Origin of the sequence: Streptomyces ardesiacus (genome assembly GCF_003112575.1) — a bacterium.
Lineage (GTDB): Bacteria > Actinomycetota > Actinomycetes > Streptomycetales > Streptomycetaceae > Streptomyces > Streptomyces ardesiacus.
The window spans coordinates 340844-396305 of record NZ_BEWC01000006.1 but is presented as its reverse complement, the minus strand read 5'-3'; the positions used below and the strand labels follow the sequence as shown (position 1 = coordinate 396305).

The following is a 55462-nucleotide window of genomic DNA, read 5'->3' as shown; positions in this document are numbered from 1 at the left end:
GGCACGGGTCGACCGGGGAGCCGCTCCCGGAGGCCGCCGGGCCCGAGTCCGGGGCGGAAGCCCGCGGCAGCGCGTCCCGCACGGACGGGGAGTCCGCGGGCGACGGCGGTGACGAGGGCTCCGGACAGCCCCGTGCCGACGTGCCCCGGGGCTCTGCGCAGGACGCCCCGGACGACGGCGGCGACGGTGTCTTCACGGTGCGGCTCGCCAACTTCGAGGGGCCGTTCGACCTGCTCCTCCAGTTGATCTCCAAGCACAAGATGGACGTCACCGAGGTCGCGCTGTCGAAGGTGACCGACGAGTTCATGGCGCACATCCGGGCGATGGGGCCGGACTGGGACCTCGACCAGACCACCGAGTTCCTGGTGGTCGCGGCCACGCTGCTCGATCTGAAGGCGGCCCGGCTGCTGCCCGCCGCCGAGGTCGAGGACGAGGCCGACCTCGCCCTGCTCGAGGCCCGCGACCTGCTTTTCGCACGGCTGCTCCAGTACCGCGCGTACAAGCAGATCGCGGAGATCTTCAACGAGCGGCTGGAGGCCGAGGCCCGCCGCCACCCCCGTACCGTCGGCCTGGAACCGCACCACGCCGAGCTGCTGCCCGAGGTCGTCATCAGCATCGGCCCCGAGGGCTTCGCGAGGCTCGCCGTGAAGGCGATGCAGCCCAAGCCCAAGCCGCAGGTGTACGTCGAGCACATCCACGCGCCCCTGGTCAGCGTGCAGGAGCAGGCCGGGATCGTCGTCGCCCGCCTCAAGGAGCTGGGAGAGGCCAGCTTCCGGGTGCTGGTCCGGGACACCGAGGACACCCTCACCGTCGTCGCCCGCTTCCTCGCCCTGCTGGAGCTGTACCGGGAGAAGGCCGTCGAGCTGGACCAGGAGACCGCGCTCGGCGACCTCCTGGTGCGCTGGACCGGCGGCGACGGGGACGCCCAGCCGGTGGTGACCGACGAGTTCGACCGGCCGCCCGAGGCGCCGAAGGAGGAGCAGAAGGCGTGAGCGAAGCAACCACCGAGGCTCCGGACGGGCCGGACGGCGTCGCCGCACTGGACCTCAAACCCGCCCTGGAAGCCGTCCTCATGGTCGTCGACGAGCCCGCGACCGAGGAACGGCTCGCGAAGATACTGCAGCGGCCCCGGCGGCTGATCGCGGACACCCTGCGCGAGCTGGCCGACGAGTACGCCGTCCAGGGCCGCGGCTTCGAGCTGCGCCTGGTCGCGGGCGGCTGGCGCTTCTACAGCCGCCCCGAGTACGCCGCGGCCGTCGAGGGCTTCGTCCTGGACGGCCAGCACGCCCGCCTCACCCAGGCCGCCCTGGAGACCCTCGCGGTCGTCGCCTACCGCCAGCCGGTCAGCCGCAGCCGTGTTTCCGCCGTGCGGGGCGTGAACTGCGACGGTGTGATGCGCACCCTCCTGCAGCGGGGTCTGGTCGAGGAGGCGGGCACGGAACCCGAAACAGGTGCGATCCTGTACGTGACGACGAACTACTTCCTGGAGCGGATGGGCCTGCGCGGTCTGGACGAGCTCCCGGAGCTCGCGCCCTTCCTCCCGGAGGCGGAGGCGATCGAGGCAGAGACGCTGGAAGGGGTCCCGTCGTTCGATCCGGACGCCCCGGACTCCGGGGACGCAGACGACAAGACGGAATTTTGATGCGAAGCAGCAGCGGCAGGAACAGCAGCGGAAACAACGGCGGGAGCCGTGGTGGCAACAGCGGCGGCCGCGGCGGCAGTGGCGGGGGCCGCGGCAACCACCGCGGCGCCGGCAACAACCGCGACGACAAGCAGGGCGGCCGTCCCAGGAAGCCGCGCCCGGAGGAGCGGCGCTACGACGTGGGCCCCGGCGCCACCAAGGACGGCCCCAAGTCGGGCCGGGGCAACGCGGCCCGCGGCGGCGCCAAGGGCGGCCCGAAGCGGCCCCAGCAGCGCGGCCGCAGCGCGCCCGCCACGTCCCGCGAGTACGAGACGCGGGCCGAGGAGCGCAACCGCGAACGGTACGCGGGCAAGAAGGACGTCAAGCTGCCCAAGACCTTCCCGGGCGCCGAGCAGGAGGGCGAGCGGCTGCAGAAGGTCCTCGCGCGCGCGGGCTACGGCTCACGGCGCGCCTGCGAGGAGCTGATCGAGCAGGCCAGGGTCGAGATCAACGGGGAGATCGTGCTCGAGCAGGGCCGCCGCGTCGACCCGGAGAAGGACGAGGTGAAGGTCGACGGCCTGACCGTCGCCACGCAGTCGTACCAGTTCTTCTCGCTCAACAAGCCCGCCGGTGTCGTCTCCACCATGGAGGACCCGGAGGGCCGCCAGTGCCTCGGCGACTACGTCACCAACCGCGAGACCCGCCTCTTCCACGTGGGCCGGCTCGACACCGAGACCGAGGGCGTCATCCTGCTCACCAACCACGGTGAACTGGCCCACCGCCTGACCCACCCCCGGTACGGCGTGAAGAAGACCTACCTCGCGCACATCGTGGGCCCGATCCCGCGCGACCTCGGCAAGCGCCTCAAGGACGGCATCCAGCTGGAGGACGGGTACGCGCGGGCGGACCACTTCCGGGTCGTCGAGCAGACCGGCAAGAACTACCTGGTCGAGGTCACCCTGCACGAGGGCCGCAAGCACATCGTCCGCCGGATGCTGGCGGAGGCGGGCTTCCCCGTCGACAAGCTGGTGCGCACCGCCTTCGGCCCGATCACGCTGGGCGACCAGAAGTCGGGCTGGCTGCGCCGCCTGTCCAACACGGAGGTCGGGATGCTGATGCAGGAGGTCGACCTCTAGGCGGCCCCGCCCCGCACGAGGCTTGTGCCGACCGGCCACCCCCTTTTATAGTCGCAGTGACTATTAAGGGGGTGGCCGGTCGTGCACGGCTACGACAAGCACGCTTTCGAACCCTTCGCCGTCACCGTCGACCTCGCCGTCCTCACGCTGCGCGCGGACGCGCTGCACGTGCTGCTCGTCGCGCGGGGACAGGAGCCGTACGCGGGCCGCTGGGCGCTCCCCGGGGGCTTCCTGCTCCCGGACGAGTCGGCGGAGACGGCCGCCCGCCGGGAGCTGGCCGAGGAGACCGGCCTGGCGGACGTGACCGGGCTGCACCTGGAGCAGCTGCGGACCTACAGCGAACCCGGTCGCGACCCCCGCATGCGGGTCGTGTCCGTGGCCTTCGCCGCCCTGCTGCCGGACCCTCCCGAACCGCACGGCGGGGGTGACGCGGCCGAGGCCCGCTGGGTGCCGTACGACGAGGCCCGGGGCCTCGCCTTCGACCACGACCGGATCCTGGCCGACGCCCGGGACCGCGTCGGCGCCAAGCTGGAGTACACCTGCCTGGCCACCGCCTTCTGCCCGGCCGAGTTCACCCTCGGCGAGCTGCAGCGGGTCTACGAGACGGTGTGGGGCACGGCCCTGGACCGGCCCAACTTCCGCCGCAAGGTCCTCGCCACCCCCGGATTCGTCGAGCCCGTCCCGGGCGCCGCCCGCCTCACCGGCGGCCGCGGCAAACCGGCCGCCCTCTACCGCGCCGGCCCGGCCACCGCCCTGCACCCGCCCCTGCTCCGCACCCCTCGGGAAGGACGCCCCGCATGACCACGACCACCGGCACCAAGCGCGCCGCCACCGGAGCGCTCACCGGCCTCGCCCTCGGCGACGCGCTGGGCTTCCCCACGGAGTTCAACGACGTCCCCTCGATCCTCGCCAAGTGCGGTCCCTGGCGCGGGATGGAACTGCCCCGGCCCGCGATCGTCACCGACGACACCCAGATGACGCTGGCCCTGGGGAAGGGGCTGCGGACGGCCATGGACCGGGGAGTCCTCGCGCCCGGGGCGATGACGGAACCCGTACGGCGGGAGTTCATCGCCTGGAACCGCTCGCCCGAGAACAACCGGGCCCCGGGCAACACCTGCCTCAGGGCCTGCGGCCTCCTGGAGCGCACGGACCGCCCCTGGCAGGACGCCTCCCAGATCCACTCCAAGGGCTGCGGCGCCAACATGCGCGTCGCGCCCGTCGGGCTCGTCCCCGGACTGAGCGACGAACAGCGCGCGGGCGCCGCCCAGTTGCAGTCCGCGCTCACCCACGGGCACCCCACCGCGCTCGCCGCCTCCGACCTCACCGCGCACGCCGTGCGGCTGCTCGCCGAGGGCGCCGAGCCGACCGGCCTGGTCGGGCTGCTGCGCTCGTACGCCTACGACAACCGCACCCGCTACCACGAGCGCTGGCTCGGCGACCTGTGGAGCCGCGCCCAGGACCCGACGCCCGAGCACTTCGTCGCGCGCGGCTGGGACGAGTGCCTGGCGATGCTCGACCGGCTCCAGGAAGCGGTGCGCACCGTCTCGCCCGAGACCGACCCGTGCCTGGCCACCGGCGAGGGCTGGATCGCCGAGGAGGCCCTGGCGACCGGCCTGCTCTGCTTCCTCCTCTTCGTCGACGAGCCGCTCACCGCCCTGCGCCGCGCCGCCTGCACCTCCGGCGACTCCGACTCCATCGCCTGTCTCGCGGGCGCCTTCGCGGGCGCGCACCTGGGGGCCGACGCATGGCCCGCCGAGTGGGCCGACCGCATCGAGTACCGGGACGACCTGCTGGCCCTGGGAGCGCTCTGGGACGCTTGAGCGCACGACCGACGCCAGGTCGCGGACGGGGGACCGGGACGGCGTCGAGAGGGACCTGGTCACGCACGACCTGCGCACGTTCGTCCGGCTGGTGCTCCGCCGCAACGGCTACGTGCTGGAGCAGTTGCCCGAGCTGATCGCCGCCAAGGCCGAGCGGGAGCACGGGGGGCGCGGACGTCGACCGCGCGCGTGGCGGCCGACGTGGAGCGGCTGCACGGCGTGCTGGACGAGGCGCGGGCCGCGTCAGCGCTCCCCGACGCCCCGACCGCGGACGACGCCCTGCACGACTTCGCCGTACGGACCCGGCTGGAGCGCTGAGGCGCGGCGGGTACGGACCAGGAAGTCCTCGACCCGGCGCCGGTCCGGTTCGTCGGGGAGGGGGCTGTGCCGGGCCGCCTCCTCGCCCTCCCGCGCCAGGCGGTTCATCCGCGCCTCCACCTCCCGCCAGGGCACCTCGCCGCGCTTCACGGCGAGCAGCGACTCCCGCTCGTCGCCCACGTCGATCGTCAGGACGCCGGTGCGCAGCAGGTCACGGGCGCTGGTCAGGAGCCGCAACAGGTGCATCGCGTGCTTCCAGCGCGGGGCGCCGTGGGTGCGTACGCCGGCGTCGAGCTTGTGGCGCTGGCCCTGCGCGTAACGGGTGAACGTCTCGTAGGCCCGGCGGGAGAGGAACGCCTCGCGGAGGGAGAGCAGTTCGAGGCCGGTGTCGTCCACGGAGTCCACCAGCGGGGAGTGCAGACACTCAAGGATGTTCGGGTTGGCGCGCAGGGCCAGCTCGCAGAAGCGCTCCAGCTCCCAGCTGAACTGCTCCTCCGCGGGCCCCTCCACGTGCGTCGGCGGCTTCTCGAAGCGCCAGTACAGCTCGGTCGGAGCGAGGAAGACGCCGCGGCGGTCCGTGTCGCTGTCCTCCGTCGCCAGCCCGAAGGCCCGCGAACCCATGACACAGGAGTAGATCGTGTGGTCGCGGACCAGGGTCTCGGGCGTCTCGGGGCGCATGGCGGGAGCGTACGCGGGCGGCTCACGCCAGGCGGACCGAATTTCCCTCCACCGCGATCCGCCGCAGCCCGCGCCGAGCGCCACCGCGCCCGCGCCCGTGCAGCGGAGGACCGTACGGCGGGTCGGGGGCTCGGTCATGCCGCAACTCCGGGGGAGGGGGCCAGGCGGCGGGGCCGGCGTCTCAGGGGCCGGGCGCCGCGGGCCGGTACGCGGCGGGCTGACTAGGCTGGACGGACCAAGAACCGGTACACGCGTCAGCAACAGCAACAGCAACAGCAACAGCAACAGCAACGTCAGCAAGGAGCATCGCCGTGGCGGTACGAGCGGTCCGGGGCGCCGTCCAACTGGAGCGGGACGAGGCCGGGCACATGGACGAGCAGGTCGCGGCCCTGCTGACCGCCCTCATGGAGCGCAACGGCCTGGCGGTCGACGACCTGATCAGCCTGTGGTTCACCGCCACCCCCGACCTGCACAGCGACTTCCCGGCCGCCGCTGCCCGCGGGCTGGGCATCACCGACGTGCCGCTGATCTGCGCCCAGGAACTGGACGTCGAGGGCGCCATGCCCCGCGTCGTCCGGGTCCTCGCCCACATCGAGTCCGACCGGCCCCGCGCCGAGATCGCCCACGTCTACCTCGGCGCCGCCGCTGCCCTGCGCAAGGACATCGCCCAGTGAGAACCGCACTCGTCATCGGAACCGGCCTCATCGGCACCTCCGCCGCCCTCGCCCTCACCGCGCGGGGCGTCGCCGTCCACCTCGCCGACCACGACCCCGAGCAGGCCCGCACCGCCGCCGCGCTCGGCGCCGGCACCGACGGGGCCCCCGACGGGCCGGTCGACCTCGCGATCGTCGCCGCCCCGCCCGCCCTGGTGGCCGACGTGCTCGCCGACGCCATGGGGCGCGGCGTCGCCCGCGGCTACATCGACGTCGCCAGCGTCAAGGGCGGCCCCCGCCGGGAACTGGAGGCGCGCGGGCTGGACCTCGCCGCGTACATCGGCACCCATCCCATGTCCGGCCGCGAGAAGTCGGGGCCGCTGGCCGCCACCGCCGACCTCTTCGAGGGCCGCCCCTGGGTGCTGACCCCGACCCGGGACACCGACACCGAGGTGCTGAACCTCGCCCTGGAGCTGGTCTCGCACTGCCGCGCGGTGCCGGTCGTGATGGACGCCGACGCCCACGACCGCGCCGTGGCCCTCGTCTCCCACATGCCGCACCTGGTCTCCAGCATGGTCGCCGCGCGCCTGGAGCACGCCGAGGAGGCCGCGGTACGGCTGTGCGGGCAGGGCATCCGCGACGTGACCCGGATCGCCGCCTCCGACCCCCGGATGTGGATCGACATCCTCTCCGCCAACCCGGGGCCGGTCGCCGACCTGCTCACCGACGTCGCCGCCGACCTGGAGGAGACGGTACGGGCCCTGCGCGCCCTGCAGTCCGCCGACGAGGACAAGCGCCGCGAGGGCGGCACCGGCATCGCCGAGGTGCTGCGGCGCGGCAACGCCGGACAGGTCCGCGTCCCCGGCAAGCACGGGTCCGCCCCGCGGGCCTACGAGACGGTGGCCGTCCTCATCGACGACCAGCCGGGCCAGCTCGCCCGCATCTTCGCGGACGCGGGACGGGCCGGGGTCAACGTCGAGGACGTACGGATCGAGCACGCGACCGGGCAGCAGGCGGGCCTGGTGCAGCTCATGGTGGAGCCCAGGGCCGCCGCCGTCCTCACGGCGGCCCTGAAGGAGCGGGGCTGGGCGATCCGGCAGTGACCGGGGCCTGCGGACGCCTGTCGGAGGGGTCTGCCCGGCCCGGTAACCTAGGGCCTGTCTGATGATTCCCGTCTGCCCGGCGTCGCCTGGCACGCACGCTCGCCGCGTTGCCGAATCGCCCGCGTGGTTCCGCCACGAGGGCGCTCCGGCGCCTTGCGATCGCACGCACCGGACGCCGCCGGGCCCGACCTCCGGGCGGACGACGGGAATCACCGGACAGGCCCTGTGCGGGACGCGCTCGCGTCCCGCACACCACCCACCGCACCGCACCAGGAAGGTGTCCCCCCGTGGAAAACGGCGCCGCCCCGACCGCCCCGGCCGTGATTGTCGCCATCGACGGCCCCTCCGGCACGGGCAAGTCGAGCACGTCGAAGGCCGTGGCCGCACAGCTCGGCCTCAGCTACCTGGACACCGGTGCCCAGTACCGGGCGATCACCTGGTGGATGGTGACCAACGGCATCGACACCGACGACCCGCACGCCGTCGCCGCCGCGGCCGGCAAGCCCGAGATCGTCTCCGGCACCGACCCGGCCGACCCGACCATCACCGTCGACGGCGTGGACGTGGCCGGCCCGATCCGCACCCAGGAGGTCACCTCCAAGGTCAGCGCGGTCAGCGCCGTACCCGAGATCCGGGCCCGGATCACGGAGCTGCAGCGTTCCATCGCCGCCGCCGCGCCGCTCGGCATCGTCGTCGAGGGCCGCGACATCGGCACCACCGTGCTCCCGGACGCCGACCTCAAGATCTTCCTCACCGCCTCGGCGGAGGCCCGCGCCGCCCGCCGCAGCGGCGAGCTGAAGGGCGCCGACGTCCACGCCACCCGCGAGGCCCTGATCAAGCGGGACGCGGCCGACTCCACCCGCAAGACCTCCCCGCTGGCCAAGGCCGACGACGCGGTCGAGGTGGACACCACCGCCCTCACCCTCGCGCAGGTCATCGAGTGCGTCGTCACCCTCGTCGAGGAGAAGCGGGCGGGGAAGTGACCACGTCCTCCGCAGCGCCCGTCCCCTCGGAGAAGGGCGCCGAGGTCGGCCGGCGCATCGGCGTCGGCCTGATGTACGGGCTGTGGAAGCCGCGCGTCCTCGGCGCCTGGCGGGTGCCCGCCTCCGGCCCCGTGATCTACGCCGTCAACCACGCGCACAACATCGACGGCCCCATGGTCATGGGCGTCGCGCCCCGGCCCACGCACTTCCTGATCAAGAAGGAGGCGTTCGTCGGCCCGCTCGGACGCTTCCTCACCGGCATCGGCCAGCTCAAGGTGGACCGCCACTCCACCGACCGCACCGCCATAGGACAGGCCCTCGGCGTGCTCGCCGAGGGCGGGGTGCTGGGCATCTTCCCGGAGGGCACCCGGGGCGAGGGCGACTTCGCCTCGCTGCGCGCCGGGCTCGCCTACTTCGCGGTGCGCAGCGGCGCCCCTATCGTCCCGGTGGCGGTGCTGGGAAGCACGGACCGCCCCGGACGGTTGATAAAGGCGCTGCCCCCGCTGCGCTCGCGCGTGGACGTCGTCTTCGGCGACCCCTTCGAGGCGGGCGACGGCAGCGGACGGCGCACCCGCAAGGCGCTGGACGAGGCCACCGAACGCATCCAGAAGCAGCTCACCGCGCACCTGGAAAACGCCAGGCGCCTCACCGGGCGCTGAGTGACACTTGAGTAGTGGATCACCCGGTACAGGGGTGTTCCACCGATCACCACGATGAACGAGGTACGGACTTCATGAACGACCACATCCACCCCGAGGGCTCGGGCGAGGAGCACGACCACGGGGCGCTCGGCGACGCCGAGTACGCACAGTTCATGGAGCTGGCCGCCGAAGAGGGCTTCGACATCGAGGAGGTCGAGGGCGCGATCGAGGAGGCCGGGCACGGCCCGCTGCCGGTCCTCGCCGTCGTCGGCCGCCCCAATGTCGGCAAGTCGACCCTCGTGAACCGCATCATCGGCCGCCGCGAGGCCGTCGTCGAGGACAAGCCCGGCGTCACCCGCGACCGCGTCACCTACGAGGCCGAGTGGGCCGGCCGCCGCTTCAAGGTCGTCGACACCGGCGGCTGGGAGCAGGACGTCCTCGGCATCGACGCCTCCGTGGCCGCGCAGGCCGAGTACGCCATCGAGGCCGCCGACGCCGTCGTCTTCGTCGTGGACGCCAAGGTCGGCGCCACCGACACCGACGAGGCCGTGGTCCGGCTGCTGCGCAAGGCCGGCAAGCCCGTCGTGCTGTGCGCCAACAAGGTCGACGGCCCCAGCGGCGAGGCCGACGCCTCCTACCTGTGGTCGCTGGGCCTGGGCGAGCCGCACCCCGTCTCCGCGCTGCACGGCCGCGGCACCGGCGACATGCTGGACAGGGTCCTGGAGGCCCTGCCCGAGGCCCCGGCGCAGACCTTCGGCGCCGCCCTCGGCGGCCCGCGCCGCATCGCCCTGATCGGCCGCCCCAACGTCGGCAAGTCCTCGCTGCTGAACAAGGTGGCCGGCGAGGAGCGCGTCGTCGTCAACGAACTGGCCGGCACCACCCGCGACCCGGTCGACGAGCTGATCGAGCTGGGCGGCGTCACCTGGAAGTTCGTCGACACGGCGGGCATCCGCAAGCGCGTCCACCTCCAGCAGGGCGCCGACTACTACGCCTCGCTGCGCACCGCCGCCGCCGTCGAGAAGGCGGAGGTGGCCGTCGTCCTCATCGACGCCTCCGAGTCGATCTCCGTCCAGGACCAGCGGATCGTCACCATGGCCGTCGAGGCGGGCCGCGCGATCGTCGTCGCCTACAACAAGTGGGACACCCTCGACGAGGAGCGCCGCTACTACCTGGAGCGGGAGATCGAGACCGAGCTGGGCCAGGTGGCGTGGGCACCGCGGGTGAACGTCTCGGCGCAGACCGGCCGCCACATGGAGAAGCTGGTCCCCGCGATCGAGACCGCCCTGGCCGGCTGGGAGACCCGCGTCCCGACGGGCCGGCTCAACGCCTTCCTCGGCGAGCTGGTCGCCGCCCACCCGCACCCGGTGCGGGGCGGCAAGCAGCCGCGCATCCTCTTCGGCACCCAGGCGGGCACCAAGCCCCCGCGGTTCGTGCTCTTCGCCTCCGGCTTCATCGAGGCGGGCTACCGGCGCTTCATCGAGCGCCGGCTGCGCGAGGAGTTCGGCTTCGAGGGGACGCCGATCCACATCTCCGTGCGGGTGCGCGAGAAGCGCGGTGCCAAGAAGAAGTAGGGACGTACGGCATGTGAGAGGGGCGCCCCCGGCCGGGGGCGCCCCTCTCACGTCAGTGGACCGGCGGTCAGGTTCCGGACCGCGGGGCCGGTGGCAGCGCGGCCGGGACGTGGTGCGTGCCGCTGACGCGCTGCCACACCGACTGCTGGCCGACGCGGGCGCTCTGGGCCCCCGCACTGTAGGCGCCGTAGCCGCTTCTGCCGCGCGGGATGCTCCGGAAGGCCGTGAAGGCCAGCTCCTCCTCGCCGCTGCGATCGCCCGGCAGCGATCGGAAGGACCTGACGTACTCGGCGTAGAGCGCGTCGTAGATCGGCGTGGCCGAGGGGCCGCCGTGGCGGTGGAAGGCGTCGTATGCGTACACGTATGTCCAAACGACCTCGCGCGGGAAGGGATGCGGCCCGGGTGACGGCCGTCCGGCAGCCGCGTGAACGGGGTCAGGTTCCGGCCAGCGGCAGGGCCGCCGCGACGAGCTGTCCGTTGGCCGCCGCCTTGTCCAGCGCGTCCCGCAGCAGGTCCTCGCGCGGCTGCCGGCCGATCGACCCGACGGGCGCGGCGAACATCAGCACCTGCTGGTGCTTGTTGGCCGCCGTGCGCCAGCCCTCGGTGACCTGGAGCGGCTGGTGCGCCTGCCACCAGGCCACCGGCCTGCCCCCGTTGGTCCCCGGCTGGAGCACCGCGTGGAGCTGGCCCATCGCGAGCAGGACCGACCAGCCGTGCAGCACGGCCGGGGCGGACGCCAGCTCGGTGACCGGCATGAAGCCCTGCTCGATCAGCAGCGGCAGGAAGTCGTCGCCGGCGCCGGTGGTGCCGGGGCGGGCGATGGGAGAGGTCGGCTCCACCACGAGGGCCGGGTGCAGCTCCCCCGCGATCAGGATGAGTCCGCTGGTCACCCCGAGCACGGCCTGCTCGGGCGAGGCCTTCTGCGGGGCGGCGGGAGCGGGCTCGGAGCGGGCCTGGTCGGCGCTGATGGACCGCACGGCCCCCTGGAGCTGCTCCTCGGTGACCTTGACGACCTGCGAGGGCAGGCAGCCGGCGTGGGCGAAGGCGAGCACGGCGGTCTCGTCCCCGATGAACAGGACGGTGCTGGTGCGCTCCTGCTCACAGTCGCCGGGAGTGCGGCAGGACGTGCAGTCGTAGCTGCCCGGGGCGGACTCCCCGGCCAGCAGGCGGTCGGCTTCTTCGTCGCCGATCTCGGCGCGTACGTCGTCGCTGACGTCGAGCATGCGCGGCACGGGTGGCTCCCTCGGATGCGGTGCGTGGCCGGACCGGGTGGCTCCCGGGCCGTGATCCGGGCGGGTCCCGGCTCATGCAAGGACAACGGGCGATCCGTGGCGGGAGTCACGCCCCGCGGCCCACGGAATCGAACCGCCCGAAGCACGGGGTCCTCCGGGGCGGCGACCGCTGCCGCGGTCCCAAGTCGGCCGCAGCGAGCTGGGGTTGAGCGGACGGAGCGGGCTTCGCCACCGTGCCCGTGAGTCGACAAGTCAGGAAATCAGCGAAGGAACAGGGTGACCGGACATGACCGTTGCCGCGCGCTCTGCCCGGTCGTGACCACATCGCAATCGGACACGGACAACCAGAAGGCCGGGTTCCGGGTCTAACCGGACGACGAGAAGCCCATGGGAGGTACCGCACCGCATGACGCCGCCGGCCCCGCGGGCCGCTCCGCTGCGCGCCGACTGCATCGGCGACTCCGCGGGCGGCCTGACCTTCGACGTCGCCGCGCGCGGTAACACCGGAGCGGCCCTGCTCGTCCTGCGCCGCCGCGCCGGGGACGACTCCGCCGACGACACCGGAGACACCGGAGACACCGGAGACACGGTCAGCCTGCCGCTGGCCCCGGCGGCGGAGGGCCGGCTGCGCGCCGCGCTGCCCAGCAGCGTGTCCCTGCCCGAGGGCCGTTGGGACGCGTACGCCCGCCTGTCCGACGGCGAGCCGCGGCGCCTGGTGCCCGGCGTCACCGACCTGCGCTCCCTCGCCGAGCGCACCCCCAGCGGCCTGCTCGGCCACGTCGCCGTCCGCATCCCGTACGCCACCCGGCAGGGCAACCTCACCGTCCGGAGCTGGCTGCGCGCCCCGCACGCCGAGGCGGTGGACCTGAGCCCCGCGCACGGCGGCCTGACCGTGCGCGGGCGGGTCTACGGCACCCAGCTCGTGCCCGGGGCCGACGCGGAACTGCGCGCCCGGCCCGGTGACGGCGCGGGCGGCGCGGGCGGGGACGGTGTGCGCCGGGTGGAGGTCGTCGCCGACCGGACGGAGTTCACCTTCACCGTGCCCTACGACGGCCTGGCGCCCGGCCTCTGGGACCTGTGGCTGCGGCCCGCCGGTCCCTCCGGACCGGCGGTGCGCCTCGCGCGGCTGCTGGACGACGTCGCCGACAAGAACCCCGTCTTCACCTTCCCGCGCACGCGCGTGCGGACGCCGTACGGCCCCGTGGAGGCCGGGCCGTACTACACCCGGGACAACGACGTGTCGCTCGCCGTCGCACCGCTGGACGCCTGACCGCCCGCGTCCGATGTTCGATTCGTGTAAGCGCTCCGGCGACGCCTGCACGGGGATGCGCGGAAGTCCGCGGAAGTCCGTTCGGAAGTGTTCGGGTGTGAAAATGCGGGGCGCAGCCCGGTGCCCGGAGCGCGTATTCGCTGCGTCTATTCGAGAGCCCGCCGGAGCCTGCGGGAATTCACCTCGGCCGTCTGCGGAACACGGGCAGAACCGTCCGTTCGTGTGAACGCGTTCCATCAAAACGCGCCTCATGATCCTGTGACAGAAATGTGACCGTAGGTGCACCTGTGACCCGTGTTACCGGCTTGGGCTTCCCCGCTCCCGGGGCAGGGCATAGCGTGGCGGCATGGCACCGATTCCGACACCACCGGCCGAGCCCCAGGACAGTCCGGACACCTACGTCGGCCTCGAATCAGGCGCCGCCGAACGGCTGGCGCGGGAGCGGGGCTGGTCGACGGTGCGGTCCCTGGCCCCGGGCACGGTCATCACCATGGAGTACCGCGTGGGCCGCCTCAACTTCGAGGTGAAGGACGGCAGGGTCGCCCGGGCCTGGAAGGGCTAGCCGGGGCTCCGGGGGAGCGGTCAGCCGCCCGACAGGGGGCGTGCGGCCGGGGCGGAGCTGCGCGGGTGGCGGTCGGCGTGCGGCGGCCGACGGCTGCCGGCGGGGGCCGCCGGCGCCCGGTCCGAGCGGGCCGTGTGCGGGCCCGGGGCCAGGTGCGCGGGGGACCGGGCGGTGCGGGGCGCGGCGACCGGCTCGCGGGCCGGAGCCTCCGGACGCTCGACCACCGGCGGCGTGACGGCCACGGGCGGGCCGAGCGGCCGCCGGGCCGTCCTCCTGCGGCCGCGGCGGGCGAGCCAGCGGTCGCGCAGACCGAGGATCCCCGCCTCCGCGCGGCTGATCAGCGGCTCGAACCAGGGGAGTGCCAGCAGGATCAGCAGCCCCGCCGCCCAGCCGAGGAGCACGTCGCTGAGCCAGTGCGTGCCGAGGTACACGGTGGACATGCCCACGCCGAGCGAGGTGACCGCCGACAGCGCGGACAGCCAGCGCCGGGCGCGGTGCGTCGAGGCCAGGTAGGCGAGGATGCCCCAGGTCACGACGGCGTTCGCGGTGTGACCGCTCGGAAATATATCGCCGCCGAGCCACATCTCGTTGGCGCCGATCGTGGTCGCGTAGTGGGGTCCGAGCCGGCCCATGCCGTACTTGGCGGCGCCGACCGTGATGTTCAGCAGGAGCAGGGAGACGCCGAGAGCCAGCAGCGGACGCAGGGTGTGCTGCCGCCAGGAGCGCCAGCCGAGCCAGGCCGCGACCATCACCGCGGTGGGGCCGCGCTGGCCGAGCACCACGTAGTAGTCGACGAACGCGTGGATCTCCGGCCACTGCTGGTAGGGCCGGAAGAACATGACCTGCCAGTCGAGCCGGACCAGCCACGAGGTGATCACCACGGCCCACACGATCGCGAGGTAGAACGCGAGGGTTCCGGCGAACAGCGCGAGCCTGTGCCGGGACATCTCCGGCGCGTCCAGGAGCTCCGGTCGTTCCGGCTCCCGGTCCAGTCTCGCGAACACCCGGTCCAGACGGGTGGGCTTCCGTTCGGTACGCACCCAATCGACGTTACAGCGAGTGAGGAGTGATCCCTGACGAATCAACGGCTTTGTGATGACGATGTGATGTGGGATTCCTCTCAAGCAGCGCCCTATTTCGGGGTAATCCGCAATGTGTGCGGGTCGCGGGCCTCAATTCTTTTGATCTGCCCGGTCGGCGGTTTTATCGTGCTTATGAAATCGTTCACCGAATGCTGGCGCCGCATTGTTCCGCCGGTCATCGGACGGTCCCCGCGGGCAGGCCCCGGGTCAGGGCCCGGGTCAGGGCGGCCCGGAGCCGTTCAGCCAGAACGCCCCGTACACCGCGGACGCCGCCGCGACACCGCACACGACCGCCGCCGACCTGGCGGTACGCAGCCGGGCCAGGCGCAGGGCCGGCGGGAACAGCAGCGGGAAGGCGGGCAGCAGCAGCCGGGGCTTCGACCCGAAGTAGCTCGACGCGCACAGGGCGAGCAGGGCGACGATCCCCGTGTACACCAGCAGCGGGAGCGGCTGGCGCTGCCGCACGCACACCACGTACAGCCAGACCAGCAGCGCCACCGCCACGATCAGCCCGACGCCCGCCAGGGCGCCCGGCACCGACGTGAACTTCGCGGCGACGAAACGGGCGAAGGCCGCGCCCCCGTCGAAGCCGTTGCGCCAGCCCGCCTGGACGTCCAGGTAGCCGAGCGGGCCCTTGCCGGTGCGGTGGCCCACCCACAGGACGTAACCGGCGGCGCCCAGGGGCGCGAGCAGCATGCCGAGCACGCGCCGCGCGCGGTCCCGGCCGTCGCGGCGGACACCGTCCCGCGTGAACGCGAGGACCGCGGCCGCCCACACCGCCGCCGTCACCGCGAGCCCCACCGGGCGCGTCAGCCCGGCCAGCGCGGCCAGCGTCCCCGCCGTCACCCAGCGCCCGGTCAGGACCGCGTACAGCGACCAGGCGGCCAGCGCCGTGAACAGGGACTCGCTGTACGCCATCGACTGGACGACCCCGACCGGCAGCACGGCCCACAGCAGCACCGCGCACACGCCCGCACGGCGGCCGTACAGATGGTCCGCCACCGCGAAGATCCCCCAGGCCGCGGCGAGCGAGGCGAGCAGGCTCACGACGAAACCCGCGTCCGCGTACGACAGCGGCAAGACGGCCGCGCCGAGCCGCTCCAGCCAGGGCAGCAGCGGGAAGAAGGCCAGGTTGGAGTGGACGTCGCCGCCCGGCAGCCGCACCTCGTAGCCGTACCCCAGCTCGGCGACCCTGGTGTACCAGAGGGAGTCCCAGCGGGCCGTCAGCAGCGTGTACGCGCTCTTGTCGCGCGCGGCGCTCCACAGGGCCAGGGCGAGCAGGCCCAGGGCGCGTACGGCCGCGTAGCCGAGGAGCGCCGGGGCGGCCCGGCGCAGGGCACCGGAAGGACCCGGGGCGCCGAAGCGGCCCGCGGTGCGCGTTTCAAGATCGGTCACGGACTCGATTATCTGCCGGGCGCGGGGGCCGCCGTCCCGTCGGGGCAGGCGCGACGGGAGTGGCAGTGGCACACGCCACACGGGTGACGCGGGATGTGTGAGGCCCGCCACGTGTGTGCTGCCCGGTCTCGCGTAACCTGACGAGTCACTCGCGTTCCGTTGCACGGCCCGGAGCCCCCCGCTCCGCTCCGGCCGAGCCGCAGGGGGAGTCCCCACCCCGCTGCCCGCCGGACGCGAGGGAACATCTTGGAGGTACGTACATGTCCGGGACGACCACGGCCGCCACCGCGCCGCGCCGTCGGGCGGCCGGGGCCGGTGCCAACCGCTGGGTGGTCCTGGTCGTCCTCTGCGTCAGCCTGCTGCTCGTCGCCCTCGACGCGACCGTGCTGCACGTGGCGGTCCCCGCCGTCACCGAGGACCTCAGGCCCGGCGCCATCGAACTGCTCTGGATCGTCGACGTCTACCCGCTCGTCTGCGCCTCGCTGCTGATCCTCTTCGGCACGCTGGGCGACCGGGTGGGCCGCAGACGGATCCTGCTGCTCGGCTACGCGCTCTTCGGCGTCGCCTCCGCGTTCGCGGCCCTGGCCGACAACGCCCAGGTGCTGATCGCGGCCCGCGCGCTGCTCGGCGTCGGCGGCGCCATGATCATGCCGGCGACGCTGTCGATCCTGCGGCAGGTCTTCCCCGACCGGCGGGAGCGGGCGCTGGCCATCGGCATCTGGAGTGCCGTGGCGGCGGTGGGCGCGGCGGTCGGACCGCTGCTCGGCGGCTTCCTGCTCGAGCACTTCTGGTGGGGCTCGGTCTTCCTCGTCAACATCCCGCTGATGCTGGTCAGCCTGCCGGTGGGCCGGCTGCTGCTGCCCGAGTCCAAGGGTGACGGCCGCGGGCCCTGGGACGTGGTCGGCGCGCTGATGGCGGCGGCCGGGCTGTTCGGCGTCGTCCTCGGCGTGAAGCGGCTGGGCGGCGGCGAGCCGGTGGCGAGCCTGCTCACCCTGCTGCCGCTGGTGCTGGGCGCGGCGCTGCTGACCGGCTTCGTACGACGGCAGCGGCGGCGTGCGTACCCGCTGGTGGACCTCGCGATGTTCCGGCGGCCGGCGTTCAGTACGTCGGTGGGGTGCATCGTGCTGGCGATGCTGGCGCTGGTGGGCCTGGAGCTGATCGCGGCGCAGTACCTGCAACTGGTCCTGGGGCTGTCCCCGCTGGAGACCGGGCTGCGGCTGCTGCCGCTGACCTTCGCGGCGATGGCGGCGGGGCTCGCGGGGGCGCGGATGCTGCGGCGTTTCGGGCCGCGGCGGATGGTGTGCGCGGGGTTCTGCCTGACGGCCTTCGCGGTGCTGCTGCTCACGGCGATGGGGCGGGCCGACAACAGCGCGCTGCTGCTCGCCGGGTTCGTCCTGCTCGGCTTCGGCCTGGAGACGACGCTGTTCGGGGCGTACGAGTCGATGCTGAGCGAGGCGCCGCAGGAGCAGTCGGGGGGTGCGGCGGCGATCGGCGAGACCTCGTACCAACTGGGGGCCGGGATCGGCATCGCCCTGCTGGGCAGCGTGATGAACGCGGCGTACGCGCCCGGGCTGACGGGCGGCGTGCCGGGGGTGCCGTCGTCGGCGTCGTCGGCGGCGGGGCATTCGCTGGGGGAGGCGTACGAGGTCGCCGCGCAGCTCGGGGGGCCTGCCGGGACCGCGCTGCGGCGGGCCGCGGGGGACGCGTTCGTGCACGGGCTGCACGTGACGTTGGTGGTGAGCGCGGGGTTGTTGCTGCTGGGGGCGGTGATGGCGTTGCGGCTGCCGCGGGTGATGCAGTGCGAGGAGGTTTCCGTGCCCGCGCCCCGGGAGGCGGTGGAGTCCCGTGTCTCGGTGTGACCCCACGGGCTCCAGCACCCGCACCACCGGCACCGACGGTGAACGGGTCGTGCGGGGACGCGAGGCGGACATGGTGGACGTGTGGGGCGCCGCATCGTAACGTCGGCAACGACAGCCGTGACTAGCGGCGCTAGTTTTAACCGTCCCGGAGGGTGTCCCATGGCCGCGTTCCCCAAGTTGCCCGCGTTCGACCCCGCCGACCCCCTCGGCATCGACGACCTGCTCGAACCGGAGGACCTGGCGGTCCGGGACACCGTGCGGGGCTGGGCCGCGGACCGCGTGCTGCCGCACATCGCGGACTGGTACGAGAAGGGCGAGCTGCCCGGGATCGGGGAGCTGGCGCGGGAGCTGGGTGCCATCGGCGCGCTCGGCATGTCCCTGGAGGGGTACGGCTGTGCCGGGGCGAGTGCCGTGCAGTACGGGCTGGCCTGCCTGGAGCTGGAGGCGGCCGACTCGGGCATCCGCTCGCTGGTCTCCGTGCAGGGATCCCTCGCCATGTACGCCGTCCACCGCTTCGGCAGCGAGGAGCAGAAGCAGGCGTGGCTGCCCCGCATGGCCGCCGGCGAGGTCATCGGGTGCTTCGGGCTGACCGAACCCGACCACGGGTCCGACCCGGCCGGCATGCGCACCCACGCCAAGCGGGACGCCGGTGGCGACTGGGTGCTCAACGGGCGCAAGATGTGGATCACCAACGGCTCGGTGGCGGGTGTCGCCGTCGTCTGGGCGCAGACGGAGGAGGGTGTCCGCGGCTTCGTCGTGCCGGCCGGCAGCGCCGGGTTCTCCGCTCCCGAGATCAAGCACAAGTGGTCCCTGCGGGCCAGCGTCACCAGCGAACTCGTCCTCGACGACGTACGGCTGCCCGCCGACGCCGTCCTGCCGGAGGTCACCGGGCTGCGCGGTCCGCTGAGCTGCCTCTCGCACGCCCGTTACGGGATCGTCTGGGGCTCGATGGGCGCCGCGCGCAGTTCCTTCGAGGCGGCCCTGGAGTACGCGAAGTCGCGGGAGCAGTTCGGGCGGGCCATCGGCGGCTTCCAGCTCACCCAGGCCAAGCTCGCCGACATGGCGGTCGAACTGCACAAGGGGATCCTGCTCGCCCATCACCTCGGGCGGCGCATGGACGCCGGCCGCCTGCGTCCCGAGCAGGTCAGCTTCGGCAAGCTCAACAACGTGCGCGAGGCCATCGAGATCTGTCGCACGGCCCGTACGATCCTCGGCGCCAACGGGATCTCCCTCGAATACCCCGTGATGCGGCACGCGACGAACCTGGAATCGGTGCTCACCTACGAGGGCACCGTCGAGATGCACCAGCTGGTGCTGGGCAAGGCGCTCACCGGACTCGACGCCTTCCGGTGAGGTGCCGGGGGCTGGGGCGGGGCCGTGGTGCGCGGCCCCGCCTCAGCTCTGGTTGAAGAAACCGTCGGAACGGTGCGCGGCGGGTTCGCCGCTGATGACCTGGGTGTCGGCCGGGCTCAGCAGGAAGACCCGGGTGGACACCCGCTCGATCGAACCGCGCAGGCCGAAGATGAGCCCGGCCGCGAAGTCGACGACGCGCTTGGCGTCGGTGCCCTCCATGGCCGTCAGGTTCACGATGACCGGGACCCCGTCCCGGAACAGCTCACCGATGGCCCGTGCGTCCCGGAAACTGTCCGGGGTGACCGTCGCGATGCGGCGGCCCCTCTCCTCGGCCACGTCCGAGGCCACCTTCACCCGCGGGTCCGTGACCCAGGCGTCGCCGGTCTCGTTGCCCTCGGAGTAGTCGTCGTCGTAGTAGCGCTCGTCATCGTTGTCGTCGACGAGGCCGAGCCACGCACTCGCCTTGCGTACCGATCCCATGGACGCCTCCTCTCACAGCGGTCTTTCGTGCTTCCGCATCCCTATGGTCATCCATGATGCGGACGTCGCGCCAAGTGGATAGACGCCGCGCGGGGGGTTTGTGACGGTACTGGTGCACAGCGGATCCGTCGAGAGTCCTTGTGTCCCAAGGGTCGTTTCCCAAACGGATGCTGACTGTGAGTGAAATATGATTCTTCACGGCACACGGGTGAGGACGGGTGCGTACGGGTGAAGGCGGCGGTCGGTACGATGCCGCAGCTCAGCGTCGTACCAACCACGGGGGAGCGTCGTGTTCGGAATCGTCAGGCCGTGCAGGCACCGGCTCGGAGAGAGCCTCGCGAGCCAGTGGATGGCTCATTTGTGCGGGTTGTGCCTCGCGCTGCGCAAGGACCACGGACAGTTCGCGCGCATCGTGACGAACTATGACGGGCTGCTCATATCGGTTTTGACGGAGGCTCAGGCCGCGCCGGGCGGCGCGGGCGCCGGGCGGCGCACCGCGGGCCCCTGCCCGCTGCGCGGGATGCGGACCGCGTCCGTCGCGCACGGCGAGGGGGCCCGGCTCGCCGCTGCCGTCTCCCTGGTGCTGGCCTCGGCCAAGGTGCGCGACCACGTCGCCGACGGGGACGGGCTGCTGGCCCGACGGCCGGTGGCGCTCGCCGCCCGCCGGATCGCCGGCGGCTGGGACGCGGCGGGCGCACGCGGTGGCAGCGCCGTCGGCTTCGACACCGCCGTCCTGGTCGACGCCGTGGACCGGCAGGGCGGCATCGAGGCGCTCGCCGGGCCCGGCACGCCGCTGCTCACGGTCACCGAGCCGACCGAGACCGCGACCGCCGCCGCCTTCGCGCACACCGCGCACCTCGCCGGGCGGCCGGCCAACGCCGTGCCGCTCGCCGAGGCCGGGCGGCTCTTCGGCCGGCTCGCCCACCTCCTGGACGCCGTGGAGGACCGGGAGGCCGACGCCGCCTCCGGCGCCTGGAACCCGCTCACCGCCACCGGGACGCCGCTCGCCGAGGCCCGGCGGCTCGCCGACGACGCCGTGCACGGGGTGCGGCTGGCCCTTCGGGAGGCCGAGTTCACCGACGGGCGGCTCGTGCACCGGCTTCTCGTGCACGAGCTGGGCGCATCCGTGGACCGCGCGTTCGGCACCGTCTCGTGCGCCCACGGCAGCCATCCGTACGCCCCTCCCGGCAGTACCCCGGGTGCGCCCGGCGGCCCCGGCGGGCCGATGCCCCCGGAGCCGCCGCGCCGCGACCGGCGCGGGCTGCTCGCGGGCTGCGCGGTGTGGCTCGGGCTCGCCTGCACCTGCCAGATGTGCTGCGGGACGTTCGAGGACCCCTGGAGCAGGCAGCGCAGGGACGGACTCTGCTCCCAGTGCGACTGCGGCAACTGCGGTGATTGCTGTGATTGCTGCGACTGCTGCAACAACTGCTGCGGCGGCGACGGGTGCGACTGCGGCTGCGACGGCTGCGACTGCGGCTGCAGTTGCTGAGGCGCCGTCGGCCCGGTCCGGTCTTCGTCGGCCCGGTCCGGCCTCCGACGGCCCGGTCTGGTCCGGTCTTCGACGGCCCGTCAGTCCTTCAGCTCCGGCGGTGAGATCTCCGACTTCGCGATCGCCGACTCGGCCGTGCCCCACTTCTTCAGGATGCGGGCGTACGTCCCGTCGGCGATCAGCCCGTCCACCGCGGCCCGGAGGGCGGGCGCCAGCGCGGAGCCCTTCTTGAGGGCGAAGCCGACGTCCAGGCGGTGGAACTCGTTCAGGAACTTCACGCCCCGCTGGTGGGCGACCGCGTAGCGCAGGCCGTTGACGGTCGACATCACGACGTCGCTGCGCCCCTGCTGGAGCGAGGACCACAGCGCACCGGGCTCGCTGTACGTCTGCACGGTGTACGCCTCGTCGCCCGCGTCCGTGCACAGGTGACGGCTCTCCTCCAGCGTGGCCTCGAAGGTGGTGCCGGCGCCGGTCGCCACCTTCAGACCGCACAGCTGCCGGAGGTCGGTCACCTCGGACAGGTCGCTCTCCTCACGGGCCGCGAAGCCCTGGCCGTCGTTGATGTAGGTGACGAAGTCGATGGTCCTGCGCCGCTCCTCGGTCACCCCGAAGTTGCCGGCGCCGACGTCGTACTTGCCGCTGTCCAGGGCCGGCAGGATCGCCTCGAAGGAGGCCTGCTCGGTCCTGAGCGCGAGGCCCAGCGCCCTGGCGACGGCGTGTGCGACGTCGACGTCCTGGCCGGTCGGCGTCTTGCCGTCGGACAGATAGGTGGTGCCCGGCGGGGTGCCGCCGACGCTGACGGCGAGGGTGAGTTCCCCGGTGCCCGGCGGCAGCAGGCGCACGGCGTCCGCGTTGCGCCGGACGCCGGAGACGACGTCCGTGGTGGGGACCGCGTCGGAACCGGCCGCCGCGCCCGCGACGTCCGTGGCGGGGTCACCGGATCCGCAGGCGGTGAGCAGCAGGGCGGCGGAGGCCACCAGGGCGAAGGGGAGGGACAGGCGTTTTCGGGCGCGCGAGGACGTACGCATCGTCAGCGGTCTCCTGAGAGCGAAGGCGTGGGACGGCGGCGCGAGGGGAGGGGTGCGTGCGCGTGTGAAGGCGGGCCGGCGACAGGGCGGACCCGAGGAGACCCCGACGGGATCAGCCGATCAGGCGATCACGCGACCGGGGCAGGCAGGGCGTCGGCTCAACAGGAACAGGACCACACTCGACCGAAGTCGATGTGGGAGCGCGTGACCAGCCACTGCTGTGGATGCATGGGCCAAGTGGAACAGGCATCGGGTTCCGCGTCAACGCGTTGAGATGTGCGGCTCACAGTGTGGACAGCCTTGACAGCGGACGGAAACACCCCCGTACTCTCGGCGCACGGCCATGCTGAGGGGCTCGGCCGTGTGAAGGCACCACCCACCGTGTCCGACTGACTCGATGTCACGGAGCCTTCGCATGACCTCCGACACCCTCGCCAAGTCCGCCGCCGTGCCGCAGAGCCCGGACCGGACGGACCTCCCGCGGATCGTCCCGCACCGCCACCCCGGCCAGTGGACGGCCGCCGCGGCCGTCCTCGTCCTGCTCGCCCTCGCCCTCAACTCCGTGCTGCGCAACGACGCGTTCCAGTGGGGCGTCGTCGCGGACTGGTTCACCTCCGACTCCGTCCTGCGCGGCCTGTGGCTCACCCTCTGGCTCACCGCCGTCGTCATGGCCCTCGGCTTCGCGCTGGGCACCCTGCTCGCCGCGTTCCGGCTCTCCGCCAACCCCGTGCTGCGCGCCGTGAGCTGGGGCTACGTCTGGCTGTTCCGGTCGATACCGATCCTGGTGCAGCTGCTGCTGTGGTTCAACATCGGCGCCCTGTACCCGCAGGTCCTCGGCGTGAGGACGGTCGACCTGCTCGGCCCGGTCACCGTCGCGGTCATCGGCCTGACCCTGCACGAGGCCGCGTACGCCGCCGAGGTGGTGCGCGGCGGCATCCTGTCCGTCGACCGCGGCCAGGTCGAGGCCGCACAGGCCCTGGGCCTGGGCCGGTGGCGCCGGTGGCGGCGGATCGTCCTGCCGCAGGCCATGCGCACCATCGTGCCGCCGGCCGGGAACATGCTGATCGGCACCCTCAAAGGCACCTCCATCGTCAGCGTCATCGCCGTGCAGGACCTGCTCTACTCGGTACAGCTCGTCCACCACCGCACTTATCAGGTCGTCCCGATGCTGATGGTGGCGACCCTCTGGTACACCGCGGTCACCTCGCTCCTCGGCATCGGCCAGTACTACGTCGAGAAGCACTACGCCCGCGGCACGGAGCGCACCCGGTGACCCGCCCCGCGCAGGGCACCCGGGCCTCCCTCGTCGTCGTCGGCGCCGGACCGCGCGGCACCGGACTGCTGGAGCGCATCGCCGCCAACGCCCCCGAGCTGTACGACGGCCGCGGCCTCGACATCCACCTCGTGGACCCGCATCCGCCGGGCGCCGGACGCGTCTGGCGCGACCGGCAGTCCCCGCTGCTGTGGATGAACTCGCACGCCGAGGACGTCACCATGTTCACCGACGACACGGTCGACATGGCCGGCCCGGTACGGCCCGGGCCCACCCTGCACGAGTGGGCGGCCCTGGACGGCCGCACCTTCGCCGACCGGCGGACCCAGGGCACGTACCTGCGCTGGGTGTACCAGCGCGCCGTGGCGGGACTGCCCCCGAACGCCGTCGTGTACCACCACGCGCGCCGCGCGCTGCGGGTGGAGGGCTCGGGCGAGGAGCGCCAGCGGGTGTGGCTGGAGGGCCGGGCCACCCCGCTCCCCGCCGACCTGGTCGTCCTCACCCTCGGCCACCTCGACGCCGAACCCGACGACCGGCAGCGGGAGTTGTCGGAGTACGCCCGGGCGCACGGGCTCGTCCACCTCCCGCCGGACTTCACCGCCGACAGCGACCTGTCCGTGCTGCGCCCCGGGGAACCGGTCCTCGTGCGCGGTCTCGGGCTGGCCTTCGTGGACCTGATGGTGCTGCTGACCGAGGGCAGGGGAGGGCGGTACGCCGGGGACACCTACGTGCCGTCCGGGCGGGAGCCGGTGCTGTGGGCCGGCTCCCGGCGCGGGGTGCCGTACCACGCGAAGATCGGCTACGACTGGACCGGGGAACGGCCGCCGCTGCCGAGGTTCTTCGGCCCCGCCGAGACCGAGGCGCTGCTCGCCCGGCCGGACGGCTTCGACTTCCGGCGCGACGTGTGGCCGCTGGTGGAGAAGGAACTGGGCTTCGCCCACTACCACCGCCTCTTCACCGCCCACCCGGAACGGGTGCGCACCGACCGGGCCGGCTTCGAGGCGCGGTACGCCGCCGCCGGCCCGGACGAGCGGGCGGCCCTCGTCGCCGCCGCCGTGCCCGACCCCGCCGACCGGCTCGACCTCGCCGCCCTCGACCGGCCCCTGGACGCCGTGCGGTACGGCTCGCACGCACAGCTCCAGGACGGGCTGCGCCGGTACGTCGAGGCCGACCTGCGGCGCCGGCACGACCCGGCGCACAGCCCCGACCTGGCGGTCTTCCTCGCCCTGCTCTCCGTGTACGGACAACTCGTCCGGCTCGGCGACGTCGGCGGCTGGTGGCACGGCTTCTTCAGCCTCCTGGCCTCCGGGCCGCCCGGCCCCCGGCTGCGGCAACTGCTCGCCCTGTCCCGGGCAGGCGTCGTCCGCTTCCTGGGTGCCGGGACGACGGTCACCGCCCGGGACGGGGTGTTCCGGGCGACGAGCGCCACCGTGCCGGGCGCCGCCGTCGAGGCCCGGGCGCTGGTCGAGGCCCGGCTGCCGCACCCCACCGTGGAACGCGCCCGCGACCCGCTGCTGCGCGCGCTGCACGCCGACGGTGCCGCCGCGACGCCGGACGGACTGCTGGCCGTGGACCGTACCGACGGGCGGGTGCTGGACCGCGCCGGACGGCCGCACCCGCGGCGCTTCGCGCTCGGCCCGCACACCGACGCGCGCGGCTCGGGCGCGTTCACCCGGCCCCGCACCGGGGGCGTCGCCTTCCGGCAGAACGACGCCACCGCGCGGGCCGTACTGACCTTCCTGCGGGCCCCAGGACGGCCCGCGGTGCCCGACCACCCCCTGCTCGAGGAGTCCTCGCGATGAGCACCGGCAGCGATACGGACGTCATGGTCGACATCAGGGACGTGCACAAGAGCTTCGGCCCGCTCCACGTGCTCAAGGGCGTCGATCTCACCGTGCGCACCGGCGAGGTGACCGTGGTCCTCGGTCCCTCCGGCTCCGGCAAGTCGACGCTGCTGCGCACCGTCAACCACCTGGAGAAGGTGGACCGGGGCCTGATCAGCGTGGACGGTGACCTCATCGGCTACCGGCGCAGCGGCGACCGGCTGCGCGAACTGCCCGAGCGCGAGGTGCTGAGGCAGCGCACGAGGATCGGCTTCGTCTTCCAGGACTTCCACCTCTTCCCGCACCTGACGGTCCTGGAGAACATCACCGAGGCCCCGGTCTCCGCGCTGAAACGCCCACGCCGCGAGGCCGTCGACACGGCCCGACGGCTCCTGGAGCGCGTGGGGCTCGCGGACCGGGCCGGTGCCTTCCCCCGGCAGCTCTCCGGCGGGCAGCAGCAGCGGGTGGCCATCGCGCGGGCGCTCGCCCTGGAGCCGCGGCTGCTGCTGTTCGACGAGCCGACGTCCGCGCTCGACCCCGAACTGGTCGGCGAGGTGCTCGACGTCATCGGGGACCTGGCCCGGCAGGGCACCACCATGATCGTCGTCACCCACGAGACCGGCTTCGCCCGCGAGGTCGCCGACACGGTGGTCTTCATGGACGACGGACGCATCGTCGAACAGGGCCCGCCCGGCGACGTACTGGACCGCCCGCGGCACGAGCGCACCCGGGCCTTCCTCTCCAGGGTCCTGTGACGACCGGGTTGTTGACGCACACAGAGCAGACAGAAAGGGACGATCCCGCATGACCTCCTCCCACGGCAGACGGCGGCTGCACCTGGCCGCCGCACTGGACCGGCGCTCCGACCACGACGCCGGCGCGTACGTGGCCGCGGCCCGGCTCGCGGAACGCGGCGCACTCGACTTCGTGACCCTGCACGACGGCTTCGCCCGCCCCGGCCCCGACGCGCTCGCCGTCCTGTCCCGGCTGGCGCCCCTCACGCGCCGCGTCGGCCTGGTCCCCACCGTCACCACCACCCACACCGAGCCCTTCCACGTCCAGGCGGCGGTGGCGACCCTCGACTGGGTCAGCCGCGGCCGGGCCGGCTGGCGGATCGACGTGTCCACCACCGAGGGCGAGGCACGCCTCTTCGGCCGCCGCGACGCCGCGCCCGCCGAAGCGCTCTGGCAGGAGGCCGGTGAGGTCGCCGACGTGGCGGCACGGCTGTGGGACAGCTGGGAGGACGACGCCGAGATCCGGGACGCGGCCACCGGCCGCTTCATCGACCGGGACAAGCTCCACCACGTCGACTTCACCGGCTCCGCCTTCTCCGTCAAGGGCCCCTCGATCGTGCCCCGGCCGCCGCAGGGGCACCCCGTGCGGGTGGTCGAGGCGACCGGCCGGGCCGCACGGGCGGTCGCGGCCCGGTACGCCGACGTCGCCCTGGTGCGCACCGCGCTGCCCGCCCGGGCCGCCGCCGCGCGGGCCGAACTGCGGGCGGCCGCCGCGGCGCACGGCCGCGACCCGGACGGCCTGCGGGTCCTCGCCGCCCTGGACGTCGACCTCGGCGACGGCGAGTACGCGGCCGACCCCGGCCACGGCGGAGGCGGCCCCCGCACCACCCCGCACGGCCCGCTCTACCGCGGCGGCCCCGTCGACCTGGCCGAACTGATCGTCTCCTGGCACCGGGACGGCACCGTCGACGGCTTCCACCTCACGCCGGTCGACCCGCACCGCGACCTGGAACGCCTCGTCAACGGCACCGTGTCCCTGCTCCAGCACCGGGGACTGTTCCGCACCTTCTACCCGGGCAGCACGCTCCGGGACCACCTGGGCCTGGCCCGGCCCGCCAACCAGTACGCCGTCACGCAGGGAGCGTCATGACCGGACCGAAACCGCCGCAGCCGAAGCCGGGACAGCCGGAGCCGGGGCGGCCGAAACGGATGCACCTCGCCGCGCACTTCCCCGGCGTCAACAACACCACCGTCTGGGCCGATCCGCGCTCGGGCTCGCAGATCGACTTCGCCTCCTTCGAGCACCTCGCGCGCACCGCCGAACGCGGTCTGTTCGACTTCTTCTTCCTCGCCGAGGGGCTGCGGCTGCGTGAGCACAAGGGCCGCCTCCACGACCTGGACGTGGTCGGCCGTCCCGAGTCCCTGACCGTGCTCCACGCGCTGGCCGCGGTCACCGGACGCCTCGGACTCGCCGCCACGGTCAACGCCACGTTCAACGAGCCCTACGAACTCGCCCGCCGGTTCGCCACCCTGGACCACCTCAGCGGCGGCCGGGCCGCCTGGAACGTGGTGACCTCCTCCGACGCCTTCACCGGCGAGAACTTCCGGCGCGGCGGCTACCTGGACCGGGCCGATCGCTACACCCGCGCCGCCGAGTTCGTGGCCGCGGCGCGGACGCTGTGGGACTCCTGGGACCCCGACGGCACCCCCCGCCCCTTCGCCCACCACGGCCGGCACTTCGACATCGCGGGCGAGTTCACCCTGCCCCGCTCCCCGCAGGGGCACCCGGTGGTGATCCAGGCGGGCGACTCCGACGAGGGCCGGGAGTTCGCCGCCTCCTCGGCGGACGTGATCTTCACCCGGCACGGCACCCTCGAGGCGGGACGCGCCTTCTACGCCGACGTGAAACGCCGTCTGGCGACGTACGGCCGGAGCCCCGACGACCTCAGGATCATGCCCGGGGTCACCGTCGTCCTCGGGGACACCTCCGCCGAGGCGCGGGAACGGGCCGAGGAGATCCGGTGGCAGCAGGTGTCCCCGCAGACCGCGCTGCTCACGCTGGAGCAGATCTGGGGCGTCGACCTGTCCGGGTACGACCCCGACGGACCGCTGCCCGAGGTGGACCCGGTGGCCGACCCGCAGCTCAGCCAGGGGCGGACCCGGCACGGCGACAGCCGCGCGACCGCCGAGAAGTGGCGGGCCCTGGCGCAGGAGCGCGGACTGTCCATCCGGCAGACCGTGATCGAGGCGAGCGCCCGGCAGTCCTTCGTCGGCACGCCCGGGGAGGTGGCCGCGGAGCTGACGGAGTTCGTGCGGCGGGGTGCCGCCGACGGCTTCATCCTCGTACCGCACCTGACCCCGGGCGGGCTGGACGAGTTCGTGGACCGGGTGGTCCCGCTGCTCCAGGAGCGGGGCGCGTTCCGCACCGCCTACGAGGGCGACACCCTGCGCTCCCACCTCGGTCTGGCCGAGCCGGTACGGAAGGCTTGAGCCACGACGAGGGCGGCCCCCGGCGCACCCCACGACGGGCCCGGCGCGTGGCAGCGGTGGCGCGAGCAGCGCGTCGCCGCGGTCGCGGCGCCCCACGGGCCGCGCGCCCTCACCGGCACGCACGGGCTGGAGGACCATCCGGACGGGCGACTTCCGGACATCCCCGTGCGGTGGACGGCGGACGGCGACGCGGTGCCGCTGACGGCCCGCATCGAGGCGGGGGAGCGCGAACTGCGCCGAGGGTCCACGGGGTTGAGCGGGGACGGGTAAAGGTCGTTCAAAGCTTGACGGCCGAAAGGCACCCTTGCGCCGACCGGTCGTTCGGCCGAATACTCCAACCTCAGCGCTTGTCAGGGGCACGACCATCCGGAACCCGGAGGTCCGTCCCTGGCTGCGCCTCACGGGCCCCCAACCCCACGAGAGGGGCCCCCGACTTCCCCTGTGGAGGAACGAAAAGTGAGGATCAAGCGCACCACCCCCCGCAGCGGCATCACGAGACGGACTCGGCTGATCGCCGTATCCACCGGCCTCGTGGCCGCCGCAGCCGTCGCGATCCCCAGCGCCAACGCGGCACCCACCCCGGCCACCTTCAGTGCCGCCGAGCTGAGCAGCGCGGGCAACGCGGTGCTCAAGGCCGACGTCCCGGGCACCGCCTGGGCCGTCGACCAGAAGTCCGGCCAGGTGCTCGTCACCATCGACAGCACCGTCTCCCAGGCCGAGATCGCGAAGATCAAGGAGCAGGCCGGCGACAAGGCCGGCGCGCTCACGATCAAGCGCACCCCCGGCACGTTCAACAAGCTCATCGAGGGCGGCGACGCCATCTACGCGAGCAGCTGGCGCTGCTCCCTCGGCTTCAACGTCCGCAACAGCAGCGGCGCCGAGTACTTCCTGACCGCCGGTCACTGCACCGACGGCGCCGGCACCTGGTGGTCCAACTCCGGGCACTCCACCGTGCTGGGCACCACGGCCGGGTCCAGCTTCCCGGGCAACGACTACGGCATCGTCCGGTACACCAACACCTCGGTGAGCAAGCCCGGCACCGCGGGCGGCGTGGACATCACCCGCGCGGCCACCCCGAGCGTGGGCACCACCGTCATCCGTGACGGCTCCACCACCGGCACCCACAGCGGCCGGGTCACCGCCCTGAACGCCACCGTCAACTACGGCGGCGGCGACATCGTCTCCGGGCTGATCCAGACCACGGTCTGCGCCGAGCCCGGCGACTCCGGCGGCCCGCTCTACGGCAGCAACGGCACCGCGTACGGTCTGACCTCCGGCGGCAGCGGCAACTGCTCCTCCGGCGGTACGACCTTCTTCCAGCCGGTGACGGAGGCCCTGAGCGCCTACGGAGTCAGCGTCTACTAGTCCGTCGGTCCGTTCGGTCCCTCACCGTTCGACGAGCCCCCGTACACCGAAGCGGCGGTGTGCGGGGGCTCGGCCGTGTCCGAAACCGGGGGAGACGGCCACGGATCGGTGAAGGCCGTGTGACCACACTGGAGTTGTCGTGCGCACGTCCTGAAGCCGACCTTGTGCACGGCCTGTGGAATCGGAAGAGTTAACGATCGTCAACCAGCCTTCCGGTTCACGGGGTCCCCACAACCTCGTGGACCGACCCCCCACAGGAGGACGTGAGTTGAAGCACCGACGCATACCCCGGCGACGGATCGCCGTAGTGGGTGCGGGCATCACCGCACTGGTCGCGGCCGGAGTCACCTTCCAGACCGCCAACGCGAGCGAGGCCACGACGGCCGCGCCCGAGACCCTGTCGGTCACGGCGGCCGGAAAGCTCGCCTCGACGCTGATCGGCGACCTCGGTGCCGACGCGGCGGGCACCTACTACGACGCGCAGGCCAAGAGCCTGGTCGTCAACGTGCTCGACGAGAGGGCCGCGCAGACCGTCGAGGAGGCCGGCGCGCAGGCGAGAATCGTCGAGAACTCGCTCGCCGACCTCAAGAGCGCGCGCACCACCCTCGCCGAGGACGCGACCATCCCGGGCACGTCCTGGGCGACCGACCCGACCACCAACAAGGTCGTCGTCACCGCCGACCGCACCGTCTCCAAGGCCGAACTGGCCAAGCTGACCAAGGTGGTCGACGGGCTGGGCGCCAAGGCCGAGCTCAAGCGGACCAAGGGTGAGTACAGGCCCTTCGTCGCGGGCGGCGACGCCATCACGGGAAGCGGCGGGCGCTGCTCGCTCGGCTTCAACGTGACCAAGGGCGGCGAGCCGTACTTCATCACCGCCGGCCACTGCACCGAGGCCATCTCGACCTGGTCGGACTCCTCCGGGAACGTCATCGGCGAGAACGCGGCGTCCAGCTTCCCGGACAACGACTACGGCCTGGTCAAGTACACCGCCGACGTGGACCACCCGAGCGAGGTGAACCTCTACGACGGCTCCTCGCAGGCCATCTCGGGCGCCACCGAGGCCACCGTCGGCATGCAGGTGACCCGCAGCGGCTCCACCACCCAGGTGCACGACGGCACGGTCACCGGCCTGGACGCCACCGTGAACTACGGCAACGGCGACATCGTCAACGGCCTGATCCAGACCGACGTCTGCGCCGAGCCCGGCGACAGCGGCGGCTCGCTCTTCTCGGGCGACCAGGCCGTCGGCCTCACCTCCGGCGGCAGCGGCGACTGCACCTCGGGCGGCGAGACCTTCTTCCAGCCGGTGACGGAGGCCCTGTCGGCCACCGGAACGCAGATCGGCTGACCGGCCCCACCCGCACACCGTGAAGTCCCGTCCCGCGCGCGAGGGGCGGGACTTCCGCGTGCGTCCGCGTGCGTCCGCGCCCGGCGGGGTGTCCGCGTGCGTCCGCGTGCGTCCGCGCCCGGCGGGGTGTCCGCGTCCACGGCGGTCAGCCGGTCGTCGTGGGCGGCAGCTCCGCCTCCCGCCGTCCGCGGCGCGGCAGCACGGCCGCCAGCATCGTGACCACCGACCCCGCGACCGCCCACGCCCACAGCACCAGCAGGGAGGCGGTCGTGTCGTTCCCCTTGAAGTAGGCGATCGAGCGGGCCGTCCAGGTGCCGGCCCCCGGTGGCAGCGCCGGGCCGATCGCCTTCCAGAACGGCGGCAGCAGCGGCAGGGGGAAGGCGCCGCCCGCGCTCGGATTGCCCGCGATCACCACCAGCAGGATCGCCAGCCCGATGCCGACGATCCCGAAGACGCCCTGGAGGGCGAGGGTCGCGGCGCCCACCGCGAAGGTGATCAGCGCGCCGAGCCCCCACAGGTCCAGCACGCCGCCGGGCAGCGCGCCCAGCACCGGCCCGATGATCACCGCACCGCCGAGCCCGCCGACGATCGCGACCAGCGCCATCGCGATCAGCCGGATCGCCGCCCGGCGCGGGTTGGACGGCCGGGCGCCGGTGCTGATCGCCAGGATCGAGGCGCACAGGTAGCCGCCCACGCACCAGCCCACGACGAGGTAGAAGGACGACAGCCCGTTGAAGTCGTGGGGCGAGGCCGGGGCCACGTCGACGGTCCGCACCGTGCGGTTCTCGGACTGCTCGGCCTTGCCGACCAGGCGCTCCAGGGTGGTGGCGAGGGCGGTGCCGCCGCCGGAGGCGACCAGCAGGGTGTCCTGCGTGCCCCCGGGGTTCACGATCAGGGCACCGTCGATCTCCCGGTTCATGATCTGCTTGCGGGCCTCCGCCTCGCCGGCCACCGTGCGCGGGTCCAGCGGGGAGCCGGGCAGCCGCTCCAGCCGGCCGACCGTCTGTCCGGCGGCCGCGCCCGGCGCGGCCACCCCGAAGGGCACGTCCGTCGGTTTCGGGTGGTGCAGCGCCCCCACGTAGGAGGCGATGAACAGGAGCTGGAGCGCGATCACGCCGAGCACGAGCAGGGTGGCCCGCGGGGTGACGGCGTCCTTCACCTCACCGAGGAAGGAACCGCTGCGGGTGCGGGGGCCCGGTGTGTGTGACATGTCCCCACAGTCCGGGTCGGGGCGTGTTTGCGCAGGTGGGGCGGGGCCGAATGGATGTCGTACGCACATTCGAGGATGGAGGTATGGTGGGTGGAGTAGCTGGGAACAGACGTTCGATAATGGCGTTCGGGCATACGTGGTCATGCGTCTGTTCATGAGTCGGGAGGTGCGTGATGCCGGGTTTCACGCATCTGCACACCGTCTCCGGGTTCTCCGCCCGCTACGGCGCCTCCCACCCGGAGCACCTGGCCGAGCGCGCCGTCGAACGGGGCATGGACGCCCTCGCCCTCACCGACCGCGACACCCTCGCGGGCACGGTCCGCTTCGCCAAGGCCTGTGCGAAGGCGGGCGTCCGTCCGCTGTTCGGCGCGGAGCTGGCGGTGGACGCCCCCGAGCCCGGGCCGGAACGCACCGACACCTCCGTGCGCCGGGACCGGCGCCGCGCCCCCGTACGCGGCGGCGCCTTCGTCGACGAGTCGGCCCCGCGGGTGACCTTCCTCGCCCGCGACGGCGCCCGCGGCTGGGCCGACCTGTGCCGCCTGGTCTCCGCCGCCCACACGGCGGAGGGCTCTCCGCTGCTGTCCTGGCCCGACAACCACGCCGACGGCCTGACCGTCCTGCTCGGCCCCGGCTCCGACGTCGGCCGCGCCCTCGCTGCCGGCCGCCCCGACCGCGCGGCCCGGCTCCTCGCCCCCTGGCGGGAGGTCTACGGCGACGCCCTGCGCCTGGAGGCCGTCTGGCACGGCCGCAAGGGCACCGGCCCCGGCTCCCTGAGGCTGGCCTCCCGCACCGTCGGCTTCGCCGCCGAGCAGGGCGTCCGGCCGGTGCTCTCCAACGCCGTCCGCTACGCCGACCCCGGCCAGGGCGAGGTCGCCGACGTCCTGGACGCCGCCCGCCGCCTGGTCCCGATCGACGCCACCAGGGAGCTGGACTCCGGTGAGGCCTGGCTCAAGGACGCCGGTGCCATGCGGCACGCCGCCGAGCGGATCGTCGAGGCCGCGGGCTTCCGGCGCGAGGCCGCCCACCGCCTGCTGGAGCAGACGCAGGCCACGGCCGCCGCGTGCCTGGTCGACCCCGAGGGCGACCTCGGCATGGGCGCCGTCCACTTCCCCGAACCGCACCTCGTCGGCGCCGGCCGGCGCTCCGCCCAGCGGGCGCTCGCCTCCCGGGCGGCGGCGGGCATGGTGCGGCGCGGCTACGACCGGGGCCCGGGACGGCGGGAGTACTGGGAGCGGATGCACCACGAGCTGGACATCATCGCCCACCACGGGTTCGCCTCGTACTTCCTCACCGTCGCCCAGGTCGTGGACGACGTGCGGCACATGGGCATCCGGGTCGCCGCGCGCGGCTCCGGCGCGGGCTCGCTCGTCAACCACCTGCTCGGCATCGCCCACGCCGACCCGGTCGAGCACGGGCTGCTGATGGAGCGGTTCCTGTCCAGGGAGCGGGTCGTGCTGCCCGACATCGACATCGACGTGGAGTCCGCGCGGCGCCTGGAGGTCTACCGCGCGATCATCGGCCGCTTCGGCACCGAGCGGGTCGCCACCGTCGCCATGCCGGAGACGTACCGGGTGCGCCACGCCATCCGCGACGTGGGCGCCGCCCTGTCCATGGACCCGGCCGAGATCGACCGGATCGCCAAGTCCTTCCCGCACATCCGGGCCCGCGACGCCCGCGCGGCGCTGGCGGAACTGCCCGAGCTGAAGGAGCTGGCGGGGGAGTCCCGGCGGGACGGAGGAGGGCGGTACGGCAGGCTCTGGGAGCTGGTCGAGGGCCTGGACGCACTCCCGCGCGGTGTCGCCATGCACCCCTGCGGCGTCCTCCTGTCCGACGCCTCCCTGCTCTCCCGTACGCCGGTCGTGCCGACCAGCGGGGAGGGCTTCCCGATGGCGCAGTTCGACAAGGACGACGTGGAGGACCTCGGGCTGCTCAAGCTGGACGTGCTCGGGGTGCGGATGCAGTCGGCGATGGCGCACGCGGTCGCCGAGGTGGAACGGGCGACGGGGGAGCGGGTCGACCTGGACGCCGTGCCGGAGGGGGACCCGGCGACGTACCGGATGATCCGGTCCGCCGAGACGCTGGGCTGCTTCCAGATCGAGTCGCCGGGCCAGCGGGACCTGGTGGGGCGGCTGCAGCCGTCCACCTTCCACGACCTCGTCGTCGACATCTCGCTCTTCCGGCCCGGCCCGGTCGCCGCCGACATGGTGCGGCCGTTCATCGAGGCCCGGCACGGACGGGCACCGGTGCGCTACCCGCACGAGGACCTGGCGGAGCCGCTGGCGGGGACGTACGGGGTCGTCGTCTTCCACGAGCAGATCATCGACATCGTCGACATCATGACCGGCTGCGGACGCGGCGAGGCGGACCGGGTGCGGCGCGGTCTGTCCGACCCGGAGTCGCAGGGGCGGATCAAGGTGTGGTTCGCCCAGCACGCGACGGCGAACGGATACGACGCGGAAACGATTCAGCGCACCTGGGAGATCGTCGAGGCCTTCGGCAGCTACGGCTTCTGCAAGGCACACGCCGTCGCCTTCGCGGTGCCGACGTACCAGTCGGCGTGGCTGAAGGCCCATCACCCGGCCGCCTTCTACGCCGGGTTGCTCACCCACGACCCCGGCATGTACCCCAAGCGGCTGCTGCTGGCGGACGCGCGGCGGCGCGGGGTGCCGATCCTGCCGCTGGACGTGAACAAGTCGGGGGTCACACACAGGATCGAACTGGTGTCTGATTCACAGGGGTCGCGTGCGCGCAAGCCCGCCGCGTGGGGCCTGCGCCTCGCCCTCTCGGACGTGCACGGCATCAGCGAGGCCGAGGCGGAACGCATCGCCGCCGGGCAGCCCTACGCCTCCCTGCTCGACTTCTGGGAACGCGCCCGCCCCAGCAGGCCGCTGGCCGGGCGGCTCGCCCAGGTCGGCGCGCTGGACGCGTTCGGCGCCAACCGCCGCGACCTGCAACTGCACCTGACCGAACTGCACCGCGGCGCCCGGGGCGGACGGGGCGACCAGCTCCCCCTGGCCGGCGGACGGAAGACCGCCTCCGCCGGGCTGCCCGACCTCACCTCGGCGGAGAAGCTCAGTGCCGAACTGGGCGTGCTGTCCATGGACGCCTCGCGCAACCTGATGGACGACCACCGCACCTTCCTGCGCGAGCTGGGCGTGGTGTCGGCCAAGCGGCTGCGCGAGGCGCGGCACGGGGAGACGGTGCTGGTCGCGGGCGCCAAGGCGGCCACCCAGACCCCGCCGGTCCGCTCCGGCCGCCGCGTCATCTTCTCCACCCTCGACGACGGTTCCGGCCTGGTCGACCTCGCCTTCTTCGACGACTCGCACGACGCCTGCGCGCACACCGTCTTCCACTCCTGGCTGCTGCTGGTGCGCGGGGTGGTGCAGCGGCGCGGCCCGCGCAGCCTCAGCGTGGTCGGCTCCGCCGCCTGGAACCTCGCCGACCTGCTGGAGGTGCGCCGGGAGGAGGGACTGGAGGGCGTCGCCGCCCGGCTGGCCGCGGCGGGCGGAAGCCGGGAGGGCGACGACCCCGGGGGCGGTCCGGCGCGCCGCCGCCTCGCCGGTTCGGACGGGCGGCCCGCGCCGGCCGGCTCCGCGGCCCAGGACCCGATGGAGCAGCGGAAGATCCGCATGTCCACGGGGTACGAGATGCATCCCTGGGCCGATCTGCGCCCCGCGGGCGAAGGGCCCGCGGTCGGAAGGAAGTTGTGGCACCAGAGTCCGGGGAGTGCGGGATGACGATTCTCTGCGTACGTTTCCAGATGCCGTCGGCGCGCGAGGCGGCCCTGCCCGAACTGCTCGGACTGATCGAGGAGTTCACACCGGTCGTCGAGGCGCTGCCGCCCGACGGCGCGCTGGCCGACCTGCGCGGCGCCGAGCGGTACTTCGGGCGCGACGCCGTGGAACTGGCCTCGGTGATCCGGGTGCGCGCCCTCGCGCTGTACGGCGTGGACTGCGTGATCGGTGCCGGGCCCGGTCCGATGCTGGCCCGCATGGCCCTGCGCGATGCCCGGCCGGGACTGACCCGCGCGGTACCCGGCGGCGAGGAGCGCGCGTTCCTCGCCGGCAAGCCGGTCGCCGCGCTGCCCGGCGTCGGCGCCGCGACCGCCCGCACGCTGTGCGAGTACGGCCTCGACACCCTCGGCCGGGTCGCCGCCGCGCCGTTGTCCACGCTCCAGCGCCTGGTCGGCGCGAGGGCGGGCCGCGAACTGCACGAGAAGGCCCTGGGCGTCGACCGCGGCCGGGTCGTCCCCAACGGCGTCTCCCGGTCCCTGGCCGCCGACCGGTCCTTCGGCCGCGACGAACTCGATCCCGGCCGTCACCGCCGCGCCCTGCTCTCGGCCGCCGGGGAACTGGGCGTCCGGCTGCGCGCCGTGGGCAAGGTCTGCCGCTCCCTCACCCTCACCGTCCGCTACGCCGACCGGTCGGCCACCACCCGCAGCCGCACCCTGAAGGAGCCGACCGCGCACTCGGCGGCGCTGACCCGGACCGCGTACGACCTGTACGAGGCGCTCGGCCTCCAGCGCGCCCGGGTCCGCACGATCGCCCTGCGCGCCGAGGGCCTCGCACCCGCCGAACAGGCCTCCCACCAGCTCACCTTCGACCCCGTCGACGAGAAGGTCCGCCGGATCGAGGAGGTCGCGGACCGCGCCCGGGCGAAGTTCGGCCCGCGGGCGGTGATGCCGGGCTCCCTGGCGGCGTGAGTGCCCCGGCCCCGCGGGTCAGTTGGCCCACGGGGGAGCGAGGCGGGTGCCGTCGGCCAGCTCCGCCGTCAGGCCGACGGAGGTGGTGACCCAGGAGGTCGCGGTCCGGTCGGTGGGATTCTCGACGGCGAGGGTCGCCCCGGGGTTGATGATCACCGTGTCGCCCGCGGCGACGCGCTCGGTGCGGCCGTCGAGGGTGATCAGCAGTTCGCCGGTGAGCAGGTGGAAGACCTCCTCCCGGTCCACGGTGTGCGCGGGCGCCTTCGTCCCGGCCGGGATCTCGCCCCGCCAGGCGCACAACTCCTCACTGCCGGTGCGGGGGTTGGCGTACGAGACGAAACGGGCGCCGTGGATCTCGTGGACGACGCCTTCGGACGAGCGGACGACGGGCATGGCGGTGCTCCTCGAAGCCATTGGTCAAGCAACTTGACTATGTAGCGAACCCCCTTATGGTCAAGCTGCTTGAGCAAAGTGTCAAGGGTGCTTCAATGCCCCCGTGCAGAACTCCGACGCCATGTCCCTCACCGCCGCACTGCTCGCCGCGGCCGGCGGACTCACGCAGCGCATCCACGAGGGTGTCGTCGCCCGCGGCTTCGAAGGGGTGCGGCCCGCGCACGGTTTCGCCTTCGCCCGGCTCGCCCCGGACGGTGCGACCGTCACCGACCTCGCCGTGCACCTCGGGATGACCAAGCAGGCGGCCAGCCAGCTCGTCGAGGAGCTGGTCCGCAAGGGCTACGTCGAACGCCGGCCGCACCCCGCCGACGCGCGGGCCCGGCTGGTCGTGCTGACCGAGGCGGGACGGGCCTGCACGCGGGCGGCGGAGGAGGCCGCGGCGGAGGCCGTGGGGGCGTGGGCCGAGGTGCTCGGCGAGGACGGGGTGCGCGCGGTGCGCGACGGTCTGCTGCGCGTGGCGCCGGGTGGGCCGGTCCGGCCCGCCTGGTGACTCCGGCTTCGCTGTCGAGCCACCGGGCGGACTCTGCGTTCCCCAGTTCCCCAGTTCCCCCGTTCCCCCCGTTCCAGCGTTCCCCGTGCTGCGGGTCAGCGCCCGTGCCGGCCGCCGCTCGCCGCGCGCCGGCGTACCGACGCGAACAGGGTGGCCGCGCCGAGCGCCAGGGCGGCGGCACCGCCCACCGCGAGGTAGGGCGTGGTGCCGTCCCCGCCGGTCTCGGCGAGGTTCTCGGTGCCCCCGCCGGCGGCCTTGACCTGGTTGGGCTCGGCGGCGGCGGCCGGCTTCGTCGGGTCCGTGGTGGTCTCCGCGTCCTGGTCGCCGTGACCGTGGTGCTCGATCGTCGACTTGTCGGCCGCCGCCGCGATCTGCTCCTCGGACGGCGCGGAGGCCTCGGGCGCCGGGGCGGCCCCGGCGCCCGGGTCGCCGCCGGTGTCGCTTCCGGCACCGGCACCGGCACCAGTACCGGCACCGGCGCCCTCGCCCGCGCCGCCGAAGGTGACGTCCGAGCAGGAGTAGAACGCCTCGGGGCTGTCCGAACGCTGCCACACCGCGTACAGCAGGTGCTTGCCGGAGCGCTCGGGCAGGGTGCCGGAGAACGTGTAGAAGCCGCCCGAGGCGACCGGGTCGGTGGACGTCGCCACCGGGGCGGACAGGTCCAGGTCGTCCCAGCCGAGCGGCTGCGACGGGTCGTAGCCGGGCTTGGTGACGTACACCTTGAAGGTGCCCTTGTGCGGGGCCGTCACGCGGTACTTGAAGGTGTACGAGCCGCTGCTGACGCTGGTCGTGGGCCAGTCGGCGCGGGCCAGGTCCAAGCCCTTGAACGCCGGGTCGTTGGCGCTGCACAGCTTGCCGTCCGGGATCAGCTCCTGGTGCTTGCCGGCGGCGTTGCCGATGCGGATGCCGTTCCAGTCGTAGAGCGCCTGCGTGCCGCCCGCCGCGACCGCCGCCCTGCACGCGGCGGACGTGGGGTTCTCGGGCCCTTCGGCGTGGCACTGCGAGACCCGGCTGACCGGGTCGCCCATCGAACCGTGTGCCGACGCGGGGGCGGCGGCCAACGTGGTCAGGGCGAGCGGGGCGAGACCGGCGACGGCGACGGCGACGGCCTTGCGGGACGCGGACGGTGCGGGCATGCGGAACTCCTCGGAACGGTCACGTGGGACTGGGGAACTCGGGCCGGAACCCGTGGGGTTGATCAGCAAGCTAGCCCCAGGAGACCGCGAAAACGCCTGCTGGAGGCGCGTGACGGAGATCCTTATGGTCGCGTTAAGGGAGTGCTCAGGCTGGGCTGAGCCAGCCACCGTTCACGGCGGGAACGAGAGCGGATCAGGCCGGCGGTCGTCTCGGAATCCGCCGGCGGCGAGGGCCCGCCCGTCAGCCCTCCGGCCACCAGGTGCGCGCGATGTCCTTGCGGACCTCCGGACGCCCCGAGGGGCGCTCGTCGATCTCCTCGCGGACTCGGCGGGCGTCGGTCTTCTTCAGGGGCTTCTGCACGGTCAGACGGCGCATGGCTGCCTCCTTACGGATCCACCGGGTTCCGCGTTCTCACGGAGGTAGACCCTTTCCCCGAGACTCACTCATCGATGCCTCCCTGTCAGTGGCGGTTGTCACGTCCCCGCGCCCCGACTCCGTTGTCAGTGGCGGCTGTCACCCTGGGTGCATGAGCGAAAACAGTGACGAAGCGACCGCGCCGGGTGCCGACTGGGACGCGCTCGCCGCCTCCTTCGACGACGAGCCGGACCACGGCCTTCGCGACGCGGACGTGCGCCGGGCGTGGGCGGCCAGGCTGGCCTCCTGGCTGCCCCCGCGGCCCGGGGACGTCCTCGACCTGGGCTGCGGCACCGGCAGCCTGTCGCTCCTCGCAGCCGAGCAGGGGCACCGCGTCACCTGCGTCGACCTCTCCCCGGCCATGGTGGAGCTGGCCAGGACCAAACTCGCCGGACGCGACGCCGTGTTCCTCAACGGTGACGCGGCGGCACCGCCCGTGGGCGAGCAGCGCTTCGACGCCGTGCTGGTGCGGCACGTCCTGTGGACGCTGCCCGGCCCCGGCCGGGTGCTGCGGCACTGGCGGCAGTTGCTGCGCCCCCGAGGGCGGCTGGTCCTGGTCGAGGGCGTGTGGGGGAGCGTCACCCCGGTCGGCATACCCGCCGACCGGCTCACCGCCCTGCTCGCCCCGCTCGCCGGGCAGGCCCGCGTGGAGCGGCTGTCGGGCGACGCCTCGCTGTGGGGCCGGGAGGTGACGGACGAGCGGTACGCGGTGGTGGCGACGTACGGCTGAGCCGGGCGGCCCGTCAGCCGAGGAGGACGGTGAAGCCGGGGTCGTGGGCGCGCCGTTCCAGTTCGGTCAGGGCGGCCACGGCGGCGGCAGCGGCCCCGGGGTCCCGGGCCGCAAGGCCGCTCTCGGCGAACTCGTCCTCGTCGAGCCGTCGTACGTCCGTGCCGTCGGCGGAACGCCACAGGTCCAGGTCGAGGTCCTCGACGACCAGCTCGGTGCCGGTCAGGACGGCGGGGCGGGTGACGTCGCAGTACCAGCCCTTCAACGCACCGGCCGCCGAGCGGACCTCCTTCACCGCGTACCACCGGTCGCGCCAGTAGTACTCGGTGAACACGTCCCCGGCCTCGAAGCGCACGAAGCCGAAGTCGCGCACGCCGTCCCCGGCCCACGGAGCGCGGACGGCGAGGCGGGTGCCGTCGTCGTGCAGCAGCGTGGCCGCGTACCGGATCTTCGTACGGCCCGCCTTGACGAGCACGACGCTCACCTCAGCGGAGTTCGCGGACATGGCGCACCTCCGTCGCGCAGATCTCGTAGCCGAGCCACTTGTTGATGGCGAGCATCGGCCCGTTGTCGGTGTCGTTGCCGGTGAGCGCCTCCGTGTACCCGGCCGCACGGGCCCGGTGCAGGGAGGCGGTCTTGGCGAGCTTCGCCAGGCCCCGGCCGCGCCGGTGCCGGACCGTGCCCGTCATCGCCGTCGCGTACCGCGTGCCGTCGGTGTAGGCGACGCTGAAGGCGGCCGGACGGCCGTCGACGACCGCGACGGTGGTCAGTTCCCGGTCCAGCAGCGGGTGCCGCCAGGTCTCCGCCAGCCAGGTCTCGTAGTCCGTGAACTCGATGTCGACGTCCCCCGGTTCGTCCGCGACCGTCTCCGCGTCCAGGGCGAACAGGGGCCGGGGATCGTCCGCGAAGTCGGCCGCGGTGCGCAGCTCGACGCCCGGGGGAGGCGACCACAGGGGCGGCAGCGCGGCGTTCGCCAGGTCCAGCCGCAGGAAGTACGCGGCACGCCGCCGTTCGTAGCCGTGCCGCTCGGCGAAGGCCAGGTGGGCGGGCCCGTCCAGCACCCAGGCGTACAGCTTCGTCGCGCCCTCGCGGGTCAGGTACTCCTCCGCCGTCCGCACCAGCAGCCCGCCGGCGCCGTGCCGCAGCCGCTCCGGGTGGACGTAGACGTTCAGGAAGGCCTGGCCCGGCTCCGGGCTGTCGTGCACCAGCCCGATCTGGGCCGTGCCGATCACCTCCCCGTCCTCCTCCGCGACCAGGGACCGGCTCCGGGCGTCCGGGTGGGTGTGGACGAGCCGGTGCACGACGGCTTCGGGCGTCCACAGGATGAACGGCAGGGCGCGATGGCGGACCCGGGTGAAGGCGGCGACGTCGGCCGGGTCGTCGGGACGCAGGTCGCGTACGAGAACGGTCATGGGGGCGCACGCTACGGCGGCCGGGCGCTCCGGTGCCTCTGATTTTTCCGGGGATACGGGACAATCACCGGGTGACCCTGAAGATCCGTATCGACGACGGCACGCCGCCCTACGAGCAGGTGCGCGCACAGATCTCCGAACAGGCGCGGTCGGGCGCCCTGCCGGTCGGCCACCGGCTGCCCACCGTGCGCGGACTGGCCGAGTCCCTCGGGCTCGCCGCGAACACGGTCGCCAAGGCGTACCGGGCGCTGGAGGCGGACGGAGTGATCGAGACGCGGGGCCGCAACGGAACGTTCGTCGCTGCCGCGGGCTCTGCGGCTCAGCGGGAGGTTGCCTCCGCGGCGCAGAGTTATGCCGAGCGGGCTCGGCGGCTCGGGGTGTCGGAGGAGGAGGCGCTCGGGGCCGTGCGGGATGCCCTGCGGGCGGCTTACGGGTGAGCGCCGTTCGGGTGTGGGCTGCTTTCCGGCCGCGGATGCGCCGTGGCCGGTCGCGCGGTTTCCCGCGTCCCTTCGGGGCACGTTCGGGTGAGCGTCGGGTTTGACGTGCGCGCCAATCGTGCGAACGTCGCCGCGTCCCGTACCGCAGCCGCGTTCGGGTCATTGTTGAAGTAGGCGTACACGTCGTTCGTGTCCGGCCAGGTCGTGGCGATGCGGGTGAGCCACGTCGTCAGGGAGCGGCGGCCGTAGTGCGGCCAGGCCGCCGCGCGGCCCTCGTGGAAGCGGACGTAGCCCCAGTCGGCGGTGCGCCACAGGGGCGTGACCGGGCGGGCGCGGACGTCCGCCCAGCACAGGGCCGCGCGGCGGGAGGCGAGGACCTCGCGGACCTCGGCGGTCCACCACGACGCGTGCCGGGGTTCCACCGCGACCCGGGTTCCGGCCGGGAAGCAGGCGAGGCAGGCGTCCAGGAGGGCCGGGTCGGCGCGCAGGGTCGGCGGCAGTTGCAGCAGGACGGGGCCGAGGCGGTCGCCCAGGCCGGCCGCGTGGGTCATCAGGCGGTCGACCGGTTCCGCCGGGTCGCGCAGGCGCTTGATGTGCGTCAGATAGCGGCTCGCCTTGACCGCGACCGTGAAGTCCGGCGGCAGCCGCTCGCGCCACGCCGCGAAGGTCTCCCGGGCGGGCAGGCGGTAGAAGGCGTTGTTGATCTCGACCGTCGCGAAGGCGGCCGCGTAGTGCTCCAGCCAGAGCCGGACCGGCAGACCGGGCGGGTAGAAGGCGTCCCGCCAGTCCCGGTACTGCCAGCCCGACGTGCCGACGAACAGGGGCATACCCCCATCAAAGCACCGGGCTACAGATACAGCCCGGCGTCCGCCCCCGCCCGCGGCTCCGGCAGCGCAGTCGGCGAGGTGCCCCGGCGCAGCGCGAACAGCTCCGCCAGCGTCGCCCCCTCGCGCCCGACCCCCTCCTCGGTGCCGAGCCAGTCCACCGCCTCCCGGCGGGTGAGCGGGCCGACCTCGATGCGGGCCAGGCAGCGGCCGGGGCGGACGACGGCGGGGTGCAGGCGTTCCAGGTCCTCGTTGGTCGTGACGCCCACCAGGACGTTGCGGCCCTGGCCGAGGAGACCGTCGGTGAGGTTGAGCAGCCGGGAGAGCGCCTGGCCCGCCGTGTGCTTGGCCTCGCCGCGGATCAGTTCGTCGCAGTCCTCCAGGAGCAGCAGCCGCCACCGGCCCTTGCCCGCCGCGTCCTCCTCGCCGATGGCGATGTCCATCAGATAGCCGACGTCGGAGAAGAGCCGTTCCGGGTCGAGGACGCAGTCCACCTGGCACCAGTCCCGCCAGGAGCGGGCCAGCGTACGCAGCGCGGAGGTCTTGCCCGTGCCCGGCGGACCGTGCAGGAGCAGCAGCCGGCCCGCGATGTCCTCGGGCGTCGTCTTCATCAGGCCGTCCATCGCCTCCGCGACCGGCGCCGTGTAGTTGGCCCGGACCTCGTCCCAGGTGCCCGCGGCGATCTGACGGGTGGTGCGGTGCGGGCCGCGCCGCGGGGAGACGTACCAGAAGCCCATCGTCACGTTCTCAGGCTGCGGCTCGGGCTCGTCCGCCGCGCCGTCCGTCGCCTCGCCGAGCACCTTCTCGGCCAGGCCGGCGCTGGTCGCCGTCACCGTGACGTCGGCGCCCCGGCTCCAGCGCGAGACCAGCAGGGTCCAGCCGTCGCCCTCCGCCAGCGTCGCGCTGCGGTCGTCGTCGCGGGCGACCCGCAGCACGCGCGCGCCGGGCGGCAGCAGCGTGGCGCCGGACCGTACGCGGTCGATGTTCGCCGCGTGCGAGTACGGCTGCTCACCCGTGGCGAAACGGCCGAGGAACAGCGCGTCGACGACGTCGGACGGGGAGTCGCTGTCGTCCACGGTGAGCCGGATCGGCAGGACTTCGTGCGGGTTCACGGACATGCCGCCATGATCGGGCACCCGGCCGCCGCGTGCACCCGCTTTCCCGGGCCGCCGCGCCGTACGGACGCGCGCGGCGGCGTGCCCCGGCACGCGTCCACACCCCCGATTTTCGTCCGGACTTGAACGAGTGTCAGCCAATCCTTGGCATGAACACTTCCAGTCAACGCGCGTAGCTGCTACCACGGTCGTGGCAGCAATCCTGCTAAGGGAGGTTCCATGAGACGTTCCCGATTCGTCGGTTTCCTGAGTTCAGTCCTCCTCGCCGCCGGCGCCGCCCTCACCGGGGCCGCGACCGCCCAGGCGGCCCAACCCGCCGCAGCCGACGGCTATGTGGCCCTCGGCGACTCCTACTCCTCCGGGGTGGGAGCGGGCAGCTACATCAGCTCGAGCGGCGACTGCAAGCGCAGTACGAAGTCCCACCCGTACCTGTGGGCGGCCGCCCACTCACCCTCCTCCTTCGACTTCACCGCCTGCTCCGGCGCCCGTACGGGTGATGTTCTCGCCGGTCAGCTCGGCCCGCTCGGCACCGGCACCGGCCTCGTCTCCCTCAGCATCGGCGGCAACGACGCGGGCTTCGCCGACGTCATGACGACGTGTGTGCTCCAGTCCGACAGCTCCTGCCTGTCGCGGGTCGCCACCGCGGAGGCGTACGTCGACTCGACGCTGCCGGGCAACCTCGACGGCGTCTACTCGGCGATCCGCAACAAGGCACCCAACGCCCGCGTCGTCGTCATCGGCTACCCGCGCTTCTACCAGCTCGGCAAGAGCTGCCTCGGCCTGTCCGAGACCAAACGGGCGGCGATCAACAAGGCCTCCGACCACCTCAACACCGTCATCGCCCAGCGCGTCGCCGCCCACGGATTCACCTTCGGCGACGTCCGCACCACCTTCACCGGCCACGAGCTGTGCTCCGGCAGTCCCTGGCTGCACAGCGTCAACTGGCTGAACATCGGTGAGTCGTACCACCCCACCGCGGCCGGTCAGTCCGGCGGCTACCTGCCGGTCCTCAACGGCGCCGCCTGACCCGGAGCGAGAACGGGACGGAAGGCCGCAGGCCCCGCCGCTCGGCGGGGCCTCCGGCCGCGTGGCGAATCCCCACGCGGGAGCGCACGTGACATCGCCCACGTTTCCGAGGTCCGGGCGGGCGCGCGTGCCGGTGGTCCGGCATCGTCCCGGTACCTGCCGGATTCGGAGAGTAATCGTCAACCCCCTTACGGGGAAGGTGAATCCTGTGACCGCGATACACGCATGCCGTACCGGGGCGATAGGGTTAGCCTGCCCGGGCCGGGTGGACTCGTACGGGTGGGGAGTGACATGGAACAGATAACAGTGCGCAGCAGGGCAAGGGTCCCTGCGATCACCTGCGGCAGCAGCGCGACCAGCTCGCGCCTCGACCGTCATCTCGCGGTACTCGGAGGGCCCGCCCTCCCGCCGCGGGAGACCGTGGAGGCGACGTCGCTGATGCGTGAGCTGACCGCGCGTGAGCCCGCGCACAAGCGCAGCAACAGGGGCGCCCGGGTGAGCCGGGTCTCACTGTTCGCGCCGTTGCGTCGACTGCGCCGCTCGCTGTTCGGCGGCAACTGAGGCCCGCGCGCCGGTGGTCACACCTCCCGGCGCGGCGCCGCGGCACTCGTCCGTCATCCCCACGGCACGCAGCGGCGCCCCGGTGTGCTCCCCGAGCGCGGGCCGTCCCCGGCAGATCCGACCCCGTACGTCCGTTCCGTACGCGTTCCCCACGCGTCCCCGCCCTCCCGTTCCGCGTTCCGCGCCGCCGTCTCCCCACCGGCGGTGAGCCACCCCGGCCCGCTCAACGGCCCCCGTGCGCGTACCGGCGCACGGCGAGCGGGACGAACACCGCGAGCAGTACCGCACACCAGGCCAGCGACCCGGCGACGGGATGCGTCACCGGCCAGGCGGCCCCGTCCGGCACGGGCGCGTTGCCGAAGAGGTCGCGCAGCGCCGTGGTCACCGCGCTGATCGGGTTCCACTCCGCGACCGTGCGCAGCCAGCCCGGCAGCCCGTCGGTCGGGATGTACGCGTTGGACAGCAGCGGAAGCAGGAAGGTCGCGCCGCCCAGTTGACCGGCGGCCTCCTCGTTGCGGGTGAGCAGCCCCAGGAAGATGCCGATCCACGTCGTCGCGAACCGGAACAGCAGCAACAGCCCCACCGCGCCCACCGCGCCGAGCGCACCGCCCTCCACCCTCCAGCCCACCGCGACCCCGACCAGCAGCAGGGGCACCGTCCCGGCGGCCGTGAGGAGCACGTCGGCGACCGACTGCCCGAGCGGCACGGCGGCCCGGCTCACCGGCAGCGTCCGCAGGCGGTCCGTCACGCCCCGGTGGGTGTCCTGGGCGGCCTGGAACATGCCGGTCATGATGCCGTTCGCGGCCGTGGCGACCAGCAGACCCGGTACCAGGAAGGCGCGGTACTCCTCACCCGGCATCGCCAGCGCGCTGCCGAAGACGTAGCCGAAGAACAGCAGCATCGTGATCGGCATGGTCTGGGTCAGGATCAGCAGCCCCGGGTTGTTGCGCACCCGCCGCAACTGGCGGCCCAGCATGGCCGCCCCGTCGTGCGCCAGGCCGTACGCCGCGCCGCCGTCCGGCCTCGTCGTCAACGTGCTCATGCCACCAGCTCCTTGCTGTCGTTGTCGCCGCTGTCGCCGCTGTCGCCGCTGTCGCCTCTGTTGTCGTTGTCGCCGCCGTCGTCGCTTCCTCCGGTCAGACGGAGGAAGACGTCGTCGAGGGTCGGCGGTCGCAGGCTCGCGTCCACCAGGGGCACGCCCGCCGCGTCGAGTGCGCGCACCAGGCGCGGCAGGGTCAGGGTCGGATCGGTGCTCACGGCGCCGGCGGTGCGCCGTTCGCGGTCCAGCACCGGCGCCGCGCCGGTCAGCCGGTCCAGGACCGCCGCCGCCCGTGCCAGCGCGTCCGCGTCCGTGACGACGGCCTCCGCGTACGCCCCCACCAGCGCCTTGAGTTCGGCTGGCGACCCGGTGTGCGCCACCCGGCCCCGGTCCACCAGGGCGATGTCGTCGGCCAGGCGGTCGGCCTCCTCCAGGTACTGCGTGGTGAGCAGCACCGTGGTGCCGTCCGCCTTCAGGGCGCGCACCGCGTCCCAGATCCGGTTGCGGCTGGCCGGGTCGAGGCCGGTCGTCGGCTCGTCGAGGAACAGCACGTCGGGGCGGCGCACCAGGCTCGCGGCCAGGTCGAGACGGCGCCGCATGCCGCCGGACAGGGTGGCGGCGGGGCGGTCGGCGGCGTCGGCCAGGCCGAAGCGGTCCAGCAGTTCGCCGGCGCGCGCCGCCGCGTCCCGCACCCGGTGCAGCCGGGCGAACAGGAGCAGGTTCTGCCGTCCGGTGAGGTCCCCGTCCACCGACGCGTACTGCCCGGTCACCCCGATCCGGCGACGCACCGCTGCCGCCTCGCGCACCAGGTCGTGCCCGGCGACCCGGGCCGAGCCCGCGTCCGGCCTCAGCAGGGTCGTCAGCAGCCGGACCGCCGTGGTCTTGCCCGCCCCGTTCGGCCCGAGCAGGCCGCACACCGTGCCCTCGGCCACCGCCAGATCCAGCCCGCGCAAGGCGTGCACGGCGCCGAAGCGCTTCTCCAGACCCTCACTAAGTACAGCGTACGTAGTAGTCATGCGTCGACCATAGCGCACTACGTACGGTGTACGTAACTAGGATGGAGGCCGAGGTGATGCACGATGGCGGGCCGAGCGGCCGTACCCGAAGTGATCTGGTCGCGCCCCGAGCGCACCGGCCGGGGGCCGAGACCGGCGTACTCCCGCGCCGACATCGCCGCCGCCGCGGTGCGGATCGCCGACGCCGAGGGCCTGGACGCGGTCTCGATGCGTCGCGTCGCCGGCGAGCTGGGCTGCGGCACCATGTCGCTGTACAACTACGTCCCCCGCAAGGAGGACCTGTACGAGCTGATGATGGACGCGGTCAGCGGCGAGCACGAGCTGTGGGAACCCAGCGGGGACTGGCGCGCGGACATGATCCGGGTCGCCCACCAGACCCGCGCCCTGATGCGCCGCCACACCTGGCTTCCCCGCCTGATGTCCCCCGTCTACGGCTTCAGCCCCAACGCCCTGCGCTACCTGGAGCACTGCCTGGCCTGCCTCGACCCCTTCGAGGCGCCGTACGGCACCAAGATGGAGCTGGTCGCGATGGTGAACGGCATCGTGACCACGTACGTCGGCAACGAGATCGCCACCGTCGAGCGCACCCGCTCGCTGCCCTGGTCCCAGGAGCAGGAGAACGCGGCGCGCATCGCCTACCTCGGCCGGCAGGTCGCGAGCGGTGCCTATCCGCGGCTGGCGGCGTCCTTCGCGGAGGACGCCGGACCGATCGACCTGGAGAGCGTCTTCGAGCGGGCGCTGAGGCGGGTGCTGGACGGGTTCGCCTGAACCGTCCCCCGAGCCCGAACCGTCCCCCGAGTCCGAACCGTCCCCCGGGCCCGAGCCGGACCCCGAGCCCGGACCGGACCCCGAGCCCGGACCGGGGTCGGGCGGTCCTCGTGGCCCGTGGGCGGCGCGGTCACAGCAGCGCCAACTGCCCCTCCGGGCCCTCCTCCCGGTCGTCCAGGACGGAGGCCGGCCGACGCGCCGACGCGGGCGCCGGCAGCACCCCGGCCTCGCGCAGCTCGGTCGCGGTGATCCCGTCCGTGACCCTCAGCTCCCGGCACCGCTCCCGCACGTCGGCGAGCAGCGCGAGGACCGTGATCAGCTCCAGCAGTTCGGACGTCCAGGTCTGGGGCCAGGCGGCCGGGCGGATCGCGGCCAGCGTGCCCGGCTCGCCCCCGGCCGTGCGGGCCGCGAACCACTGCTCGATCACCCGGACCCCGCCCGCCTCGAACTCCCAGGCGCCGGGCGGCACGGGGGAGACGCGCCCGTCGTCCAGGAAGAGGGCCTCCTCGTCCCGGTCGTAGCGCAGGGTCAGCGGGCGCGGCGGCAGCGGGGCGCGGACGTACGGGCGGCGGCCGCCGGGCAGCTTGGGGCGCTCTCCGTCGCGGCGCATCAGCCACAGGGCGCGCCGGCCCAGCCCGACGCCGTGCTCCCACAGCTCCGGGTCCGCGGGAAGCGGGACCAGCGAGCCGGGCCGCACGGCCGCCACCGACCAGGCGAGCAGGTCCAGCGGGCCGGGGCGCAGGCCGAGGCGGGCGGCCAGGTGGTCCAGGAGGCCCGGGGCGAGGTTGGGCTCCGCGCCGCCGGGGCGGCGGTACAGCGGGCGGATCCGGGCGGGGCCGGACAGCGGCAGCAGCGAGGTCGCCAGGAGCAGCGGGGGCCCCGCCGCGTCGGGCGTCTCCACGACGAACACCTGCCGCGCGTCCGCCACCCGCCACAGCTCGGGGCGGGCCGCGTCGATCAGCCGCTGGTCGGGGATCAGCCACTGCTCGTCGAACGGCGCCCGCAGCACCCGGACCGGCTCCGCACACGGTCCCGAGGCGCGCGCCAGCCGCTCGGTGCCCCCGGCGCCGCCCGGCAGCCGCCCCACCGCCGAGTACGGCGTGCGCGAGCGGGTCGGTTCGAACAGGTCCGCGCGGTCGGGCCCCTCGGCCTTCACCAGGGCCTCCCAGCGGGCCTTCAGGGACCCCGCGTCGGGAGCCGCCGGCCACCCCCGGCCCAGCCGCGGCGGTGCGACGGACCACGGCATGAGGTCCGCCAGCGGCGGAGCGTCGTCGTGCGTCACGCCGGGCATCGTACGACGGGGCGCCGGCGCCTCACGTGGCGTCCAGGGTGACCGTGAACGAGAAGCGGTCGCCGCGGTAGTGGATGACGGCCACGTCGAGGACCCGGCCGTCGGCGTCGTAGGTGATGCCCGTGTAGTGCAGGATCGGGCTGAGCAGCGGGACTTCGAGCAGCCGCGCCGTCTCCGGGTCGGCGAGCCGGGCCTCGACGGTGTCGGTGATCCGGCTGATGTCCATGCCCACCACGTCCCGCAGCACCTTCGTCATCGGCCACCGGGCGAGGTCGTCCAGGTCGATGCGCGCGGCCAGTTCGGGACGGACGTAGTTGCGGGCGTGGTTGGTCGGCTCGCCCGTCTTCTCGTCGCAGCGCAGCCGGTGGTACGTCGCCACCTCCGCCAGCTCCGGGAAGAACTCGGCGAGTTCGGCGGGCACGGCGGCGGTGCCGTGGTCCAGCAGTTCGGCCGTCATGCCGGACTGCTGGGCCACGATCGCGTCCACCGAGCCGAGCAGCCGCACCGGGGCGCCCCGGAGGGCGTGCGGCTCGATGAAGGTACCCCGCCGGCGGTGCCGGGTGATCAGCCCCTCGTCCTCCAGCTCCTTCAGCGCCTGCCGCATGGTCAGCACGCTCACCCCGTAGTGCGCGGCCAACTGCTCCTCGGTGGGCAGGCGCAGCGGGTCCCTGGGCGAGCGGCCGAGTATCGAGGCGCGCAGCGACTGCGACACCTGGTACCAGAGCGGCAGCTTGCGGTTCAGGACGACGGAGTCCGGGGCGAAGGAGGTCACGGGCCATCCGTACCGGTAGGGGAAACCTCAGTGCAAGGGGCGGAAGTGCCGCTCCAGGCCCCGCCAGACGTCGTCGTAGCCCTGCTGCAGGTGCTCGGCGCGGGCCGCCTGGGGGGTGAGGGTCACCGGCCACCGCGTCTCGAACATGAACGCCAGCCCGTCGTCGATCCGCTGCGGCTTCAGCTCGGCCGCGCTCGCCCGCTCGAAGGTCTCCCGGTCCGGGCCGTGCGCCGACATCATGTTGTGCAGCGAGCCGCCGCCCGGCACGAAGCCCTCCGCCTTGGCGTCGTAGGCGCCCTCGATGAGCCCCATGTACTCGCTCATCACGTTCCGGTGGAAGTACGGCGGCCGGAAGGTGTCCTCGCCCACCAGCCAGCGCGGCGCGAACACCACGAAGTCCACGCCCGCCAGACCCGGCGTGTCCGACGGAGAGGTGAGCACCGTGAAGATCGACGGGTCCGGGTGGTCGTAGGAGATGGTGCCGATGACGTTGAAACGGCGCAGGTCGTACACGTACGGCACGTGGTTGCCGTGCCAGGCGACCACGTCGAGCGGGGAGTGGTCGTACTCGGCGGTCCAGAGGTTGCCGCAGAACTTGTTGACCACCTCGACCGGACCGTCGTCCTCCTCGTAGGCGGCGACCGGTGCCCTGAAGTCCCGGGCGTTGGCCAGGCCGTTGGCGCCGATCGGGCCGAGGTCGGGGAGCTGGAAGGGGGCGCCGTAGTTCTCGCAGACGTAGCCGCGGGCGTCGGCGTCCAGGAGCTCCACGCGGAAGCGGACCCCGCGCGGGACCAGTGCCACGTGGCCCGGTTCGGCGTGCAGCAGTCCGAACTCGGTGCGCAGCAGCAGGCCGCCGCGCTCGGGGACGATCAGCAGCTCGCCGTCGGCGTCGCTGAAGACCCGCTCCATGGAGGCCGTCGCGTGGTACAGGTGCACGGCCATGCCGGTGCGCTGGGTCGCGTCGCCGTTGCCGCCGAGCGTCCACAGCCCCGCGACGAAGTCCGTGCCCGGCCCGGGCTCGGGCAGCGGGTTCCACCGCATCCGGTTCGGGTCCGGCACGGCCTGGTTGAAGGGGGCCGTGCGGATCGCACCGTTACCCGTCCGGGTGAACGCGGGGTGCGCGGCCGAAGGGCGGATCCGGTACAGCCACGAGCGCCGGTTGTGCGCCCTCGGCTCGGTGAACGCCGTGCCGCTCAGTTGCTCCGCGTACAGGCCCAGGGGGGCCCGCTGCGGTGAGTTCCGGCCCTCCGGCAGTGCGCCCGCCACGGCCTCCGAGCTGTGCTCGTTGCCGAAACCGCACAGGTAGGCCAGGCCCTCGGCGGTCTTCCGCTCGTCCCCGCTCATCGCTCGCTCCCTCGCAACCCGCATCCTCGCGAACCGATTCCTATGGCACACCGTAGGATTGCGGTTTCCCGCGCGCAAGAGGGCACAAGAGGACTTCCCCGCTCCGCTCGTTGCGGGTCGTCCGCCGCGAGGATGACCGGAACCAGACCTCCGGAGGATCCGGACTGTCGGACCCGTGTTCTAGTCTCGCGTCATGTCGTGGACGAGGGGAGCGCTCGCCGTGTTCGCGGTCTGCGTCCTGCTGTTGACGGGACCGGCGGCCTGCGACTCCGGCGACGGAGGTGGACCGGAGGCCGGGAATGCGGCCGAGCCGGTGGGAAAGCTGCTCGACACCACCGACGAGGAGGGCCGGCGCTACCGCGAGGTGCGCGCCGAGCACGCCCCCGAGGTCGGGATCGAGGTGCAGCCCGAGGCCGACGAGAGCTGGGACGTCCGCCTGACCGTCCGCGGCTTCACGTTCTCGCCGGAGGGCACGGAGGCCGAGGCCGCGGCCGGCCGCGGCGTGGCCCACCTCTTCCTCGACGGCGACCACGTCGCCCGCCTCCACCGCCCCCGCTACCGCCTGCCCGCCGACCTGGTCCCGCGCGGCACGCACCAGCTCACGGTCCGGCTGTACGCCGACGACGACACCGTCTGGGCCGCCGACGGCGAACCCGTCGAGAGCACGGCGGACATCACGGCCTCGGGCGCCGGTCCCACCGGGGCGGCACAGCCGGAGCGGGCCGGGGGCCGGTCGGCCACCGCACCGGCGGCGGACCGGTGAGGGCGGCGCCCGCGCCCGCCGGGTGCCCCGGGGGCCCGGCCCGGGCAGGCACCCCCCGCCGTACCGGAGGCCGTGGTTCCCCCGGCCGGTCCCGCAGGGCATCATGAGCACCGTGTCCCACGCGACCCCGCTCCGCCGCGCCCCCGTGCAGCGGCGCAGTGCCGAACGGCTGACCCGGATCCTCGACGCCTGCGCCGACCTCCTCGACGAGGTCGGGTACGACGCCCTCAGCACCCGCGCCGTGGCGCTGCGCGCGGACGTCCCCATCGGCTCGGTGTACCGCTTCTTCGGCAACAAGCGGCAGATGGCCGACGCCCTCGCCCAGCGCAACCTGGAGCGCTACGCCGAGCGCGTGACCGAACGGCTGGCCAGGACGGCGGACGGCGGCTGGCGCGGCGCGCTGGACGCCGTACTCGACGAGTACCTGGCGATGAAGCGGACCGCGCCCGGCTTCTCCCTGATCGACTTCGGCAACCAGATCCCCGTCGGCGACCGCCACGCCGTCCCCAACCACCGTGTCGCCGAACGGCTCACCGAACTGCTCTCCGGCTACCTCGGCCGCCGCCCCGACGACGACGTCCGCCGCGTCTTCCTGGTCGCCGTGGAGACCGCCGACACCCTCGTGCAACTCGCCTTCCGCGTCGCGCCGGACGGGGACGAGAAGATCATCGAAGAGGCCCGGGAACTGCTGCGGGCCTACCTCGGGCGCGTCCTCGACTGACGGCCGCCGCCCGACCGTCACCGCCGTCACACGGCTGTGACCTGGAGTTCTGCGCTTATTGCTCGCATGTCAACGTCTTGTTAACGCTCCGGCGCGCCACCTAACGTCGCTCGCACCGCCTGCCCCGGTGGGATGTTCAAGGGCGAACGTTAGGTACTCAATTCATGCTGACCATCCTCGGCTTCGCCATGATCGCGACCTTCCTGGTCCTGATCATGATGAAGAAGATGTCGCCGATCGCGGCGCTCGTGCTGATTCCCGCGCTGTTCTGCGTCTTCGTCGGCAAGGGCGCCCATCTGGGCGACTACGTCATCGACGGCGTCTCCAGCCTCGCCCCCACCGCGGCGATGCTCATGTTCGCGATCGTCTACTTCGGTGTGATGATCGACGTCGGCCTCTTCGACCCGATCGTCCGGGCCATCCTGAAGTTCTGCAAGGCCGACCCGATGCGCGTCGTCGTCGGCACGGCGCTGCTGGCCGCGATCGTCTCGCTGGACGGCGACGGCTCCACCACCTTCATGATCACGGTCTCGGCGATGTACCCGCTGTACAAGCGGCTCAAGATGAGCCTGGTCGTGATGACCGGCGTCGCCGCCATGGCCAACGGCGTGATGAACACGCTGCCGTGGGGCGGGCCCACCGCCCGCGCCGCCACCGCGCTCAAGGTCGACGCCTCCGACATCTTCGTCCCGATGATCCCGGCCCTGGCCGTGGGCCTCGTCGCCGTCGTCGCCCTCGCCTACGTGCTGGGTCTGCGCGAGCGCAGGCGGGTGGGCACGCTGTCGCTGGACGACGCCCTGGTGCGGGAGCCGGAGACGGAGACGGAGACGGTGCTGGTCGGCGCGGGCGCGGCCGGCGGGGCGTCCGGCGGGCGTTCGGGTGCCGGTGCCGGTGCCGGTGCTGCTCGCGGCGGTGCCGGAACGGGCGGTGCCGGTGAGGCGGCCGACCGGGACGCCGGGTCCGAGGCCGAGTCCGGCGACGACTTCAAGGGCCTGGACCCGAACCGGCCCACCCTGCGCCCCAAGCTGTACTGGTTCAACGCGCTGCTGACCGTCGCGCTGCTCACCGCCATGATCATGGAGCTGCTGCCGATCCCGGTGCTCTTCCTGATCGGTGCCGCGCTCGCCCTCACCGTCAACTTCCCGCGGATCCCCGACCAGAAGGCCCGCATCGCGGCCCACGCCGACAACGTCCTCAACGTCTCCGGCATGGTCTTCGCCGCCGCCGTCTTCACCGGCGTCCTCACCGGCACCGGCATGGTCGACCACATGGCCAAGTGGCTCGTGGACACCATCCCCGACGGCATGGGCCCGCAGATGGGCCTGGTCACCGGCCTGCTGAGCCTGCCGCTGACGTACTTCATGTCGAACGACGGCTTCTACTTCGGTGTCCTGCCGGTGCTCGCCGAGGCCGGCCAGGCGCACGGCGTGTCGACCCTGGAGATCGCCCGCGCCTCGATCGTCGGCCAGCCCCTGCACATGTCCAGCCCGCTCGTCCCGGCCGTGTACGTCCTGGTGGGCATGGCCAAGGTCGAGTTCGGCGACCACACACGGTTCGTGGTGAAGTGGGCCGTCCTGACGAGCCTGGTGATTCTCGCCGCGGGCATCCTGTTCGGCATCATCTGACCGTCGCAGACCCTCAGGAAGGAACACCCTCATGGCGCCCGGTGGGAACCGCGGCTGGCTGCTCCGCCTCGTCATCGCCTTCGGCTTCGCGCAGGGGGCGGTGTCGATGGCCCGGCCCGCCGTCTCCTACCGGGCCCTCGCGCTGGGCGCCGACGAACGGGCCGTCGGCGTCATCGCCGGTGTGTACGCGCTGTTGCCGCTGTTCGCCGCCGTTCCGCTGGGGCGGCGCACCGACCATGGCCGCTGTGCGCCGCTGCTGCCCGTCGGGGTGGTGCTCATCGCCGGGGGCTGCGCGCTGAGCGGCGTCG

54 protein-coding genes and 1 pseudogene (1 of these 55 only partly in view) are annotated in these 55462 nt (G+C 73.4%); 35 read left to right on the top strand and 20 right to left on the bottom strand.

The genetic code is table 11. From position 1 onward, the window contains the following. Window positions 1-140: 140 nt before the first annotated feature. From Sdi02f_RS36530 to Sdi02f_RS36525, 6 genes and pseudogenes are all read left to right on the top strand, one after another. Window positions 141-992 (top strand): segregation and condensation protein A, encoded by an 852-nt coding sequence (locus tag Sdi02f_RS36530; RefSeq protein ID WP_245962230.1) that lies wholly within the window; start codon window positions 141-143, stop codon window positions 990-992. Next, window positions 989-1642, top strand: a complete 654-nt coding sequence (gene scpB, locus Sdi02f_RS21940) for an SMC-Scp complex subunit ScpB (protein WP_108933876.1) — start codon at window positions 989-991, stop codon at window positions 1640-1642. The genes Sdi02f_RS36530 and scpB overlap by 4 nt, the downstream gene beginning before the upstream one ends. Further along, a complete protein-coding gene (locus tag Sdi02f_RS21935; protein ID WP_030402820.1) occupies window positions 1642-2757 on the top strand; it encodes a pseudouridine synthase in 1116 nt (371 codons plus the stop codon). Before scpB ends, Sdi02f_RS21935 begins: the two co-directional genes overlap by 1 nt. An 81-nt stretch (window positions 2758-2838) precedes the next feature. Next, window positions 2839-3558: an NUDIX hydrolase gene (locus Sdi02f_RS21930; RefSeq protein ID WP_031084618.1), complete on the top strand. Its 720-nt coding sequence runs from the start codon at window positions 2839-2841 to the stop codon at window positions 3556-3558. Further along, entirely contained in the window at window positions 3555-4577 is a 1023-nt protein-coding gene (locus tag Sdi02f_RS21925) for an ADP-ribosylglycohydrolase family protein (RefSeq protein ID WP_031084617.1), read from the top strand. The genes Sdi02f_RS21930 and Sdi02f_RS21925 overlap by 4 nt, the downstream gene beginning before the upstream one ends. Continuing rightward, window positions 4573-4895 (top strand): annotated as a pseudogene (locus tag Sdi02f_RS36525) (hypothetical protein); the annotation flags it as partial. The gene Sdi02f_RS21925 and the pseudogene Sdi02f_RS36525, both read left to right, overlap by 5 nt. Here the strand turns inward: Sdi02f_RS36525 and Sdi02f_RS21915 are convergent. Beyond that, window positions 4821-5573: a nucleotidyltransferase domain-containing protein gene (locus Sdi02f_RS21915; protein ID WP_031084616.1), complete on the bottom strand. Its 753-nt coding sequence runs from the start codon at window positions 5571-5573 to the stop codon at window positions 4821-4823. The pseudogene Sdi02f_RS36525 and the gene Sdi02f_RS21915 overlap by 75 nt on opposite strands. Before the next feature lie 311 nt (window positions 5574-5884). On the opposite strand from Sdi02f_RS21915, the gene aroH reads away from it, so the two are divergent. The 5 genes from aroH to der all read left to right on the top strand — a co-directional run bounded on the left by aroH (window position 5885) and on the right by der (window position 10524). Next, entirely contained in the window at window positions 5885-6247 is a 363-nt protein-coding gene (gene aroH, locus Sdi02f_RS21910; protein WP_030402824.1) for a chorismate mutase, read from the top strand. After that, complete coding sequence (locus tag Sdi02f_RS21905; protein ID WP_030402825.1) at window positions 6244-7329, top strand: prephenate dehydrogenase; 1086 nt, start codon at window positions 6244-6246, stop codon at window positions 7327-7329. The genes aroH and Sdi02f_RS21905 overlap by 4 nt, the downstream gene beginning before the upstream one ends. A 287-nt stretch (window positions 7330-7616) precedes the next feature. Beyond that, window positions 7617-8312, top strand: coding sequence for a (d)CMP kinase (gene cmk, locus Sdi02f_RS21895; protein ID WP_030402826.1), 696 nt, complete (start codon window positions 7617-7619; stop codon window positions 8310-8312). Beyond that, entirely contained in the window at window positions 8309-8971 is a 663-nt protein-coding gene (locus Sdi02f_RS21890) for a lysophospholipid acyltransferase family protein (protein ID WP_107087343.1), read from the top strand. The genes cmk and Sdi02f_RS21890 overlap by 4 nt, the downstream gene beginning before the upstream one ends. 74 nt (window positions 8972-9045) lie before the next feature. Further along, window positions 9046-10524, top strand: coding sequence for a ribosome biogenesis GTPase Der (der, locus tag Sdi02f_RS21885; protein WP_030402828.1), 1479 nt, complete (start codon window positions 9046-9048; stop codon window positions 10522-10524). Between the two features lie 67 nt (window positions 10525-10591). Here the strand turns inward: der and Sdi02f_RS21880 are convergent, their stop codons facing one another. Continuing rightward, a complete protein-coding gene (locus Sdi02f_RS21880) occupies window positions 10592-10885 on the bottom strand; it encodes a hypothetical protein (RefSeq protein WP_030402829.1) in 294 nt (97 codons plus the stop codon). 73 nt (window positions 10886-10958) lie between these two features. Then, window positions 10959-11756 carry a DUF8842 C-terminal domain-containing protein gene (locus tag Sdi02f_RS21875; protein WP_030402830.1) on the bottom strand — a complete coding sequence of 266 codons (798 nt, stop codon included), beginning with the start codon at window positions 11754-11756 and terminating at the stop codon, window positions 10959-10961. A 406-nt stretch (window positions 11757-12162) separates the two neighbouring features. Here Sdi02f_RS21875 and Sdi02f_RS21870 point away from each other — a divergent pair, with 406 nt between their 5' ends. Beyond that, a complete protein-coding gene (locus tag Sdi02f_RS21870; protein WP_108933875.1) occupies window positions 12163-13026 on the top strand; it encodes a hypothetical protein in 864 nt (287 codons plus the stop codon). 346 nt (window positions 13027-13372) lie between these two features. Next, a complete protein-coding gene (locus Sdi02f_RS21865; RefSeq protein ID WP_030402832.1) occupies window positions 13373-13588 on the top strand; it encodes an I78 family peptidase inhibitor in 216 nt (71 codons plus the stop codon). Window positions 13589-13608: 20 nt separating this feature from the next. Here Sdi02f_RS21865 and Sdi02f_RS21860 read toward each other — a convergent pair whose 3' ends face one another. Both Sdi02f_RS21860 and Sdi02f_RS21855 read right to left on the bottom strand, forming a co-directional pair. Next, a complete protein-coding gene (locus Sdi02f_RS21860; protein WP_030402833.1) occupies window positions 13609-14628 on the bottom strand; it encodes a phosphatase PAP2 family protein in 1020 nt (339 codons plus the stop codon). 261 nt (window positions 14629-14889) lie between these two features. Further along, window positions 14890-16065 carry a glycosyltransferase family 39 protein gene (locus tag Sdi02f_RS21855; RefSeq protein ID WP_031084604.1) on the bottom strand — a complete coding sequence of 392 codons (1176 nt, stop codon included), beginning with the start codon at window positions 16063-16065 and terminating at the stop codon, window positions 14890-14892. Between the two features lie 260 nt (window positions 16066-16325). Between Sdi02f_RS21855 and Sdi02f_RS21850 the strand changes: the two genes are divergently transcribed. Both Sdi02f_RS21850 and Sdi02f_RS21845 read left to right on the top strand, forming a co-directional pair. Further along, the gene (locus Sdi02f_RS21850) at window positions 16326-17924 is read left to right on the top strand and encodes an MFS transporter (protein WP_030402835.1); all 1599 of its coding nucleotides are present in this window, start codon (window positions 16326-16328) and stop codon (window positions 17922-17924) included. Between the two features lie 159 nt (window positions 17925-18083). Next, on the top strand, window positions 18084-19277 hold the full coding sequence (locus Sdi02f_RS21845; RefSeq protein ID WP_108933874.1) for an acyl-CoA dehydrogenase family protein: 1194 nt from the start codon (window positions 18084-18086) through the stop codon (window positions 19275-19277). A 42-nt stretch (window positions 19278-19319) separates the two neighbouring features. Here the strand turns inward: Sdi02f_RS21845 and Sdi02f_RS21840 are convergent, their stop codons facing one another. Next, window positions 19320-19757: a cell division protein SepF gene (locus Sdi02f_RS21840; RefSeq protein WP_030402837.1), complete on the bottom strand. Its 438-nt coding sequence runs from the start codon at window positions 19755-19757 to the stop codon at window positions 19320-19322. A gap of 289 nt (window positions 19758-20046) precedes the next feature. Between Sdi02f_RS21840 and Sdi02f_RS21835 the strand changes: the two genes are divergently transcribed. Beyond that, complete coding sequence (locus Sdi02f_RS21835; protein ID WP_167458228.1) at window positions 20047-21246, top strand: DUF5685 family protein; 1200 nt, start codon at window positions 20047-20049, stop codon at window positions 21244-21246. Between the two features lie 80 nt (window positions 21247-21326). Here Sdi02f_RS21835 and Sdi02f_RS21830 read toward each other — a convergent pair whose 3' ends face one another. Then, window positions 21327-22274: an ABC transporter substrate-binding protein gene (locus Sdi02f_RS21830; RefSeq protein WP_031084598.1), complete on the bottom strand. Its 948-nt coding sequence runs from the start codon at window positions 22272-22274 to the stop codon at window positions 21327-21329. A gap of 415 nt (window positions 22275-22689) precedes the next feature. On the opposite strand from Sdi02f_RS21830, the gene Sdi02f_RS21825 reads away from it, so the two are divergent. The 7 genes from Sdi02f_RS21825 (at window position 22690) to Sdi02f_RS21795 (ending at window position 31307) form a co-directional block, all read left to right on the top strand. Then, window positions 22690-23547 carry an amino acid ABC transporter permease gene (locus Sdi02f_RS21825; protein WP_030402840.1) on the top strand — a complete coding sequence of 286 codons (858 nt, stop codon included), beginning with the start codon at window positions 22690-22692 and terminating at the stop codon, window positions 23545-23547. Further along, window positions 23544-25349 (top strand): FAD/NAD(P)-binding protein, encoded by a 1806-nt coding sequence (locus Sdi02f_RS21820; protein ID WP_055468355.1) that lies wholly within the window; start codon window positions 23544-23546, stop codon window positions 25347-25349. Before Sdi02f_RS21825 ends, Sdi02f_RS21820 begins: the two co-directional genes overlap by 4 nt. Further along, window positions 25346-26125, top strand: coding sequence for an amino acid ABC transporter ATP-binding protein (locus Sdi02f_RS21815; protein ID WP_030402842.1), 780 nt, complete (start codon window positions 25346-25348; stop codon window positions 26123-26125). Before Sdi02f_RS21820 ends, Sdi02f_RS21815 begins: the two co-directional genes overlap by 4 nt. A 49-nt stretch (window positions 26126-26174) precedes the next feature. Beyond that, window positions 26175-27254: an LLM class flavin-dependent oxidoreductase gene (locus Sdi02f_RS21810; RefSeq protein WP_031084594.1), complete on the top strand. Its 1080-nt coding sequence runs from the start codon at window positions 26175-26177 to the stop codon at window positions 27252-27254. Next, window positions 27251-28594 carry an NtaA/DmoA family FMN-dependent monooxygenase gene (locus Sdi02f_RS21805; protein ID WP_108933873.1) on the top strand — a complete coding sequence of 448 codons (1344 nt, stop codon included), beginning with the start codon at window positions 27251-27253 and terminating at the stop codon, window positions 28592-28594. The genes Sdi02f_RS21810 and Sdi02f_RS21805 overlap by 4 nt, the downstream gene beginning before the upstream one ends. Window positions 28595-29050: 456 nt before the next feature. Then, window positions 29051-29959 (top strand): S1 family peptidase, encoded by a 909-nt coding sequence (locus tag Sdi02f_RS21800; protein WP_030402845.1) that lies wholly within the window; start codon window positions 29051-29053, stop codon window positions 29957-29959. 268 nt (window positions 29960-30227) lie between these two features. Further along, window positions 30228-31307 (top strand): S1 family peptidase, encoded by a 1080-nt coding sequence (locus tag Sdi02f_RS21795; protein ID WP_031084590.1) that lies wholly within the window; start codon window positions 30228-30230, stop codon window positions 31305-31307. Between the two features lie 145 nt (window positions 31308-31452). Here the strand turns inward: Sdi02f_RS21795 and Sdi02f_RS21790 are convergent, their stop codons facing one another. After that, window positions 31453-32517 carry an ABC-2 transporter permease gene (locus Sdi02f_RS21790; protein WP_030402847.1) on the bottom strand — a complete coding sequence of 355 codons (1065 nt, stop codon included), beginning with the start codon at window positions 32515-32517 and terminating at the stop codon, window positions 31453-31455. 173 nt (window positions 32518-32690) lie between these two features. Here Sdi02f_RS21790 and Sdi02f_RS21785 point away from each other — a divergent pair, with 173 nt between their 5' ends. Together Sdi02f_RS21785 and Sdi02f_RS21780 are read left to right on the top strand one after the other, a co-directional pair. Next, a complete protein-coding gene (locus Sdi02f_RS21785; protein ID WP_108933872.1) occupies window positions 32691-36254 on the top strand; it encodes a DNA polymerase III subunit alpha in 3564 nt (1187 codons plus the stop codon). Continuing rightward, window positions 36251-37219 (top strand): DNA polymerase Y family protein, encoded by a 969-nt coding sequence (locus Sdi02f_RS21780; RefSeq protein ID WP_108933871.1) that lies wholly within the window; start codon window positions 36251-36253, stop codon window positions 37217-37219. Before Sdi02f_RS21785 ends, Sdi02f_RS21780 begins: the two co-directional genes overlap by 4 nt. Before the next feature lie 18 nt (window positions 37220-37237). Here Sdi02f_RS21780 and Sdi02f_RS21775 read toward each other — a convergent pair whose 3' ends face one another. After that, window positions 37238-37612, bottom strand: a complete 375-nt coding sequence (locus Sdi02f_RS21775) for a cupin domain-containing protein (protein WP_031084584.1) — start codon at window positions 37610-37612, stop codon at window positions 37238-37240. A 103-nt stretch (window positions 37613-37715) separates the two neighbouring features. Between Sdi02f_RS21775 and Sdi02f_RS21770 the strand changes: the two genes are divergently transcribed. Then, window positions 37716-38162, top strand: a complete 447-nt coding sequence (locus Sdi02f_RS21770; RefSeq protein WP_030402851.1) for a MarR family winged helix-turn-helix transcriptional regulator — start codon at window positions 37716-37718, stop codon at window positions 38160-38162. A 95-nt stretch (window positions 38163-38257) separates the two neighbouring features. Here the strand turns inward: Sdi02f_RS21770 and Sdi02f_RS21765 are convergent, their stop codons facing one another. Next, window positions 38258-39298: a lytic polysaccharide monooxygenase auxiliary activity family 9 protein gene (locus Sdi02f_RS21765; RefSeq protein WP_108933870.1), complete on the bottom strand. Its 1041-nt coding sequence runs from the start codon at window positions 39296-39298 to the stop codon at window positions 38258-38260. A gap of 241 nt (window positions 39299-39539) precedes the next feature. Beyond that, window positions 39540-39674 carry a hypothetical protein gene (locus Sdi02f_RS36765; RefSeq protein WP_037798967.1) on the bottom strand — a complete coding sequence of 45 codons (135 nt, stop codon included), beginning with the start codon at window positions 39672-39674 and terminating at the stop codon, window positions 39540-39542. A 151-nt stretch (window positions 39675-39825) separates the two neighbouring features. Between Sdi02f_RS36765 and Sdi02f_RS21755 the strand changes: the two genes are divergently transcribed. Further along, complete coding sequence (locus Sdi02f_RS21755) at window positions 39826-40443, top strand: class I SAM-dependent methyltransferase (RefSeq protein ID WP_108933869.1); 618 nt, start codon at window positions 39826-39828, stop codon at window positions 40441-40443. A gap of 13 nt (window positions 40444-40456) precedes the next feature. Here the strand turns inward: Sdi02f_RS21755 and Sdi02f_RS21750 are convergent, their stop codons facing one another. Both Sdi02f_RS21750 and Sdi02f_RS21745 read right to left on the bottom strand, forming a co-directional pair. After that, window positions 40457-40945: a ribonuclease FAU-1 family protein gene (locus Sdi02f_RS21750; RefSeq protein WP_108933868.1), complete on the bottom strand. Its 489-nt coding sequence runs from the start codon at window positions 40943-40945 to the stop codon at window positions 40457-40459. Continuing rightward, a complete protein-coding gene (locus Sdi02f_RS21745; protein ID WP_108933867.1) occupies window positions 40926-41852 on the bottom strand; it encodes a GNAT family N-acetyltransferase in 927 nt (308 codons plus the stop codon). The genes Sdi02f_RS21750 and Sdi02f_RS21745 overlap by 20 nt, the downstream gene beginning before the upstream one ends. A gap of 71 nt (window positions 41853-41923) precedes the next feature. Between Sdi02f_RS21745 and Sdi02f_RS21740 the strand changes: the two genes are divergently transcribed. Beyond that, window positions 41924-42289, top strand: coding sequence for a GntR family transcriptional regulator (locus Sdi02f_RS21740; protein ID WP_030402856.1), 366 nt, complete (start codon window positions 41924-41926; stop codon window positions 42287-42289). Here the strand turns inward: Sdi02f_RS21740 and Sdi02f_RS21735 are convergent. Continuing rightward, on the bottom strand, window positions 42280-43116 hold the full coding sequence (locus Sdi02f_RS21735; protein WP_030402857.1) for a DUF72 domain-containing protein: 837 nt from the start codon (window positions 43114-43116) through the stop codon (window positions 42280-42282). The genes Sdi02f_RS21740 and Sdi02f_RS21735 overlap by 10 nt on opposite strands. A gap of 20 nt (window positions 43117-43136) precedes the next feature. Continuing rightward, entirely contained in the window at window positions 43137-44231 is a 1095-nt protein-coding gene (locus Sdi02f_RS21730; RefSeq protein WP_030402858.1) for a DUF5925 domain-containing protein, read from the bottom strand. Window positions 44232-44447: 216 nt separating this feature from the next. On the opposite strand from Sdi02f_RS21730, the gene Sdi02f_RS21725 reads away from it, so the two are divergent. Then, window positions 44448-45254: an SGNH/GDSL hydrolase family protein gene (locus Sdi02f_RS21725; RefSeq protein WP_108933866.1), complete on the top strand. Its 807-nt coding sequence runs from the start codon at window positions 44448-44450 to the stop codon at window positions 45252-45254. A 291-nt stretch (window positions 45255-45545) separates the two neighbouring features. Next, window positions 45546-45815 (top strand): hypothetical protein, encoded by a 270-nt coding sequence (locus Sdi02f_RS21720; protein WP_030402860.1) that lies wholly within the window; start codon window positions 45546-45548, stop codon window positions 45813-45815. Window positions 45816-46038: 223 nt separating this feature from the next. Here Sdi02f_RS21720 and Sdi02f_RS21715 read toward each other — a convergent pair whose 3' ends face one another. Continuing rightward, the gene (locus Sdi02f_RS21715; RefSeq protein WP_108933865.1) at window positions 46039-46857 is read right to left on the bottom strand and encodes an ABC transporter permease; all 819 of its coding nucleotides are present in this window, start codon (window positions 46855-46857) and stop codon (window positions 46039-46041) included. Continuing rightward, on the bottom strand, window positions 46854-47870 hold the full coding sequence (locus Sdi02f_RS21710) for an ATP-binding cassette domain-containing protein (RefSeq protein ID WP_108933864.1): 1017 nt from the start codon (window positions 47868-47870) through the stop codon (window positions 46854-46856). Before Sdi02f_RS21710 ends, Sdi02f_RS21715 begins: the two co-directional genes overlap by 4 nt. Window positions 47871-47933: 63 nt before the next feature. Here Sdi02f_RS21710 and Sdi02f_RS21705 point away from each other — a divergent pair, with 63 nt between their 5' ends. Continuing rightward, window positions 47934-48638 carry a TetR/AcrR family transcriptional regulator C-terminal domain-containing protein gene (locus tag Sdi02f_RS21705; RefSeq protein WP_108933863.1) on the top strand — a complete coding sequence of 235 codons (705 nt, stop codon included), beginning with the start codon at window positions 47934-47936 and terminating at the stop codon, window positions 48636-48638. 130 nt (window positions 48639-48768) lie between these two features. Here the strand turns inward: Sdi02f_RS21705 and Sdi02f_RS21695 are convergent, their stop codons facing one another. Genes Sdi02f_RS21695 through hmgA form a run of 3 tightly spaced genes read right to left on the bottom strand, consistent with a single transcriptional unit; the run spans window position 48769 to window position 52045 of the window. Beyond that, window positions 48769-49929, bottom strand: coding sequence for a type ISP restriction/modification enzyme (locus Sdi02f_RS21695; protein WP_108933862.1), 1161 nt, complete (start codon window positions 49927-49929; stop codon window positions 48769-48771). Window positions 49930-49951: 22 nt separating this feature from the next. Further along, complete coding sequence (locus Sdi02f_RS21690; RefSeq protein ID WP_108933861.1) at window positions 49952-50701, bottom strand: GntR family transcriptional regulator; 750 nt, start codon at window positions 50699-50701, stop codon at window positions 49952-49954. Between the two features lie 27 nt (window positions 50702-50728). Continuing rightward, window positions 50729-52045, bottom strand: coding sequence for a homogentisate 1,2-dioxygenase (gene hmgA, locus Sdi02f_RS21685; RefSeq protein ID WP_030402866.1), 1317 nt, complete (start codon window positions 52043-52045; stop codon window positions 50729-50731). 193 nt (window positions 52046-52238) lie between these two features. Between hmgA and Sdi02f_RS21680 the strand changes: the two genes are divergently transcribed. The 4 genes from Sdi02f_RS21680 to Sdi02f_RS21665 form a co-directional block, all read left to right on the top strand. Next, window positions 52239-52808: a hypothetical protein gene (locus Sdi02f_RS21680; RefSeq protein ID WP_053638158.1), complete on the top strand. Its 570-nt coding sequence runs from the start codon at window positions 52239-52241 to the stop codon at window positions 52806-52808. A 103-nt stretch (window positions 52809-52911) separates the two neighbouring features. Next, window positions 52912-53529, top strand: a complete 618-nt coding sequence (locus Sdi02f_RS21675) for a TetR/AcrR family transcriptional regulator (RefSeq protein ID WP_030402868.1) — start codon at window positions 52912-52914, stop codon at window positions 53527-53529. Between the two features lie 164 nt (window positions 53530-53693). Next, a complete protein-coding gene (locus tag Sdi02f_RS21670) occupies window positions 53694-55154 on the top strand; it encodes a CitMHS family transporter (RefSeq protein WP_108933860.1) in 1461 nt (486 codons plus the stop codon). Window positions 55155-55185: 31 nt separating this feature from the next. Beyond that, window positions 55186-55462, top strand: partial view of an MFS transporter gene (locus Sdi02f_RS21665; RefSeq protein WP_108933859.1) — the beginning only. It continues 989 nt past the right edge of the window; only the first 277 of its 1266 coding nucleotides appear in the window; the start codon lies at window positions 55186-55188; its stop codon lies beyond the right edge, outside the window.

What these genes read in the sequence shown, in the direction of transcription:
- Sdi02f_RS21850 (WP_030402835.1), top strand. Translation starts at nt 16,326, where the DNA reads ATGTCCGGGACGACCACGGCCGCCACCGCGCCGCGCCGTCGGGCGGCC.
- Sdi02f_RS21755 (WP_108933869.1), top strand. Translation starts at nt 39,826, where the DNA reads ATGAGCGAAAACAGTGACGAAGCGACCGCGCCGGGTGCCGACTGGGAC.
- Sdi02f_RS21680 (WP_053638158.1), top strand. Translation starts at nt 52,239, where the DNA reads ATGTCGTGGACGAGGGGAGCGCTCGCCGTGTTCGCGGTCTGCGTCCTG.
- Sdi02f_RS21830 (WP_031084598.1), bottom strand. Translation starts at nt 22,274, where the DNA reads ATGCGTACGTCCTCGCGCGCCCGAAAACGCCTGTCCCTCCCCTTCGCC.
- Sdi02f_RS21840 (WP_030402837.1), bottom strand. Translation starts at nt 19,757, where the DNA reads ATGGGATCGGTACGCAAGGCGAGTGCGTGGCTCGGCCTCGTCGACGAC.
- Sdi02f_RS21725 (WP_108933866.1), top strand. Translation starts at nt 44,448, where the DNA reads ATGAGACGTTCCCGATTCGTCGGTTTCCTGAGTTCAGTCCTCCTCGCC.
- Sdi02f_RS21915 (WP_031084616.1), bottom strand. Translation starts at nt 5,573, where the DNA reads ATGCGCCCCGAGACGCCCGAGACCCTGGTCCGCGACCACACGATCTAC.
- Sdi02f_RS21720 (WP_030402860.1), top strand. Translation starts at nt 45,546, where the DNA reads ATGGAACAGATAACAGTGCGCAGCAGGGCAAGGGTCCCTGCGATCACC.
- Sdi02f_RS21815 (WP_030402842.1), top strand. Translation starts at nt 25,346, where the DNA reads ATGAGCACCGGCAGCGATACGGACGTCATGGTCGACATCAGGGACGTG.
- hmgA (WP_030402866.1), bottom strand. Translation starts at nt 52,045, where the DNA reads ATGAGCGGGGACGAGCGGAAGACCGCCGAGGGCCTGGCCTACCTGTGC.
- Sdi02f_RS21735 (WP_030402857.1), bottom strand. Translation starts at nt 43,116, where the DNA reads ATGCCCCTGTTCGTCGGCACGTCGGGCTGGCAGTACCGGGACTGGCGG.
- der (WP_030402828.1), top strand. Translation starts at nt 9,046, where the DNA reads ATGAACGACCACATCCACCCCGAGGGCTCGGGCGAGGAGCACGACCAC.
- Sdi02f_RS21825 (WP_030402840.1), top strand. Translation starts at nt 22,690, where the DNA reads ATGACCTCCGACACCCTCGCCAAGTCCGCCGCCGTGCCGCAGAGCCCG.
- Sdi02f_RS21935 (WP_030402820.1), top strand. Translation starts at nt 1,642, where the DNA reads ATGCGAAGCAGCAGCGGCAGGAACAGCAGCGGAAACAACGGCGGGAGC.
- Sdi02f_RS21780 (WP_108933871.1), top strand. Translation starts at nt 36,251, where the DNA reads ATGACGATTCTCTGCGTACGTTTCCAGATGCCGTCGGCGCGCGAGGCG.
- Sdi02f_RS21925 (WP_031084617.1), top strand. Translation starts at nt 3,555, where the DNA reads ATGACCACGACCACCGGCACCAAGCGCGCCGCCACCGGAGCGCTCACC.
- Sdi02f_RS21790 (WP_030402847.1), bottom strand. Translation starts at nt 32,517, where the DNA reads ATGTCACACACACCGGGCCCCCGCACCCGCAGCGGTTCCTTCCTCGGT.
- Sdi02f_RS21810 (WP_031084594.1), top strand. Translation starts at nt 26,175, where the DNA reads ATGACCTCCTCCCACGGCAGACGGCGGCTGCACCTGGCCGCCGCACTG.
- Sdi02f_RS21705 (WP_108933863.1), top strand. Translation starts at nt 47,934, where the DNA reads ATGGCGGGCCGAGCGGCCGTACCCGAAGTGATCTGGTCGCGCCCCGAG.
- Sdi02f_RS21775 (WP_031084584.1), bottom strand. Translation starts at nt 37,612, where the DNA reads ATGCCCGTCGTCCGCTCGTCCGAAGGCGTCGTCCACGAGATCCACGGC.
- Sdi02f_RS21870 (WP_108933875.1), top strand. Translation starts at nt 12,163, where the DNA reads ATGACGCCGCCGGCCCCGCGGGCCGCTCCGCTGCGCGCCGACTGCATC.
- Sdi02f_RS21730 (WP_030402858.1), bottom strand. Translation starts at nt 44,231, where the DNA reads ATGTCCGTGAACCCGCACGAAGTCCTGCCGATCCGGCTCACCGTGGAC.
- Sdi02f_RS36765 (WP_037798967.1), bottom strand. Translation starts at nt 39,674, where the DNA reads ATGCGCCGTCTGACCGTGCAGAAGCCCCTGAAGAAGACCGACGCCCGC.
- Sdi02f_RS21805 (WP_108933873.1), top strand. Translation starts at nt 27,251, where the DNA reads ATGACCGGACCGAAACCGCCGCAGCCGAAGCCGGGACAGCCGGAGCCG.
- Sdi02f_RS21715 (WP_108933865.1), bottom strand. Translation starts at nt 46,857, where the DNA reads ATGAGCACGTTGACGACGAGGCCGGACGGCGGCGCGGCGTACGGCCTG.
- Sdi02f_RS21710 (WP_108933864.1), bottom strand. Translation starts at nt 47,870, where the DNA reads ATGACTACTACGTACGCTGTACTTAGTGAGGGTCTGGAGAAGCGCTTC.
- Sdi02f_RS21785 (WP_108933872.1), top strand. Translation starts at nt 32,691, where the DNA reads ATGCCGGGTTTCACGCATCTGCACACCGTCTCCGGGTTCTCCGCCCGC.
- Sdi02f_RS21865 (WP_030402832.1), top strand. Translation starts at nt 13,373, where the DNA reads ATGGCACCGATTCCGACACCACCGGCCGAGCCCCAGGACAGTCCGGAC.
- Sdi02f_RS21670 (WP_108933860.1), top strand. Translation starts at nt 53,694, where the DNA reads ATGCTGACCATCCTCGGCTTCGCCATGATCGCGACCTTCCTGGTCCTG.
- Sdi02f_RS21695 (WP_108933862.1), bottom strand. Translation starts at nt 49,929, where the DNA reads ATGCCCGGCGTGACGCACGACGACGCTCCGCCGCTGGCGGACCTCATG.
- Sdi02f_RS21845 (WP_108933874.1), top strand. Translation starts at nt 18,084, where the DNA reads ATGGCCGCGTTCCCCAAGTTGCCCGCGTTCGACCCCGCCGACCCCCTC.
- Sdi02f_RS21765 (WP_108933870.1), bottom strand. Translation starts at nt 39,298, where the DNA reads ATGCCCGCACCGTCCGCGTCCCGCAAGGCCGTCGCCGTCGCCGTCGCC.
- Sdi02f_RS21750 (WP_108933868.1), bottom strand. Translation starts at nt 40,945, where the DNA reads ATGTCCGCGAACTCCGCTGAGGTGAGCGTCGTGCTCGTCAAGGCGGGC.
- Sdi02f_RS21675 (WP_030402868.1), top strand. Translation starts at nt 52,912, where the DNA reads ATGAGCACCGTGTCCCACGCGACCCCGCTCCGCCGCGCCCCCGTGCAG.
- Sdi02f_RS21745 (WP_108933867.1), bottom strand. Translation starts at nt 41,852, where the DNA reads ATGACCGTTCTCGTACGCGACCTGCGTCCCGACGACCCGGCCGACGTC.